Annotated in this window: 52 protein-coding genes and 1 riboswitch; of the genes, 23 read left to right on the forward strand and 29 right to left on the reverse strand. The window is 71.6% G+C overall.

Translation table 11 applies throughout. From position 1 onward, the window contains the following. Positions 1-190: 190 nt before the first annotated feature. From AB0J93_RS18740 to AB0J93_RS18750, 3 genes are read right to left on the reverse strand one after another with little or no spacing between them, the layout of a single operon-like run. Positions 191-1,399: an ABC transporter substrate-binding protein gene (locus AB0J93_RS18740; RefSeq protein ID WP_363923440.1), complete on the reverse strand. Its 1,209-nt coding sequence runs from the start codon at positions 1,397-1,399 to the stop codon at positions 191-193. Beyond that, a complete protein-coding gene (locus AB0J93_RS18745) occupies positions 1,396-1,800 on the reverse strand; it encodes a roadblock/LC7 domain-containing protein (RefSeq protein ID WP_093408465.1) in 405 nt (134 codons plus the stop codon). The genes AB0J93_RS18740 and AB0J93_RS18745 overlap by 4 nt, the downstream gene beginning before the upstream one ends. A gap of 38 nt (positions 1,801-1,838) precedes the next feature. Then, entirely contained in the window at positions 1,839-4,343 is a 2,505-nt protein-coding gene (locus AB0J93_RS18750) for a nitrate- and nitrite sensing domain-containing protein (RefSeq protein WP_363923443.1), read from the reverse strand. A 324-nt stretch (positions 4,344-4,667) separates the two neighbouring features. Here AB0J93_RS18750 and AB0J93_RS18755 point away from each other — a divergent pair, with 324 nt between their 5' ends. Further along, positions 4,668-6,719 carry a copper-translocating P-type ATPase gene (locus tag AB0J93_RS18755; protein WP_363923446.1) on the forward strand — a complete coding sequence of 684 codons (2,052 nt, stop codon included), beginning with the start codon at positions 4,668-4,670 and terminating at the stop codon, positions 6,717-6,719. A gap of 61 nt (positions 6,720-6,780) precedes the next feature. Next, entirely contained in the window at positions 6,781-7,212 is a 432-nt protein-coding gene (locus AB0J93_RS18760; protein WP_363923448.1) for a DUF2000 domain-containing protein, read from the forward strand. Here the strand turns inward: AB0J93_RS18760 and AB0J93_RS18765 are convergent. Next, on the reverse strand, positions 7,187-8,008 hold the full coding sequence (locus tag AB0J93_RS18765) for an AraC family transcriptional regulator (protein WP_363923450.1): 822 nt from the start codon (positions 8,006-8,008) through the stop codon (positions 7,187-7,189). The genes AB0J93_RS18760 and AB0J93_RS18765 overlap by 26 nt on opposite strands. Before the next feature lie 129 nt (positions 8,009-8,137). Here AB0J93_RS18765 and AB0J93_RS18770 point away from each other — a divergent pair, with 129 nt between their 5' ends. Genes AB0J93_RS18770 through AB0J93_RS18780 form a run of 3 tightly spaced genes read left to right on the forward strand, consistent with a single transcriptional unit; the run spans position 8,138 to position 10,583 of the window. After that, the gene (locus tag AB0J93_RS18770; protein WP_363923766.1) at positions 8,138-8,719 is read left to right on the forward strand and encodes a copper chaperone PCu(A)C; all 582 of its coding nucleotides are present in this window, start codon (positions 8,138-8,140) and stop codon (positions 8,717-8,719) included. A gap of 17 nt (positions 8,720-8,736) precedes the next feature. After that, a complete protein-coding gene (locus AB0J93_RS18775; RefSeq protein WP_363923452.1) occupies positions 8,737-9,936 on the forward strand; it encodes a Dyp-type peroxidase in 1,200 nt (399 codons plus the stop codon). A gap of 17 nt (positions 9,937-9,953) precedes the next feature. Beyond that, positions 9,954-10,583 carry a copper resistance CopC family protein gene (locus tag AB0J93_RS18780; RefSeq protein WP_363923454.1) on the forward strand — a complete coding sequence of 210 codons (630 nt, stop codon included), beginning with the start codon at positions 9,954-9,956 and terminating at the stop codon, positions 10,581-10,583. Positions 10,584-10,624: 41 nt separating this feature from the next. Here the strand turns inward: AB0J93_RS18780 and AB0J93_RS18785 are convergent, their stop codons facing one another. The 3 genes from AB0J93_RS18785 to AB0J93_RS18795 all read right to left on the reverse strand — a co-directional run bounded on the left by AB0J93_RS18785 (position 10,625) and on the right by AB0J93_RS18795 (position 14,384). Continuing rightward, positions 10,625-11,725, reverse strand: coding sequence for an L-dopachrome tautomerase-related protein (locus AB0J93_RS18785; protein ID WP_363923456.1), 1,101 nt, complete (start codon positions 11,723-11,725; stop codon positions 10,625-10,627). A gap of 139 nt (positions 11,726-11,864) precedes the next feature. Then, entirely contained in the window at positions 11,865-13,832 is a 1,968-nt protein-coding gene (locus tag AB0J93_RS18790) for an ATP-binding cassette domain-containing protein (RefSeq protein WP_363923458.1), read from the reverse strand. 216 nt (positions 13,833-14,048) lie between these two features. After that, entirely contained in the window at positions 14,049-14,384 is a 336-nt protein-coding gene (locus tag AB0J93_RS18795) for a YnfA family protein (protein ID WP_363923460.1), read from the reverse strand. 194 nt (positions 14,385-14,578) lie between these two features. Here AB0J93_RS18795 and crcB point away from each other — a divergent pair, with 194 nt between their 5' ends. After that, positions 14,579-15,061: a fluoride efflux transporter CrcB gene (gene crcB / locus AB0J93_RS18800; RefSeq protein ID WP_363923462.1), complete on the forward strand. Its 483-nt coding sequence runs from the start codon at positions 14,579-14,581 to the stop codon at positions 15,059-15,061. Continuing rightward, the gene (locus tag AB0J93_RS18805) at positions 15,058-15,432 is read left to right on the forward strand and encodes a CrcB family protein (protein ID WP_363923464.1); all 375 of its coding nucleotides are present in this window, start codon (positions 15,058-15,060) and stop codon (positions 15,430-15,432) included. Before crcB ends, AB0J93_RS18805 begins: the two co-directional genes overlap by 4 nt. Before the next feature lie 75 nt (positions 15,433-15,507). Here the strand turns inward: AB0J93_RS18805 and AB0J93_RS18810 are convergent, their stop codons facing one another. Further along, the gene (locus AB0J93_RS18810) at positions 15,508-18,159 is read right to left on the reverse strand and encodes an HAD-IC family P-type ATPase (RefSeq protein ID WP_363923767.1); all 2,652 of its coding nucleotides are present in this window, start codon (positions 18,157-18,159) and stop codon (positions 15,508-15,510) included. Between the two features lie 217 nt (positions 18,160-18,376). After that, complete coding sequence (locus AB0J93_RS18815) at positions 18,377-19,132, reverse strand: ion channel (RefSeq protein WP_363923466.1); 756 nt, start codon at positions 19,130-19,132, stop codon at positions 18,377-18,379. A 311-nt stretch (positions 19,133-19,443) separates the two neighbouring features. Between AB0J93_RS18815 and AB0J93_RS18820 the strand changes: the two genes are divergently transcribed. The 3 genes from AB0J93_RS18820 to AB0J93_RS18830 all read left to right on the forward strand — a co-directional run bounded on the left by AB0J93_RS18820 (position 19,444) and on the right by AB0J93_RS18830 (position 23,705). Next, complete coding sequence (locus AB0J93_RS18820; RefSeq protein WP_363923468.1) at positions 19,444-21,054, forward strand: potassium/proton antiporter; 1,611 nt, start codon at positions 19,444-19,446, stop codon at positions 21,052-21,054. 153 nt (positions 21,055-21,207) lie between these two features. Further along, complete coding sequence (locus AB0J93_RS18825; RefSeq protein ID WP_363923470.1) at positions 21,208-22,095, forward strand: ABC transporter ATP-binding protein; 888 nt, start codon at positions 21,208-21,210, stop codon at positions 22,093-22,095. Continuing rightward, positions 22,092-23,705 carry a hypothetical protein gene (locus AB0J93_RS18830; protein ID WP_363923472.1) on the forward strand — a complete coding sequence of 538 codons (1,614 nt, stop codon included), beginning with the start codon at positions 22,092-22,094 and terminating at the stop codon, positions 23,703-23,705. The genes AB0J93_RS18825 and AB0J93_RS18830 overlap by 4 nt, the downstream gene beginning before the upstream one ends. Positions 23,706-23,768: 63 nt before the next feature. On the opposite strand, the gene AB0J93_RS18835 is transcribed toward AB0J93_RS18830, so the two are convergent. Both AB0J93_RS18835 and AB0J93_RS18840 read right to left on the reverse strand, forming a co-directional pair. After that, the gene (locus AB0J93_RS18835) at positions 23,769-24,134 is read right to left on the reverse strand and encodes a sensory rhodopsin transducer (RefSeq protein WP_363923474.1); all 366 of its coding nucleotides are present in this window, start codon (positions 24,132-24,134) and stop codon (positions 23,769-23,771) included. Next, a complete protein-coding gene (locus tag AB0J93_RS18840) occupies positions 24,134-25,348 on the reverse strand; it encodes a D-arabinono-1,4-lactone oxidase (RefSeq protein WP_363923477.1) in 1,215 nt (404 codons plus the stop codon). The genes AB0J93_RS18835 and AB0J93_RS18840 overlap by 1 nt, the downstream gene beginning before the upstream one ends. A 122-nt stretch (positions 25,349-25,470) precedes the next feature. Here AB0J93_RS18840 and AB0J93_RS18845 point away from each other — a divergent pair, with 122 nt between their 5' ends. Then, positions 25,471-26,097 carry a universal stress protein gene (locus AB0J93_RS18845; RefSeq protein WP_363923479.1) on the forward strand — a complete coding sequence of 209 codons (627 nt, stop codon included), beginning with the start codon at positions 25,471-25,473 and terminating at the stop codon, positions 26,095-26,097. Positions 26,098-26,206: 109 nt separating this feature from the next. Continuing rightward, positions 26,207-27,070 carry a zf-HC2 domain-containing protein gene (locus AB0J93_RS18850; protein WP_363923481.1) on the forward strand — a complete coding sequence of 288 codons (864 nt, stop codon included), beginning with the start codon at positions 26,207-26,209 and terminating at the stop codon, positions 27,068-27,070. Between the two features lie 11 nt (positions 27,071-27,081). On the opposite strand, the gene AB0J93_RS18855 is transcribed toward AB0J93_RS18850, so the two are convergent. Continuing rightward, positions 27,082-27,657 (reverse strand): sigma-70 family RNA polymerase sigma factor, encoded by a 576-nt coding sequence (locus AB0J93_RS18855; RefSeq protein WP_363923483.1) that lies wholly within the window; start codon positions 27,655-27,657, stop codon positions 27,082-27,084. Positions 27,658-27,775: 118 nt separating this feature from the next. Here AB0J93_RS18855 and AB0J93_RS18860 point away from each other — a divergent pair, with 118 nt between their 5' ends. Further along, the gene (locus AB0J93_RS18860) at positions 27,776-28,621 is read left to right on the forward strand and encodes an MEDS domain-containing protein (protein ID WP_363923485.1); all 846 of its coding nucleotides are present in this window, start codon (positions 27,776-27,778) and stop codon (positions 28,619-28,621) included. Continuing rightward, on the forward strand, positions 28,618-29,577 hold the full coding sequence (locus AB0J93_RS18865; RefSeq protein ID WP_363923487.1) for an anti-sigma factor RsbA family regulatory protein: 960 nt from the start codon (positions 28,618-28,620) through the stop codon (positions 29,575-29,577). The genes AB0J93_RS18860 and AB0J93_RS18865 overlap by 4 nt, the downstream gene beginning before the upstream one ends. Before the next feature lie 128 nt (positions 29,578-29,705). Here AB0J93_RS18865 and AB0J93_RS18870 read toward each other — a convergent pair whose 3' ends face one another. From AB0J93_RS18870 to AB0J93_RS18885, 4 genes are all read right to left on the reverse strand, one after another. Further along, a complete protein-coding gene (locus tag AB0J93_RS18870) occupies positions 29,706-29,879 on the reverse strand; it encodes a CsbD family protein (protein ID WP_363923489.1) in 174 nt (57 codons plus the stop codon). A gap of 72 nt (positions 29,880-29,951) precedes the next feature. Beyond that, a complete protein-coding gene (locus AB0J93_RS18875; protein WP_363923491.1) occupies positions 29,952-32,201 on the reverse strand; it encodes a heavy metal translocating P-type ATPase in 2,250 nt (749 codons plus the stop codon). An 11-nt stretch (positions 32,202-32,212) separates the two neighbouring features. After that, on the reverse strand, positions 32,213-33,205 hold the full coding sequence (locus AB0J93_RS18880) for a hypothetical protein (protein WP_363923493.1): 993 nt from the start codon (positions 33,203-33,205) through the stop codon (positions 32,213-32,215). A gap of 34 nt (positions 33,206-33,239) precedes the next feature. After that, positions 33,240-33,449 carry a copper ion binding protein gene (locus AB0J93_RS18885; protein WP_093408540.1) on the reverse strand — a complete coding sequence of 70 codons (210 nt, stop codon included), beginning with the start codon at positions 33,447-33,449 and terminating at the stop codon, positions 33,240-33,242. A gap of 114 nt (positions 33,450-33,563) precedes the next feature. On the opposite strand from AB0J93_RS18885, the gene AB0J93_RS18890 reads away from it, so the two are divergent. The 3 genes from AB0J93_RS18890 to AB0J93_RS18900 all read left to right on the forward strand — a co-directional run bounded on the left by AB0J93_RS18890 (position 33,564) and on the right by AB0J93_RS18900 (position 36,800). Beyond that, on the forward strand, positions 33,564-33,860 hold the full coding sequence (locus AB0J93_RS18890) for a metal-sensitive transcriptional regulator (protein WP_093408543.1): 297 nt from the start codon (positions 33,564-33,566) through the stop codon (positions 33,858-33,860). A 275-nt stretch (positions 33,861-34,135) separates the two neighbouring features. Beyond that, the gene (locus AB0J93_RS18895) at positions 34,136-35,482 is read left to right on the forward strand and encodes a YibE/F family protein (RefSeq protein ID WP_363923496.1); all 1,347 of its coding nucleotides are present in this window, start codon (positions 34,136-34,138) and stop codon (positions 35,480-35,482) included. Between the two features lie 166 nt (positions 35,483-35,648). Continuing rightward, positions 35,649-35,780, forward strand: a riboswitch (cyclic di-AMP (ydaO/yuaA leader). A 3-nt stretch (positions 35,781-35,783) separates the two neighbouring features. Further along, complete coding sequence (locus AB0J93_RS18900) at positions 35,784-36,800, forward strand: hypothetical protein (protein ID WP_363923498.1); 1,017 nt, start codon at positions 35,784-35,786, stop codon at positions 36,798-36,800. An 85-nt stretch (positions 36,801-36,885) separates the two neighbouring features. Here the strand turns inward: AB0J93_RS18900 and AB0J93_RS18905 are convergent, their stop codons facing one another. Further along, positions 36,886-37,584 carry a carbonic anhydrase gene (locus tag AB0J93_RS18905; protein ID WP_363923500.1) on the reverse strand — a complete coding sequence of 233 codons (699 nt, stop codon included), beginning with the start codon at positions 37,582-37,584 and terminating at the stop codon, positions 36,886-36,888. A gap of 199 nt (positions 37,585-37,783) precedes the next feature. Here AB0J93_RS18905 and AB0J93_RS18910 point away from each other — a divergent pair, with 199 nt between their 5' ends. The 4 genes from AB0J93_RS18910 to AB0J93_RS18925 all read left to right on the forward strand — a co-directional run bounded on the left by AB0J93_RS18910 (position 37,784) and on the right by AB0J93_RS18925 (position 41,072). Beyond that, a complete protein-coding gene (locus AB0J93_RS18910) occupies positions 37,784-38,119 on the forward strand; it encodes a MarR family winged helix-turn-helix transcriptional regulator (RefSeq protein ID WP_363923502.1) in 336 nt (111 codons plus the stop codon). 97 nt (positions 38,120-38,216) lie between these two features. Beyond that, positions 38,217-38,684 carry a hypothetical protein gene (locus AB0J93_RS18915; RefSeq protein ID WP_363923504.1) on the forward strand — a complete coding sequence of 156 codons (468 nt, stop codon included), beginning with the start codon at positions 38,217-38,219 and terminating at the stop codon, positions 38,682-38,684. Between the two features lie 241 nt (positions 38,685-38,925). Beyond that, a complete protein-coding gene (locus AB0J93_RS18920; protein WP_363923506.1) occupies positions 38,926-39,711 on the forward strand; it encodes a hypothetical protein in 786 nt (261 codons plus the stop codon). Between the two features lie 104 nt (positions 39,712-39,815). Beyond that, complete coding sequence (locus AB0J93_RS18925) at positions 39,816-41,072, forward strand: AI-2E family transporter (protein ID WP_363923508.1); 1,257 nt, start codon at positions 39,816-39,818, stop codon at positions 41,070-41,072. A 305-nt stretch (positions 41,073-41,377) separates the two neighbouring features. On the opposite strand, the gene AB0J93_RS18930 is transcribed toward AB0J93_RS18925, so the two are convergent. Beyond that, on the reverse strand, positions 41,378-42,046 hold the full coding sequence (locus tag AB0J93_RS18930) for an alpha/beta fold hydrolase (protein WP_363923768.1): 669 nt from the start codon (positions 42,044-42,046) through the stop codon (positions 41,378-41,380). A 166-nt stretch (positions 42,047-42,212) separates the two neighbouring features. Between AB0J93_RS18930 and AB0J93_RS18935 the strand changes: the two genes are divergently transcribed. Next, a complete protein-coding gene (locus AB0J93_RS18935) occupies positions 42,213-42,392 on the forward strand; it encodes a hypothetical protein (RefSeq protein WP_210937438.1) in 180 nt (59 codons plus the stop codon). A gap of 16 nt (positions 42,393-42,408) precedes the next feature. On the opposite strand, the gene AB0J93_RS18940 is transcribed toward AB0J93_RS18935, so the two are convergent. From AB0J93_RS18940 to AB0J93_RS18965, 6 genes are all read right to left on the reverse strand, one after another. Next, a complete protein-coding gene (locus tag AB0J93_RS18940; RefSeq protein WP_363923510.1) occupies positions 42,409-44,784 on the reverse strand; it encodes a glycosyl hydrolase family 65 protein in 2,376 nt (791 codons plus the stop codon). Beyond that, the gene (locus AB0J93_RS18945; protein ID WP_363923512.1) at positions 44,781-45,533 is read right to left on the reverse strand and encodes a beta-phosphoglucomutase family hydrolase; all 753 of its coding nucleotides are present in this window, start codon (positions 45,531-45,533) and stop codon (positions 44,781-44,783) included. Before AB0J93_RS18945 ends, AB0J93_RS18940 begins: the two co-directional genes overlap by 4 nt. 127 nt (positions 45,534-45,660) lie before the next feature. Further along, positions 45,661-46,245, reverse strand: coding sequence for a hypothetical protein (locus AB0J93_RS18950; protein WP_363923514.1), 585 nt, complete (start codon positions 46,243-46,245; stop codon positions 45,661-45,663). A gap of 608 nt (positions 46,246-46,853) precedes the next feature. Beyond that, positions 46,854-47,318, reverse strand: coding sequence for a DUF4442 domain-containing protein (locus AB0J93_RS18955; protein WP_363923516.1), 465 nt, complete (start codon positions 47,316-47,318; stop codon positions 46,854-46,856). A gap of 105 nt (positions 47,319-47,423) precedes the next feature. Next, positions 47,424-47,612: a DUF397 domain-containing protein gene (locus AB0J93_RS18960; protein ID WP_363923518.1), complete on the reverse strand. Its 189-nt coding sequence runs from the start codon at positions 47,610-47,612 to the stop codon at positions 47,424-47,426. After that, positions 47,603-48,403 carry a helix-turn-helix transcriptional regulator gene (locus AB0J93_RS18965; protein WP_357581254.1) on the reverse strand — a complete coding sequence of 267 codons (801 nt, stop codon included), beginning with the start codon at positions 48,401-48,403 and terminating at the stop codon, positions 47,603-47,605. Before AB0J93_RS18965 ends, AB0J93_RS18960 begins: the two co-directional genes overlap by 10 nt. Before the next feature lie 254 nt (positions 48,404-48,657). On the opposite strand from AB0J93_RS18965, the gene AB0J93_RS18970 reads away from it, so the two are divergent. Further along, positions 48,658-48,996: a hypothetical protein gene (locus tag AB0J93_RS18970; protein WP_363923769.1), complete on the forward strand. Its 339-nt coding sequence runs from the start codon at positions 48,658-48,660 to the stop codon at positions 48,994-48,996. A gap of 15 nt (positions 48,997-49,011) precedes the next feature. Here AB0J93_RS18970 and AB0J93_RS18975 read toward each other — a convergent pair whose 3' ends face one another. The 5 genes from AB0J93_RS18975 to AB0J93_RS18995 all read right to left on the reverse strand — a co-directional run bounded on the left by AB0J93_RS18975 (position 49,012) and on the right by AB0J93_RS18995 (position 56,345). Beyond that, positions 49,012-50,313: an ABC transporter ATP-binding protein gene (locus AB0J93_RS18975; RefSeq protein WP_363923520.1), complete on the reverse strand. Its 1,302-nt coding sequence runs from the start codon at positions 50,311-50,313 to the stop codon at positions 49,012-49,014. Between the two features lie 145 nt (positions 50,314-50,458). Then, on the reverse strand, positions 50,459-52,648 hold the full coding sequence (locus tag AB0J93_RS18980) for a bifunctional glycosyltransferase family 2 protein/CDP-glycerol:glycerophosphate glycerophosphotransferase (RefSeq protein ID WP_363923522.1): 2,190 nt from the start codon (positions 52,646-52,648) through the stop codon (positions 50,459-50,461). 15 nt (positions 52,649-52,663) lie between these two features. Continuing rightward, the gene (locus tag AB0J93_RS18985) at positions 52,664-54,706 is read right to left on the reverse strand and encodes a DUF5941 domain-containing protein (RefSeq protein ID WP_363923770.1); all 2,043 of its coding nucleotides are present in this window, start codon (positions 54,704-54,706) and stop codon (positions 52,664-52,666) included. Positions 54,707-54,771: 65 nt separating this feature from the next. Beyond that, positions 54,772-55,518: an ABC transporter ATP-binding protein gene (locus AB0J93_RS18990; RefSeq protein ID WP_363923524.1), complete on the reverse strand. Its 747-nt coding sequence runs from the start codon at positions 55,516-55,518 to the stop codon at positions 54,772-54,774. Next, positions 55,518-56,345 carry an ABC transporter permease gene (locus AB0J93_RS18995; RefSeq protein ID WP_363923526.1) on the reverse strand — a complete coding sequence of 276 codons (828 nt, stop codon included), beginning with the start codon at positions 56,343-56,345 and terminating at the stop codon, positions 55,518-55,520. The genes AB0J93_RS18990 and AB0J93_RS18995 overlap by 1 nt, the downstream gene beginning before the upstream one ends. Between the last annotated feature and the right edge of the window lie 33 nt (positions 56,346-56,378).

Consider the following 56,378-nt stretch of genomic DNA (forward strand, 5'->3'; position numbering starts at 1 on the left):
GTCCGGGCCCCCTCGATCGAGGTGACGTCAAACCAATAAACCCCCGCCCTGATCTCCCACCCCACCGCCCCCCCCCCGCGCCCGGGGGGGGGGGGGGGGGGGCCGGGCGCCCCCCCCCCCCCCCCCCACGGCTCGGCATTGTCGTCCGACGGGATCGGTCCTCCCCGGCTGACCCGCGGGTACCGCCTGGTCAGCCACCGAGGGTGGCCAGTTCCGAGACGACGACGTTGGTCAGTGCCCGACCGTCGCGGCGAACCTGGCGGAGGTACCACTTCTGGATCGGCGCGTGGGTGGACTTCGCGAACTGCCAGGGTCCACGAGGGCTGTTGAGCTGCCCGAGACCGGCGATCGCGGCGTTGATCTGCTGCGGGCTGGGGTTCGTGCCCGCTGCGGCGATCGCCCGGTCCAGCACGGCCGCCGCGTCGTACGACGCCATCACGATCGAGGTGGGTACCCGGCCCGGGTAGGCCGCGTTCCAGGCGGCGACGAATTCCCGGTTGGCCGCGTTGTCGAGGTCGGGCGAGTAGTTCAGGCCGTTGTAGATGCCCTCGGCCGCGTCGCCCTGCTCGACCAGGCTTGCCGGCTCGGTCACGAAGCCCGCCGCGTAGAGCGGCAGGTCGGCGACGGGGGATTCGGCGTACTGCTTGACGAAGGTGATGGCGTTCTGCGCGTCGAAGAAACAGTAGACCGCTTCGGCGCCGGACTCGGCGATCTCGTCCAGGTAGGGCCCGAAGTCCTCGGTGACCGGGAACGGACTGAAGACGGCTTTGCCGCCTGGGTTGGCCAGTCGGCCACCGAGGTCGGTGAACGTGTCGACGAATCCGCGCAACTCGTCGCGACCGCTCTGGAAGTCCGGCCCGATGGCGTAGACGCTGCCCTGACCGACCTCCTGCTTGACGAACGGTGCCATGGCCACACCGGGCTCGACGGAGATCAGGTTGGTGTGCCAGACGTACGTCACGTCGGTCACCGCCGGCCGCCCCAGTGCACCGACCAGCGGAACCTTGTGCTGGTCGATGAGCGGAAGGATCGCGGCGACGCTACCGCCGTTGATGATGCCGGTGATCGCCGAGACGCGATCCTGCTCCAGCAGCTTCGTCGCGGATTCGACCGTCACATCGCGTTCGTATCCCTCGTCGGCGACGATCAGCTCAGCCGGGTGGCCGCCCAGTTGTCTGCCGCGCATGTCCAGGTAGAGCTGGAAGCCGTCGCGCAGCTCGGAGCCCGGCGCCTCAAGCGACCCGGCCAGTGCGGTGATCATCCCGATCCGGATGGTCTGTCGCTCCGGCTCCGACCCACCGTCACAGGCGGCGGTGCCGGCGACCAGCACGCCGGTCAGCAGAGCTGCGACGAGTCGCCGGGCAGCCGCGGCGCGTCGGGCGGGGCGGCTGGCGTTCACAGCATCCCCAGCAACTGGGAACGCACCGCCGGGGTCAGCACCTCACCCATCCGGTTCGCCAGGTCGGTCATCTCGTACGAGACCTGGCCCACGTCGCAGACCGGGGACGCCAGCACGAGCAGCGAGGCCCCGTCGCTGAACGACATGCAGAACATGAAACCGCCGTCCATCTGGGTCACGTTCGAGATCACCGTCCCCGCCTGGAAGAACCGGGCGGCCCCGACCAGCAGGGCGATCAGACCGCTGCCGGTGGCGGCGAGCTGATCCGCCCGGTCGCGGGGCAGGCCGTGATTGTGTGCCAGGACCAGCCCGTCGGTGGAGATGGCCAGGGCATGACTGACCTCAGGAGTACGGCTCACGAAGTTCTGCAACAGCCAGCTCAGGTCGTTCGGGCTTGTCACGACGTCACTCCAGATCGGGGAGGGGTGGACAGTCAGCGTCAGAAGGAGTTGGGGGATCGGCGTCCGGCGACGCCCTTGGCGTAGGCCGACATGGCCGCTGCCACGGTTGCCGGATCCAGCTTCCGCTGCGGGTCCGCGCTCGGTTGCGGTGTATCGGGCACCAGATGGGGCTGCGGCACCCGGCGTGGCAACCCGACCTGGGTGGACGGCGCTGGAGTGGCGGTCGCCCACTTCTCACCGGCATCGACCGGCCAGATGACGGCCACCGAGTCGCCGTCGAGGGCGGTTTTGAACCAGCCGTTCACCGTCGGCCCGGCCGGCAGCCCCACCGCGGTGGGCTGGGGCTGGGCTGCTGGCTGGAACAGCGGTGCGGGTACGGGAGGCGCGGCGACCGAGTTGGGTGGCGCCGGGGTGCTCGCGCGTACCGCGCCGACCGCTCCGACACCGACCGGGACTCGCCCGACGTTCGGCATCGGGTTGCCGGAGCCGGCCACCGGGAGGCTGGCGCGGGTCCCGGAGGTCATGGCCGGACGCCCCCCGGTTGCGGAGGGTCGACCCCGGCCCAGCTCGGGCTCCACCGGTTGCGGCTGCTGCACCGGCCGGCGTACGACGATCGATGCCGGCAGCGTGATCTCGGCCACCGTGCCGCCCGTCGGCCCGGGGCGCAGCTCGACCCGGACGGCGTGCCGGGCGGCGAGCCGGGCGACCACGGTCAGACCCATGGCCCGCACGCCCGACACGTCGATCGACGACGGGTTGGCGAGCGCCATGTTCAGTTGCTCGCACCGCTGGGTGGAGAGCCCGACGCCCTGGTCCACCACCTGCACGATCGCCCGGTCGGAGAGAGCGTGCCCGGTGACCAGCACCTCGGCCTCCGGCGGGGAGTACCCGGTCGCGTTGTCCAGCAGTTCGGCGACCAGGTGCACGATCTCGTCGACCGCCGTACCGGCGATCGCCAGTTCCTTGTCCACGGTGCCGATCCGGACCCGGGTGTAGTGCTCGATCTGGGACAGCGCGGCCTGGATCACGTGGTCGAGCGGAACCGGCTCCTGGCGTACCCGGGAGATGCCGGAACCACCGAGCACCAGCAGGCTCTGGTTGATCCGGGCCATCCGGGTCGCGAGATGGTCCAGTTGGTACAGCTGCTGGAGACGTTCGGGGTCGGCCTCGTCGCGCTCCACCTCGTCGACCTGGGCGAGCATCGCGTCCACCAGCCGCTGCTCACGTCGAGAGAGATGGACGAAGATCTCCGCGATGTTGGCCCGCATCACCGCCTGTTCGCCCGCGATCCGGACCGCTTCCCGGTGCAGTGCCCGGGTCGCGGTGGCCACTTCGGCGATCTCGTCGGAACCGGTGATCCGGAATTCCGAAACGGAACGGTCTGCCACCTCGTTGGGTTGCACGCTGCCGGGTGGAGCCGCGGTGAGCTCCCGGACGACGGCCGGTAGCCGGTCGTACGCCACCTTGGTCACCGTGTTGCGCAGCGACCGCAGCCGGCGGGTGATCCGCCGCGCCACCACACCGGTCAGTACGGCGGTGAGCGCCAGGACCAGGAAGATGCCGACACCCTGTAGCAGCGCGTTACGCAGCAGTTGCCCGCGCTCGGTCGACACCCGGTCGGCGACGGCGGCATCCAGGTCGCTCTGGATCCGGAACATCTGGCTGACCCAACCGTCGGTGGCCTCGACCCAGGCGTCCGGGTCGACGACGAGCCGTCCGCCGGGCAGCGTCCGGCCCACCTGATCCTGCAGCCGTTGGGCGGCGACGACCTGGGGATCGGTACCGATCTGCTCCCAGCTGGCCGCCCACCCCGGTTCGGCGAGGGCCAGGAAGGCGTTGGTGGCCTCGGCGTACCGGGCCTGGGCACCGACGATCTCCTGCTGTCCGGCCGGGGTCAGCTCGCCCCCGGCGAGGCTGCGCAGCACGATGACCTGAAGCTGACCGATCGCCTCGCCCGCCTCGGAGACCGCCACCGCGGCCCGGACGTCGTCGGCGATGTTCGTCGAGGTGTCGGTGGCCACGGAAGCGCGGAAGGTGAGCAGGTCCGCGACGAGAATGCGGTAGCTGAAGGCGATCGCGGACAGAGTGGCGCGAGGGCTGGAGCGGACCTGCTCGCGCACCGCGCCGAGCGCCGTCAGACCGGCATCGATCCGTTGCAGGGCGGAGTTCCCCGTCGCCACCTCGTCCCTGCGTTGCTGGAACTCGATGATCTCGGCATCGGTCCGGGCGACCTGATCGTCGAAGGCGGCGCTGGCGGCCTGGCTCTGGGTGGTCACCTCGACCGCCGCGATCACCCGTTCGGCCTGTAGGGCGCGGGCGAGCGCGCCAGCCTGGGTGGAGAGTGTGACGACGTCGTGCACGGTGCCCGCGTTGAGTACCTGCCGGACCGTGCCCTCAAGGGCCAGGCCGGCGAACCCCACGACGGCGATCAATGGTACGGCGACCAGCAGCCGTAGCAAGCGGACGATGCTGCCCCGGGCCAGCCATCCCCGGCGCACTTCGGCGTGGGTACGCACCGCGGCTGCCGCTGTAGCACGTGTCACCGGCGTACTCCGCCCCCTTGCCTCATCTACGTTGATCTCAGCAGGAACCGACGCAGGCGCCGGTTACATGGTGGAGGGTGGGCGTGCCTGCCCACGTCAGAGCGCCATTCCTACCACGATGTATCGGTTCACCTCTAGATCCCTACTCGGTCGCTCGCAGGTTGACTGACGTCTCGGACATGAACCGGAAGCACGATAGCGAAACTTGTTCAACCAATCGTTGTGAACGAATGGAGGAAAGGGCGAGGTCCGATCCGACTCGATCTTGTTATGCGCGGCGACCATACCCCTATGGGGTATATGGTGGTGCCGGGAGGCGATGACATGTCCCACGGCGACACCCAGCACCACCCGAAACAGCAGGGGCACGGCGGGCACGACAAGCATGCCGGGCATGATCCGGCGGCGTTCCGCCGCAAGTTCTGGCTGAGCCTGGCACTGACCGTGCCGATCGTGGCCACCAGTCACATGGTGATGGACTGGCTCGGCTACGAACTGGACTTTCCCGGGATCGGCCTGGTGGGGCCGGTGCTCGGCACGGTGGTCTTCGGCTACGGCGGCTGGCCCTTCCTACAGGGTGCGGTGCGCGAGATCCGAGACCGGGCGCCGGGCATGATGCTGCTGATCGCGATGGCCATCACGGTTGCCTACGCGGCATCGCTGGCCACCTCGTTCGGCGCCTTCGACCTGGACTTCTGGTGGGAGCTCGCGGCACTGGTGACGATCATGCTGCTCGGGCACTGGCAGGAGATGAAGGCGATCGGTCAGGCCCGGGGCGCCCTGTCGGCGCTCGCCGCCCTGCTGCCCGACGACGCCGAGCGGCTCGACCCGGACGGAGCGCCGCAACGGGTGGCGGTGGCCGAACTCGGCGTCGGCGACGTGGTGCTGGTCCGTCCGGGTGCCCGGGTCCCGGCGGACGGCACCGTGGTGGACGGTCGCGCCGAGATGGACGAGTCGATGATCACGGGCGAGTCGCGGCCGGTGTCACGCTCCACCGGTGACCGGGTGGTGGCCGGCACGGTGGCCACCGATGCGGCGCTGCGGGTCCGGATCGAGGCGGTCGGGGACGACACCGCGCTGGCCGGCATCCAGCGGCTGGTGAGCGAGGCCCAGCAGTCCAGCGGCCGGGCGCAGGTGCTGGCCGACCGGTTCGCCGCCTGGCTGTTCTACATCGCCACCGCGACGGCAGTGCTGACCCTCGTGGTCTGGTCACTGCTGGGCAATGTGGACGAGGCGGTCGTGCGCACGGTGACGGTGCTGGTAATCGCCTGCCCGCACGCGCTCGGACTGGCCATCCCGCTGGTCATCGCGCTGTCCACGGCGGTGGCCGCCAAGGGCGGGATCCTGGTCAAGGACCGGCTGGCCCTGGAGCGGATGCGCACGATCGACACGGTGCTGTTCGACAAGACCGGCACGCTGACCCGGGGCGAGCACGTCCTCACCGACGTCGCCGCCACCAGCGGCACGACCGAACGGGAGGTACTCGCCATCGCGGCGGCGGTGGAGGCCGACAGCGAGCACCCCCTCGCCCGGGCGATCGTGACCGCCGCCGCCGACCAGAGCGACCAGCGGGCCGCGTCCGGATTCCACTCGATGACCGGCCGCGGCGTACGCGCCGAGGTGGACGGGGTGACCTACGCCGTCGGCGGTCCGGCGTTGTTGCGGGAACTCGACGTCGCCGTCCCGGACGACCTCGACGAGCACCGCCAGGACTGGTCGCGCCGTGGTGCGGCGGTGCTGTACCTGCTGCGAATCCACGACGGCGGGGCCGTCGTCCTCGGCGCCCTCGCGTTGGCCGATGAGGTAAGGCCGGAGGCCCGGCAGGCCGTCGCCGACCTGCGGGAGCAGGGCATCCGCAAGATCGTGATGATCACTGGGGACGCCCGTCCGGTCGCCGATGCGGTCGCCGCCGACCTCGGATTCCGCTCCGGTGAGGACGAGGTCTTCGCCGAGGTGCTCCCGGCGGAGAAGGACGACACCGTGTCGGGCTTGCAGCAGCGCGGACTGCGGGTGGCCATGGTGGGCGACGGGGTCAACGACGCGCCTGCCCTGGCCCGCGCAAACGTCGGCATCGCGATCGGCGCCGGCACCGACGTGGCCATCGAGTCCGCCGGGGTGGTGCTCGCCTCCTCCGACCCGCGCGGCGTGAGCGGTGTGATCCGGTTGTCCCGGGCCGCGTACCGGAAAATGCTCCAAAACCTGGCCTGGGCCGCCGGCTACAACGTGGTCGCGCTGCCGCTCGCCGCCGGGGTCCTGGCCTGGGCCGGCGTGGCGTTGAGCCCGGCGGTCGCCGCCGCGCTGATGTCGGCCTCCACAATCGTGGTCGCGCTCAACGCCCAACTGCTGCGCCGCGTCGAACTGCGCCCACCGGATTGAACACCCGTCAGGTCAGTTTCGTACAAGACCCCGACGCGGCTGCGGGCCCAGACTCGGCGGCATGGAAACCGTCACCGAGCCCGTACGCTTCGACACCAAGATCGCAGTCCTGCTCCGCGACGACCTGCCGACCTGGCAGCGACTCAACATGACCGCGTTCCTGGTCAGCGGCATCGGTCAGGCCGCGCCCGAGGTGATCGGCCAGCCGTACGCCGACGCGGACGGCACGCCCTACCTGCCCATGTTCCGGCAGCCCGTGCTGGTGTTCGCCGGTACGAAGGAGACGGTGACCGCCGCCCACCAGCGCGCCGTGACCCGCGGGCTGCCGCTGGCCGTCTTCACCTCGGACCTGTTCCGGACCGGCAACGACCGGGACAACCGGGCGGCGGTCCGCGTCGTCGGCCGCGACCACCTCGATCTCACCGGCCTGGCCGTGTACGGGCCGAAGAACGCGGTGGACAAGATCCTCAAAGGGGTCCGGATGCACCCGTGAACCGGCGGTGACGGGTGTACTGGCCGGGGTTGAAGCCGAGGATCCGCTTGAAGTGCCGACTCAGGTGTGACTGGTCGTGGAAGCCGGCCGTGGCAGCCGCCTCCCGGGCCGGTACGCCCTCGCGCAGCAGTCGTCGGGCGAGATCCACCCGGCGGGAGATCAGATACTGGTGCGGACCGATACCGAAGGCCGCGGAGAAGGCCCGCACGAGGTGGGTCGGGTGGGCATGCAGCAGACCGGCGGCCTCCGCCAGGGTCAGTCCCACCACGAAGCGCTCGTCGAGCAGGTCACGTAGCCGCCGCGCGATCCGTGAATCCCGCAGCGATGTGACCACGGGCGTACGGCGGGCCAGTCGCGCCCGCAGCCGCTCGGCAACGAGGGCGAGATGCACCTCGGCGGCGAACTCGTCACCCGGCTCGGTCAGCCGTGCGTGCAGCAGATCGATCCGCCGCCGCAGGGCTTCGTCGTCGAAGGTCGGTCGGTCCACCGCCCGACCAGCCAGGCGTTCGTCGAGCTGCCCGGGGTCGAGATAGAGCACCCGTTTGCGGAACCCCTGCGAGGTGACGGGCGAGCCGTTGTGCGGCACGTTCGGCGGCAACAGCGTGACGACCTGCCGGAACGCGCCGTGCTCGTGGCGGTCCAGGTCGTACCGGACAACTCCCTCGTCGACCACGAGCAGCGCCCAGCTTTCGTGGGTGTGCATCGGGTAGGCGTGGTCGGTGAACCTGGCGTGCAGCACCTCGGTGATCCCGCTGACCGTGGGGGACCAGACCCGTACCTGCTGTCGCCCGGACACGGCCGAACTGTAGCTGCTCTGCCAGCGGCCACCACCGAAGCGCAAGTGACCAGGGCAACTGCGGCGGGCGGAACTTCCGGGCGGCACCGACCGACAAACCTCATGACATCGATCTTCGAGGGGAAGTTCATGGCCAGCGCCCTGCCTCGCCGGTTCCTGCGCCCGGCGGTCCTGTTCACCGGGGCCGCGCTCATCGTGTCCCTGGCCGCCTGCGGCGGATCATCCGGGGAGTCGTCGACCACTCCCACGCCCTCCGCCGCAGCCACCGTCGAGGCCGGCGTGCTGGGCGTACGCGATCCGTGGGTGAAGGCCGCCGACGAGGGGATGACGGCGGCCTTCGCCACGCTGGTCAACGACAGCGACACCGACGTCACGATCACCGGTGCCGCCACCGCGGTGTCGCCGATGGAACTGCACGAGATGGCCATGGCAGACGGCAAGATGGTCATGCGGGCCAAGCAGGGTGGCGTGGTGATCAAGGCCCGGAGCGAGTACAAGCTGGAACCGGGCGGCGACCACCTGATGTTGATGGACCTCGCCAAGCCGCTGCGGGCCGGAGACGAGCTGACCTTCACCCTCAGCTTCGCCGACGGGCGGACTCAGACGTTCCGCGCGGTGGCCAAGCCGTTCACCGGGGCGCAGGAGAGCTACGCCCCCGGACACGGCGAGCCGATGCCGGACATGCCGACGAGCCACAGCCCGGCACCGTGAGGCCCACCAGCCGGCCGGTGAGCCGGCGCGGCCTGCTCACCGGCGGCGCCCTGGCCGCCGGTGGCACGCTGGCCGGCGCCGCCGCGCTGGCCACCACCCGCAGCGAGCCAGCGGGACGCCCGCCGGAGCAGACGCCGGTGGCGGGGGTCGGCGAGGCGGTCGAACCGTTCCACGGGGTACGGCAGGCGGGAATCGTCACCGAACCGCAGGCGCATGCCGCGTTCGTCGCCTTCACTCTGCGCCCCGGCACCGACCGGGCCGCCCTCGGGCGGCTGCTGCGGCTGCTCTCCGACGACGCCGCCCGGCTCACCCAGGGCCGACCTGCGCTCGCCGACACCGAACCCGAGCTGGGGCTGCTGCCGGCCCGGCTCACCGTCACCTTCGGCTTCGGCCCGGGACTGTTCGCCGCCGCCGGTCTCGACGACCGCCGCCCGCCCTCGGTGGTCGACCTGCCGGCGTTCCCGATCGATCGGCTGCAACCCCACTGGTCCGGCGGGGATCTGCTGGTGCAGATCTGCGCCGACGACCCGATCACCGTCGTGCACGCGCAGCGGGTCCTGGTCAAGGACAGTCGGCCCTTCGCCACGGTGCGCTGGGTGCAGCAGGGTTTCCGGCGGGCGGCCGGCGCCGAGCCGGGCCGGACCCAACGCAACCTCTTCGGCCAGCTCGACGGCACCGCCAACCCGAAGCCGGGTACGCCGGTGGACACGGCGGTGTGGATCGCCGACGGGCCGGACTGGTTACGCGACGGCACCACGCTGGTGGTGCGGCGGATCAGCATGAACCTGGAAACCTGGGACCTGCTCGGCCGCGTCGACCGGGAACTGGCCGTCGGTCGGCGGCTGGACAGCGGTGCCCCGCTGACCGGCACCCGCGAACACGACGAACCCGACTTCGCCGCCCTCGGCCCCGACGGCCTGACGGTCATCCCGGATTTCTCGCACCTCACCCGGGCGCATGTCACCGACGACCGGTTCCGGATCCTGCGCCGGCCCTACAACTACGACGGCGTACCCGCCGCCGACGGCACCGCGGACAGCGGGCTGATCTTCGCGGCGTACCAGGCCGACATCGCCACCCAGTTCCTGCCCATCCAGCGGCGGCTCGCCGAACGGGACCTGCTCAACGAGTGGACCACCCCGATCGGCTCCGCCGTCTTCGCCGTCCCGCCCGGCTGCCCGGAGGGTGGTTGGATCGGCCAGCAACTGCTCGACTGACGAGGAGAATGACCGCCATGTCCCGCCGCATACGCCGGCCGCTCGCCGCCGCCCTCGCCACCACGCTGGCCGCCACCGCGCTGCTGATCGGGCCGGTTGCCCCCGCGTACGCGCACAACGTCCTGCGCAAGGCCACTCCCGCGCAGGACGCCGAGCTGACGAAGGCACCGACCAGGATCACCTTGGAGTTCCTGCAGAAGCTGAACCCGTCGTTCACCACCATCACCCTCAGCGACGCCGACAAGCAGCAGGTGGCCACCGGCGAGCCGGAGGTCAGCGGCACCAAGGGCACCGTCACCGTCGAGCCGCCGCTGGCCAACGGCGTCTACACCGTCGCGTACCGGGTGGTCTCCACCGACGGGCACCCCGTGCAGGGGTCGTACAAGTTCACCGTCGCCGACCCGACGGCCACCGCCGAACCGAGCCCCAGCCCTGCGGCGAGCGAGCCGACGGAGACGACGGCGGCCCCGAGCGCCGAGCCGACCCCGTCCGCCGCAGCCGCCAGCCCGGCCGCGAGCGGCTCCTCCGACGGCCCGGGCACGGTGGCGTTGCTGGCCGGCGGCGGGATCGTGTTGGCTCTGGTGGCCGCCGCGGCGGTGCTTCTGCTGCGCCGACGCAACGCCGTCGGGGGCGGCCCGGCGCGCTGAGCATCGTCGGGGCGGCACCCAGCGGTCAGCACCGGCGGGTCTCAGCGCAGCAGCACCGGTCCGGCGTCGATCCGGGTCCGGAACAGCGCGTACGGCTTGCGGCGCAGATCCCTGCCCTGCTGGAAGCTGGGCTGTCGATGCAGCTGGTTCGCGGTGACGTAGAGGTGCCCGTCCACCGCCACCGACAGGGTGTCCGGCCAGAGCAGCCGAGGATCGTGGACGACGGTCTCGTACCCGCCGTCCGGGCATCGCCGCAGCACCGCGTTGTGCTCGTACGCGGTGAGGTAGATCCGCCCGGCGTCGTCGGTCTCCAGCCCGTCGGAGCCGGTGCCCTTGTCGCCCTCGTGGACCACTGTCGCGGCGACCTCGTCCGCCCCGGCGGAGACGTCGGCGAGCGCGTCGGTGGCGACGCTGTACCACTGGCGCGATGCCAACGGACAGTAGTAGAGCCGGGAACCGTCGGCGGAGATGGCGATCCCGTCCGCGCCGATCGTCACCGGCGTCGGCGGCCCGTCGGCCGGCCGTTGCAGGAGGGGCCTCCCCTCCACGACCGGCCGGAAACGGGACACCGGCTCCGCCTTGGTCGAGGGATGGTCGTGCAGCCGTCGCCAGGAGGCACCGGTGGCCAGGTCGACCACGATGATCCCGTTCGACCCGGCGACCGCGGAGTCGGTGATGTACGCGAGGCCCGCCTCGCCGCGCCGCAGGTCGAAGCGCACGTCGTTGAGGTACGTGGTGGGCAGCGCCACGTCCGGCGGGAAGGTGATCACCTGGGAAACGGTGTCGCTGCCCAGGTCGATGCGGACCAGTTTGGGGCCGCCCGGCCGAGTCGGTTGGAACATCGGGCTGCCGGTGTCGAGCACCCAGAGCCGGTCGACGGGGTCGACCACGACGCTCTGCACCGAGACGAAGGCCCCCAAGTCGTCGTCGCCACGCGGCTGGTTCCACCGCTCGTCCGGGTACGGCACCTCGGCGCCGTCGCGCAGCTCGACCACGGTGGCGGGCACCTCGTCGCCCCAGCGGGGAAAATTGACGAAGATCCGGCCGGTGTGCGAGACGCTGACCCCGGTGGGCATGGGCCCGGTGAAGGCGTGGATCAGTTCCAGCTCGCCGACGGGCTCGTCGGGCACCGGCTCGCTCATGCGCTGCTCCTGCCGTTGGGCCGCGTTCTGTCCGACCGTGCCCGAGCCCTACGAGACCCGGCCTGGGCCACCCCCGTTCCCGCCGTCGGATGACGCAAACGTGGCCGCGCGGCTTCCCCGCCCGACGCGCAAGCCGGTGTCAGCCGGCTGCCGGGTGCGGATGTTGCCGGGGAACGGGCGGACGGTCGGTGTCCGCGTAGCCGGCAGCCTGGAGGGCGAACAGGTCGGCGTACCGGCCACCGGCGGCGACGAGTTCGTCGTGGGTGCCCTCCTCGATCAGACGACCGTGATGCAGCACGAAGATCCGGTCGGCGTGCCGGACGTTGGCCAGCCGGTGCGTGATCAGGATGGTGGTGGCCCGGCCGCGTCGGTCACGGATGGCCTGGAAGAGCGCGTCCTCGGCGCGCGGATCGAGCGCGGAGGACGGCTCGTCCATCACCAGCAGTTCGGCGTCGCGGAGGAAGCCGCGAGCCGCGGTGATCCGCTGCCACTGCCCGCCGGAGAGATCCTGTCCCTTGGCGAAGGTGCGGTCGAGCAGCGTCTCGTATCCGTGCGGCAGCTCGCGGATCATCTCGTCGGCGACCGCCCGGGCGGCGGCGGCCTCGATCCGGTCCTGCCGGGCCTCGGTGTCGATGTCCCCGATGGCGATGTTCGTGGCGGCGGTGAACGGCCACTTGTGGTACTCCTGGGTGACCACGGCGATGCGACCGCGCAACTCGTCGCGGTCCAACTCGGACAGGGGCCGTCCGTTCCAGCGGATCACACCGTCGCTGGGCGTACGCAGGGCTGCGATCATCGCGGCCAGGCTGCTCTTGCCGGAACCGTTCTCCCCGACGAAGGCCACGGTCTGCCCCGCCTCGATGGTCAACGTCACCCGGTCGACGGCCGCGCTTTCCCGGTCCGGATACCGCAAACTCACCTCGTCCACGGTCAGCACGCGCAGCCGGTCGGGTGTCGCCGCCTGCGCCGGTTCCGGCAGGTAGGTGGCGGCGCGGGTCATGAACCCCGTGTAGTCGCGGAAGTGCTGGCCCTCGGTGTAGACGCGGTCCATCTGGAAGGTCACCACGGCCAGTGAACGCTGCGCCGCCTGCACCGCGATCACACAGGTCGCCGCCGCGGCGAGCGGGATCTGCCCGTCGATGAGCAACAGCCCGAGCAGCACGTAGACCACGGCGGTGGCGACGCCCCCGATCATCGAGCCCACCGTGACCGTCGTGGTCACCCGACGGGCCAGGGCCAGCTCGATGTCGGTCTCCACCGCCATCACCCGGTCGTACTGGTCCAGCAGGAACCGACGCAGGCCGTACGAGCGCAGTTCCGGTGCCGACGCCCGTTCGGCCATCAGCCGGTGCAGCAACCACATCCGGCGTCGCCGGACCGAACCGGCGATGTAGGTCTGGTACCGCAGGTGCCCCGCCCGCAGCGACGCCCACGCGTTCGGCAGGGTCGCGACCAGTAGCGCCGGCAGCAGCAGCGGATGGATCACCACGACGGCCACGGTCACCGCGATCACCCCCACCAGCCCGGCGAGCAGATTCATCGAGGCGGGCACCAGGGCGACGGCGGAATCGGTGCCCCGGGAGGCACGCTCCATGTCGTCGGCGAAGGCGTCCGCGTCGAATGCCTCCAGTCGCACGGCCGTGGTCACCTCGAACAGCCCTCGCTCCACCTCCCGGCTGACCCTGGGCGTCAGCCCGTTGAGGGCGTAACCGGTGGCGATCGCCATGCCGGACCGCGTCGCGGTCGCGGCGGCGAGCACCGCGAGCGCCGGCAGCGCGGCCGCCACCTTCTCCCCGGTCGGCCCACCAGCGAACAGCTCCACCAGCACCCGCTGGGTCGCGAGCAGCCCGAACGCCGACATCACGCCGCCACCGACCGTCGCGACGGCGACCACCGAGGTACGCAGCCGGTCGGCCCGCCAGCTGATCCGCAGGGCCGCCCAGATCAGCCGGGGCAGTTCGGCGAAGACGGCGAGCAGGCCGGCCTGGGTCCGCGCCCGCATGCCCGTCTCCCACCACATGGCCCGCATCTCGGGGAGCACCGACTCTCCGGCCGGTGCCCCGGCCTGCTCCGCTCGGTCACGACGCCGGGTCGACGTGGCGGCCATGGCGACACCTCCAGGGGTCGGCGACACGTGGCGGTCGCCTCCGCCGGGCCTCGGCACCGCCGATGAGCGGACACCGCCGACATAGCCAAAGGCGACCAACCAGCTACTTATAGTCACCGTCGATGCGGCGGTGGTCCAGCCCTGTCGGCGTGCCGAACCGCCCGACCCGCCCGCCGGGCTCCGGTCATCGCCGCTCGGCGCATCCCGGCTACGGCGTCAGGCACCGCGCGGGGCGTACATGATGATGGCGACGCCGAGCAGGCAGATCGCCGCCCCGGTGAGGTCCCACCGGTCCGGGCGGAAGCCGTCGAAGATCATCCCCCAGGCGAGCGATCCGGCGACGAAAACCCCGCCGTACGCGGCCAGGATGCGGCCGAAGTTCGGGTCGGGTTGGAAGGTGGCGACAAAGCCGTACGCGCCGAGGGCAAGCACCCCGGCGGCGACGAACCACAGCCCCCGGTGCTCCCGCCAGCCCTGCCACACCAGCCAGGCCCCGCCGATCTCGGCGATCGCGGCCAGGGCGAACAGCAGTACGGAACGCAGCACGGTCACCCGCGGCACCCTACCCGCACCGATGCGGGGGCAGCGGTCGTGCGATCACCGATCCGGTCGTGGCGCTATCCTCGCGACAGGCGCCCCCGAGTGCGCCCGTGGCGGTGGGGCCCGCCACCTCGCCGGTGCGGGACAACCGCGGCGTCCGCCGCCAACGGTCCCTGCCAGGGCACATCTGCTGGTAGGGGGCAGCCGTGGGTTCACCACAACCGCCGGTCGATCCGGATGTTGATCTCAGCGTCCCGCGTCAACGCGCGGAACTACGGAGCGGGTCCGCCAGCCTGCTCGCCGCGATCGCCGTCGGCGGGATGGTCGGCGCGGTGGTGCGACACGGGCTGGCCGTGGCCTTTCCACACCCACCTCGCGGTTTTCCCTGGGCCACCTTCGCCGTGAACGTCTCGGGCTGCCTGCTCATCGGCGTGCTGATGGTGCTGATCACCGAGGCGTGGACCGCGCACCGCCTGGTCCGGCCCTTTCTCGGCGTCGGTGTCCTGGGCGGCTACACCACCTTCTCGACGTACGCCGTCGAGGCGCAGCAGGCCGTGGCGGCCGGCGCGGCACGGACCGGCCTGTTGTACCTCGCCGGCACCCTCGTCGCCGCCCTCGTCGCCGTCCGGGTGGGCCTGACCCTGACCCGGCTGGCGACCGGAGTCGACCGCAACCGGAGCACCGGATGACCGTCATCCTGGTGGCGCTCGGTGCCGCCCTCGGTGCGCCGCTGCGCTACCTCGTCGACCGGGCGGTGCAGGCACGTCACTACTCCGTCTTCCCGTGGGGCACCTTCGTGGTCAACGTGGTGGGCTCACTTCTCCTCGGCGTGCTGATCGGTGGCGCCGCCGTGGGCGCGGTGCCCGGATCCCTGGTCGCCCTGCTCGGCGTCGGCCTGTGCGGTGCACTGACCACCTACTCGACGTTCGGCTACGAGACGGTTCGGCTCTTCGAGACCGGCGCTCGCTTCTACGCGCTGTTCAACGCCGGTGTCAGCGTCGTCGCCGCGCTGGGTGCCGCGTTCGTCGGGGTCGCCCTCGCCGAGACGCTGTGGGCCTGACCGTCGCGCGTTCTCGCGGTGACCGGGCTTCTCGGCGTGCCGGGTGGGACCGCTCGGCGTGCCGGGTGGGACTACTCAGCCGAGATTGGGGCGTAGCCGCTTGTCGACGGCGACCACGACGGCGGAAACCACCCCGACGGCCAGGATGCGCAACCACACGTCGGGCCCGATCGGTGCCGTGCCGAAGATCGCGTTCATCGGTGGCAGGTACGTGATGGCGAGTTGGCACAGGGCCTGCGCGGCGACGCCGAGCAGCAGCAGACGGTTGGTGAAGAAGCCGATCCGCCATGCCGACCGGGTCAGCGACCGGCAGCTGAAGAGGTAGAACGTCTCGACCACGACGAAGACGTTCATCGCGGCGGTACGCGCCTGCGCGACATCGGCACCGTTGGAGTACTCCCACTGGAACACCCACCACGCCCCGGCCACCAGCAACGTGGCCACCAGCAAGATCCGGATCACCACCGCACCGGTCAGCAGCGGCCGGTCCGGGTCGCGGGGCGGCCGTCGCATGATGCCGCGTTCCTTCGGCTCAAAGGCCAGCATCAGGCCGAGCAGGACCGCGGTGGTCATGTTGATCCAGAGGATCTGGGTGGGCAGCAGCGGCAGGGTGGCACCCAGCAAGATGGCGACCAGCACCACCAGCCCTTCACCGAGGTTCGTCGGCAGCGTCCACACGATGAACTTGGTGATGTTGTCGAAGACCCCGCGGCCCTCCTCCACCGCGGCCTCGATGGTCGCGAAGTCGTCATCGGTGAGGACCATGTCGGCCGCTTCCTTGGCCACCTCGGTCCCGGAGCGGGCCATCGCGATGCCGATGTTCGCCTGCCGCAACGCAGGGGCGTCGTTGACCCCGTCACCGGTCACCGCGACCACGTGACCCCGTTGCTGAAGCGTCTCGACCAGCCGGAGTTTCTGTTCCGGGGAGACCCGGGCGAAGACGGCGGCCCGGTCCACCGCCTCGGCGAACCCCTCGGCGGGCAGTTCTTCGAGATCCGTGCCGGTGACCACCCGGTCCGGCCGTTCGGAGTCGAGCAGCCCGAGCTGGCGGGCGACGGCGCCGGCCGTCGCCGCATGATCCCCCGTGATCATCTTGACGTCAATGCCCGCCGAGTGGCATGCCCGTACCGCCGGGGCCGCGGCGCTGCGGGGTGGATCGAGCATCGCCTGCAACCCGGTGAGGACCAGGGTGCCGGGCAGCGCGACCTCGTCGAAGCCGTCGTCCGGACCGTCCGGTGGTCGTACGGCGGTGGCCAGCACCCGCAGCCCGCGACCGGCCAGTTCCTCGGCCGCCCGGAGCGCGGTGTCGGCGCGGAGCGGGCGGATCTCCCCGTCGGCACCCATCTCGCCCCGACACATCGACACGATCCGCTCGACGCCACCCTTGGCCAGGACCACCGCGCGGCCCGTGGACCGCTCGTCGTGCAACGTCGCCATGTACTGCCGCTTCGAGTCGAAGGGGATGGTGTCCCGGCGCGGATAGTCGGCGGACAGCCGGCCGTGGTCGATCCCCACCTTCGCCGCGACCACCTGCATCGCGCCCTCGGTCGGATCACCGGCCAGCAGCCACTCGTCGTCCTGCTCGCGTACCCGTGCGTCGTTGCATCCGGCACCGGCCAGCAGGGACCAGCGCAACGCCGCACCGCCCCGGCCGGCGTCGCGGACCTCCCCTTCCGGCCGGTAGCCGGAGCCGGTCACCTCGAACTCGGCGTCCGGGGTCCACAGCGCCCGGACCGTCATCTGGTTCTCGGTGAGGGTGCCGGTCTTGTCCGAGCAGACGACCGTCGTGCTGCCCAGCGTCTCGATCGCCGGCAGACGACGGATCACCGCCCGTCGGCGGGCCATCCTGGTCACCCCGATCGCCAGGGTGATGGTGACAGCCGCCGGCAGCCCTTCGGGGATCGCACCGACGGCGAGCGCCACGGCCGCCGTGAACGTCTCGACCACGTCCTGGCCGCGGAGCAGGCCGACCGCGAAGGTCACCGCCGCCAGCACCAGGATGATCACGGTCAGCACCTTGCTGAACCGGGCCAGCTTGCGGGTCAGCGGGGTGGCCAGCACCTCCGCCGCACCGACCAGACGATGGATCTGGCCGAGTTCCGTCTCGGCTCCGGTGGCCACCGCGATACCGGCCCCGCCGCCCGCCGCGACGAGCGTGCCCGACCAGACCATGTTGCGCCGGTCGGCGACCGGTGTACCCACCGGCAGCTCGGCCTCCAGCTTGTCCACCGGCACGGATTCACCCGTCAGCGCCGACTCGTCGACCCGTAGTTCGGCCAGCCGGACCAACCGCAGATCCACCGGCACCTTGTCGCCGGCTTCCAGCACCACCAGGTCACCGGGGACCAGGTCGTCGGAGGAGATCGCCCGCAACTCGCCGTCGCGGATCACGCGCGCCTCGGTCCGCACCATCGAGCGCAGGCTGTCCAGGGCCGCCTCGGCCCGCGACTCCTGGGCGTACCCGATCCCGGCGTTGATCAGCACCACCGCGAAGATCACCGCGGAGTCGACGTACTCCCCGAGGACCGCGGTGACCACGCCGGCCGCGATCAGCACGTAGATGAGCGGGTTGTGGAACTGCCGCAGGATCCGACGCAGCAGGCCGCCACCACCGGCGGCGGGCAGCACGTTGGGCCCGTACCGTTCCCGCCGCCGGGTGGCCTCGGCGCTACTCAGGCCACGCTGCGGATCCGTCTCCAGCAGCAGCACCACCTCGTGGGCGGACATGCCGTGGTGTTCGTTGGACCGCGACGTCCCCGCCGACTGTTCGAGCGTCACCGTCACCCCGCCGACGATCAGAGAACCGGACCTGCGCCGCCGGCCCGGGTCGCCGCCTCCCACCCCGGCGACCGGCCGGACGCCGCGTCCACCATCTTCCGGGACGAACTCGGCCGAGCAGGCCGGAACGCCTGATCACGACCCACGCTCAGCCGGCCGTTGCCGCTCAGCCGCTGGTCTGATCGGCCGGCTCGGGGTCGAGACGCCGCCGCAGGGCGGCGATCTCGGCGCGCAGGGCCGCCACGTCGTCGCCGGTGGCGGCCGCCGGCTTGTCGCCGGCAGCGGCGACGCGTTCGACGATCCAGGTCGCCAGCGAGCCCGTGACGAAACCGATCAGGCCGATCCCACCGATCATCAGACCGAGGGCGACGAATCGCCCCGCGGTGGTCACCGGATAGAAGTCGCCGTAGCCGACGGTGGTGATGGTGACCGTCGACCACCACAGCGCGTCGTCGAAGGCGGTGATGTTGGCCTCCGGCGCGAGTCGTTCGGCGTCCAGCACGGCCAGCGCGGAAACCAGCACCAGCAGCGCCGTGGTGGCCGCGACGTAGACGGCCAGCCGGCCGCGCGCCCACACCTCCGTGCGGCGGTTGATGGTCAGCACCACCATGACCAGGCGTACCGCGCGCAGTGGTCGCAGCATCGGTAGCGTCAGCACCACGAGGTCGAACAGGTGCTCCCGGAGGAACCTCCGCCGGTCCGTGGCCAGCCGCAGCCGCACGATGATGTCGGCCCAGAACAGCAACCAGACGACGATCGTCGTGGCGGTGCACGCGGTCCGCCAGTGTGGGCTGAGGTCCGGGTCGAGGATCGGTACCGCGTACACCACCAGGAACACCACGGACAGCACGGTGAGCGGTGCGGCGCTGACCCGCTCCCACGCCTCCAGTCGATCGGTCCGCTGCGCTGTCCCGCCGCCCATCAGCCGGCTCCCGTCTGCTCCGTCGTCGTACGCGTGACCGGGCCATGGTCGCGCAGCGGGACATCGGTCCCTACAGGCGGTCCGCGGATCGTCCGGGCAGCGATTCACCGTCACGCTCGGCATTCGGTGGCTGTCCGCCCGGTAACGTGAGCGCGGGGACACACCGTGGCACGGGTCGCCGCTCGGCTGGCAGAGCCGGGCGGTGACGGCTGTGCGGCCCGTGGGGGCGGGTGTCGGCGTCGTACCCCGCACTGGGCGCGAGCGTGAGGGAGCGGAAGCATGGGTCGACTGCGGCTGGGACGGGTTCCGGGATGACCCTGCAACAGGTGTACCTGCTGATGATCGCCGCGGCGGCGACCGTGCTGGTCAGCGTCACCGCCGCACGGGTGGCCACCCGGGTCGGCGTACCGATGCTGCTGGCGTACCTCGGCATCGGGCTGCTGCTCGGTGAGAACGGGCTCGGCCTACGCTTCGACGACGCCGCCCTGGCGCAGGCCCTGGGTACGGCGGCGCTCGCGGTGATCCTGGTGGAGGGTGGGCTGACCACCCGGTTCTCCGACATTCGGCCGGTACTGGCACCGGCGACCGCACTCGCCACCGCCGGTGTGCTGATCAGCGTCGGGGTCACCGCCCTCGGCGCGCACCTGCTGCTCGACGTCTCGTGGCAGTTGGCCCTGCTGCTGGGCGCGGTGGTGTCGTCCACGGACGCGGCGGCGGTCTTCTCGGTGCTGCGCACCCTGCCGTTGCCCCGGCGGCTGGCCGGGCTGGTGGAGGCCGAGTCGGGGTTGAACGACGCGCCCACCGTCATCCTGGTGCTCGCCTTCAGCGCCACCGGGCTGACCGCGACCAGTCCGCTGGAACTGCTGGTCCAGATGGTCTACCAGCTCGGCGTCGGTGGCGCGGTCGGCATCGCGATCGGCATCGCCGGAGTGTGGTTCCTGCGCCGGCTCACCCTGCCCGCCTCGGGCCTCTATCCGATCGCCACCTTCTCCTGCGGCATCTTCGCCTTCGCCGCCGCCGGGCTCGCCCAGGCCAGTGGTTTCCTCGCCGCGTACCTCGCCGCGTTGATCCTGGGTAACGCGCGGCTGGCGCACCGCCGGGCCACGGTGTCGGTGGCCGAAGGGCTCGGCTGGATCGCACAGATCGGCCTGTTCGTCATGCTCGGCCTGTTGGCCAATCCCAGCGAACTGCCCGCCGCTGTCCTGCCCGCCCTCGCCGTCGGGCTGGTGCTGCTGCTGCTCGCCCGGCCGTTGTCGGTCCTGATCACCCTGCTGCCGTTCCGGATTCCGCTCCGCGAACAGGTGCTGCTGTCCTGGGCCGGGCTGCGTGGTGCCGTGCCCATCGTGCTGGCCACCATTCCCGTCGTGGCCGGGGTCGGCGGCAGTGGGCAACTGTTCAACATCGTGTTCGTGCTGGTCGTGGTCTTCACGCTGGTGCAGGCTCCGACGCTGCCGTGGCTGGCCAAACGCCTGCGGCTCGGCTCGGCCGGCATCGGTCCGGACCTGCAGGTCGAGTCCGCGCCACTGGACGCCATCGACGCGGACCTGCTGCACCTCACCGTCGAGCCCGACTCCCGGATGCACGGCGTACACATCCGCGAACTGCGGTTGCCTCCGCCGGCCGCGGTCACCCTCGTGGTCCGCGACGGCACCGCCTTCGTACCCGAGCCGGACGCCCGGCTGCGCCACGGCGATCAGATGCTCGTGGTCACCACGCCACATGTTCGGGACCGGGCGGAACGCCGCCTGCGGGCGGTCGCCCGGGCCGGACGGCTCGCCCACTGGCGCGGCGAGACCGGTGACCCGGAGCAGCCGGCCAGGATCCGCCGCCCCCCGGACACCCCCACGATCCCCCCGCGCGCGGCACCGCCGCCGGACACCGGTGACGAGTCGCCGTCGGCCCTCGTGCGGTCGGCTGGTTGAGCAGCACCGGAAGCGGACCGCACGGTGCACCGCCTCGCGATCGTGCGGGCACGTCGGTCAACCGGTCAGGCGCATTGACACAGGCTCTACGGTGAGGCTGGTGTGCCGGGAAGCCTGGTCGGCGGTCATGTCCTCAACCCTACGGAGGCCGCCGTGCACCCGCCCGCCATCCGCACCGAGCACCTGACCAAGCGGTACGGTTCCCTGCTCGCCCTCGACGATCTCGACCTGACCGTCGACGCCGGTGAGGTGTTCGGCTTCCTGGGCCCCAACGGCGCCGGCAAGTCCACCACCATCCGGCTGCTGCTCGGCCTGGCCCGCCCGACCGCCGGCCAGGCGTGGATTTTCGGTACCGCCGCCGCCGAGGTGGCCACGGCACACCAGCGGATCGCGTACGTGCCGGCCGATGTGACGCTCTGGCCGCAGCTCACCGGTGCGGAGATCCTGGAGTTGCTCGGCTCCACCGGCCCGGGCGTCGATGTCGCCTACCGTGACGAACTGGTGGCCCGGTTCGCCCTCGACCTGTCGAAGCCGGGACGGGCCTACTCCACCGGCAACCGGCAGAAGGTGGCACTGGTCGCCGCGTTCGCCACCCGCGCGCCGCTGCTCGTCCTGGACGAGCCGACCGCCGGCCTGGACCCGCTGATGGAGCGCGAGTTCCGCCGCGCCGTGGTCGAGGCCCGCGACGCCGGACGTACGGTGTTCCTCTCCTCCCACCAGCTGGCGGAGGTGGAAGCCGTCTGCGACCGGGTGGGCATCCTGCGCTCCGGGCGCCTCGTCGACGTCGCCACCATGCCCGAGTTGCGGCGGCTGCACCGCACCGAGGTGCTGGTGCGCTTCGCCGGCCCCGTGCCCGAGTTGACCGGTGTGGAAGGGATCGACGGCATTCAGGTCGACGGGGCCGCCCTGCGGTTCACCCTCACCGGGCCGCCCGGCCCGGCCCTGCGGGCACTGGCTGCGGCCGACGTCACCACCCTCACCATGCGCGAGCCCACGCTGGAGGAGATCTTCCTCGACTACTACGGCGAGGGAAGCCGATGACCCCCGTCGGAGCCGGTGACCGAGGCACCGCCACGGCCGCCGTCACCCGGCTCGCCCTGCGCCAGGTCCGCCGGCCTGCGCTCGTCGTGTCCGCGGTGGCGGCCGGCACCACCGCCGTCGTCGTCGCTGGGTACGAGAGCACGGCCGGCACCGCGCTCGACGCCGCCGCGTTGGCCGCCCTCGCCGAGAACCCGGCGGTCCGCACCCTCTTCGGCGAACCGTTCGCGCTGGACACCCCGGGTGGGTTCACGGTCTGGCGGACCGGCACCGTACTGGCCGTCCTGCTCTCGGTGTGGGGGGTGCTCGCCACCACCCGGGTCACCCGGGGTGAGGAGGAGAGCGGCCGGTGGGACCTCCTGCTGGCTGGCCGGTTGGCGGTGCCGGCCGTGCTCGGTCGGCACCTCGCCGTCCTGGCTGCCGCCGTGGTGATCGCCGGGGCCGCAACCGGGGTCGTGCTCGTCGCGGCCGGCACGCCACCGGGCGGCGCACTTCGGTACGCGGCCGGTCTGGTGCTGGTCGCGCTCTTCGCCGTGTCGACGGCGCTGTTGACTGCGCAGGTGATGCCGACCCGGGCCGGGGCGAGCGGGTCGGCCCTGGCCGTGCTCGGCGTCGGGCTGCTGGCCCGGATGGTCGGGGACGGCGTCGCCGCGCTCGGATGGTTGCGTTGGCTGTCGCCGTACGGGCTGCTCGCCCTCATCCGCCCCTACCACGACGACCGGCTGCTGCCGCTGCTCGTGCTGGCCGGCGCGGCGCTCCTGGTCGGTGCGGCGGCGATGGCGCTGGCCGGGCGTCGGGACGTGCGGGCCGGGCTGGTCGCCGCACCGGCCGGCCGACCGCCCCGGAAGTGGCTGCTCGGCACGGTCGAAGGGTTCGCGGTACGCCGGATGCTGCGCCCGCTGGCCGGCTGGTCCACCGGGATCGGCGCGTACTTCCTGCTGATCGGTCTGCTGGCGACCTCGATGACCCGCTTCCTGTCGGACAATCCGCGCTTCGCCGAACTGGCCGCGCAGGCCGGCTTCACCGAGCTGGGCAGCGTACGCGGCTACAGCGCATCCCTGTTCGTCCTGCTCGCCGTGCCCGTCGGGGTCTTCGCCGCATCCCGGCTCGCCGAGTTCGTGGCCGCCGAAACGGACGGCCGGCTGACGTCGCTGTACGCCCAGCCGGTCAGCCGCAACCGGCTGCTGACCGCCGAGACGCTGGCCACCCTCGCCGGGGTGGCGGTACTCCTCACCGTGGCGGCGACGGCGACCTGGCTCGGTGCCTATCTGGTGGACGCCCCACTGCCGCTGGCCGCAGCCCTGGCCGGCACCTGGAACGTGCTGCCGGTTGTGCTGCTCTGCCTCGGCGCGGCGATACTCGCCCTTGGTTGGCTGCCCCGGGCCACCGCGGCTGTCGGTGTCCTACCCGCGATCGGCGGCTTCCTGCTCCAGGTGCTCGCCGACAGCGCCGACCTTCCCGGATGGGTGGCCGCGATCTCGCCGTTCACCCATCTGGCGGCCGTTCCGGCCGAGTCCCCAGGCCGGGCGGCGTTGAAGATCATGATCGGGATCGCGGTCGTCGCCGCCGTCCTCGGCAGGCTCGGCCACCGGCGCCGTGACCTGCTGGGGTGATCACTGGCCGGCGACGCACCGCAGCCGTAGCTGCGCCTGCCGGCGGCCGAGACGTGTCCTCGGCTAGCCGACGGGGTGGGCCATGGTCCCGGTGAGTGCCACCGTGCCCGGCAACCGGGTGTCCTGGCGGAGGAACTGCACCACCACGGGCACCGGCGCACTGAGCACGCAGCCGTACGGGCGGTCGAGGCGGACAGCTTCGGGATCGATCAGGTCGTTGACCCGTACGTGCCGGATCCGTCGGGCACCGACGGTGAACCGGTACGGCCCGACCGGTTCGGCGTCCTCGTAGTAGAAGCGGAGCGTCACCTCCGCCTCGGAGTCGGTGGTGTTAAGCACACACAACTGGTCGAAACTGGTGAACTGCGGCTCGCCGCCGGTGCCCCCGAACGGCACGTGCCCGCCCGGCACCGCCCACACCTGCGCCATCACGCCACCTCCAGCAGTCGGGCCAGGTCCGGGGTGAGGAACACCCCGTCCGGGTCGAGGCGGCGGCGGGCCGCCTGAAATTCGTCCCATCGGGGAAAGAGCGGGCGCAGGTCGTCGGCGGTCAACCAGTGCTTCTTGCCCCAGTGCGGCCGTCCGCCGTACTGCCGGAAGACGGCCTCCATGTCCCGGAAGTACTCCTCGTACGGCAACGAGGCGTTCTGTAGGCAGGCGATGGCGGTGGTGGGGCGACCGTACGCGTTGCTGAGCCAGATGTCGTCGGCGGCGATGCTGCGTACCAGCACCCGCCAACCCACGGTGCGCCGGTGTCGGTGGAGGATCCGTCGCCGGACCTCCGCGAAGCAGGCCGGGAACGCCTCCGACGGAAGCATGTACTCGATCTCCTCGAAACGCAGCTCCCGGTTCTGCGGGATGGTGCGATGGGTCGGCCCGACCGCCAGCTCCCGGGGCTCGTACCACCCGTCGGACTTCGGCGTGCGGCTGGCCGCCACCGACGGTCCGGATGCGCCGTCTGTCCGGTTCATGGTGCGGATCTGGGTCAGGTCGCTGCGCGGATACCAGTAGAAGTCCATGTTGCGGTTGGTGTGCTGCAGGTCGGCCAGATGGTCGAGGGTCCACTCGACCGGCGCGAACCAGGCCCGTCGTCGCAGGTCGTAGCGGGGTTGCAGGTCAAGCGTGAGCTGGGTGACCACACCGAGCACGCCGAGGGAGAGTTGGGCCGCGGGCAGCAGGTCGCTGTTGCTGGTCGCGGAGACGTCCAGCACCTCGCCGGTGCCCGTGACGAGGCGCATCTCCGACACCTGGGTGGACAGGTTGCCGAAGCCGAGGCCGGTGCCGTGGGTACCGGTGGCGGTGGCGCCCGCGATGGACTGGTAGTCCACGTCGCCGAGGTTGTCCATCGCCAGCCCGGCGTCGTAGAGGCCCGCACCCAGCTCCTTGAGCCGGCTACCGCCCCGGACCGTGGCCCGGTCGCCGGCCTTGTCGACCACACCGGCCATCCGGTGCAGGCTGACCAGGGTGCCGTCGGTGCGTACCAGCAGGCTCGACGAGTGGCCCGAGCCGACCGGGCGCAGGTTGTTTCCCGACTCTCGGGCTCGCAACACCAGCTCCCGCACCTCGTCCTCGTCGGCCGGCTCGGCGTAGCCGGATGGGGTGAAGGCGAGACTGCCGGACCAGTTCACGAACGGGCGGGACACCCCCGGCAACCTCCTCGCGACGGACGAACCGTGCGCTTACCCCCGGCCTGGCGGGGTAGTCGTGGGTATGGCCGAATCCGTCCTGTCCGCATCCGAGGCCCGCACCGTCGGCGGGGTACGTCGTGTCTGAGTGGTGGCACGCGGCGCTGGTGGCGGTGCTGTGGCTGGTCGTCGGCCTGGGCACGGCGGCGGTTTTCGTCACCCGTGGTGGGCACCGCAGCCCACTCTGGTATCTGGTGGGTGCGCTGCTCGGGCCGCTGTTCGTGCCGATCGCCGTCGAGCGGGGCCGGGCCCGCCCACAGCTGGTCGACGTACGCCACCGACCGTCCGAGGCGGTCGGCACCGGGCTGCGGGTGCTGGTCGGGGTGGACGGCTCCGAGCACTCCGACCGGGCGCTGCGTGCCATCGCCCGCACCCTCACCGGGAGCACCAGTGAACTCGTCCTGGTCACCGTGACCAGCCCCGACCTGTCCGACGCCGAGTCCCGGCGGGAGCACGAGCGGGCCCGCCGCATGATCGACGAACGGGCCGCCGGACTGCCCGAAGGGCTGCCCCGGCCCACCACCGCGATCGTCACCGGTCACCCCGTCGACGCCTTGCTGACGGTCGCCGACGACCGGGATGTCGACCTGCTGGTGGTCGGCCGGCACGGACACGGGATCGGCGACCGGTTGCTGGGCAGCGTCGCCGAGGGCCTCACCCACCGGTCGACGCGGGCCGTCCTGCTCGGCAGCCTGCCCGGTCGCTGACCGCCCACGACCCTCGCCGCAGCGCATCGGCCGGCCCTGACCTCGGCGTCGACCGGTTCCGCAGGTCCCGGCCGGGAACCATGCCGGCCCGGGGAGCGACTATGGGTACATGCGGTGTGAGCAGTGGCGGGAGATTCTGTCGGCGCAGTTGGACGGTGAGGTCACGGCGGACGAGCAGCGCAGGGTCGGTGGGCACCTGGAGACCTGCGCCGGTTGCCGGGCCTGGCTGGACTCGGCGGCGAAGGTGACCCGCCGGGCGCGTACCCAGGTGGTGACCTCGCTGCCGGACCTGACCGAGGCGATCCTCGCCGCCGCGCCGCCGCCACGCCGACGCTGGCGCACGCTCGTCGCCGCCGGGGTGCCGAGTCGCTGGTGGTCGGCGACCGACGGGCGACCCACCCTGGTCAACGGGCTACGCGCCGCGTTGGGTCTGCTCGGCGCCGTGCAACTGGTGCTCGGGCTGGCGCAGATCGGCCGGGCCGAGGTCGCCGAGCACCTTCACTCCACCGGCCAGCACCTGTGGCACGAGTCCGCCGCGTGGAACGTCGCGGTGGGTGCGGGCTTCCTCTTCGTCGCGTTGCGTCGGACCTCGCCGTCGGGGCTGCTGCCGATGCTCGGTGCCTTCGTGGTAACCCTGGTGTTGCTGTCGGTCAACGACCTCGTCGCGTCGCAGGTCGCGGTGGAACGGCTGGTGAGTCACGGCTTCCTGGTGGTCGGCTACCTGATCACCGTGCTGCTGGCGCGAAGCTCCCGCCAGCCCGGCGCTCCGAGCGACCGGCACCAGCCGGAGCGGTCCCGCTGGCGGTTGCGCCTCGACGAGGTCGACGAGCCCGCCCCGCTGCGGCTGCTGCCGCCCTACTCGGCCCAGGCCCGGCACGGCACCGCGCACGCCCACCACGGCACCGACCCGGCCCGCCGCCGGGCCACCCACGGTGGCGGCGACCGAAACCGGGACCAGCGGCGGGTCGCCTGACGGGGTACGCCTCAGCCGGCGGCGCCGGGCCGATCGGCCGGATGGTCGGCCGACCCCATCGCCGCGACCAGGTCCTCGCGGGCCCGGGCCACCCGGGACCGGATGGTGCCGACCGGCACGTCACACACCTGCGCGGCCTCGACGTACGACAGGCCGAGCAGTTGGGTGGCCACGAATGCCTCCCGTCGCTCGGGTGCGAGACCGTCGAGCAACCCGTGGAGCACCACCTGCTCGTCCACGCCGGCACGCACTCCGGCCGGCACGCTCTCCGCGGCGGCCTGCCAGTCGCTGAGGTTCGCGGTTCGTGGCCGGCAGGTGGCGGCGCGTACCTGGTCCACGGCTACCCGGCGGGCGATGGCGAGCAGCCAGGTCCGTGCCGTGGAGCGGCCGGCGAACGACGGCAGTGCCCGCCACGCCCGCAGGTAGGTCTCCTGCACCAGGTCGTCGACCTCCCGCACCCCGGGCAGGTGGGTCAGGAACCGCCGTACGTCGTGCTGGGTGGCCCGCACGAACGCTGCCGCGGCGGCGTGGTCGCCCCGGCCCGCGGCGAGCGCGTACCCGCTGATGTCGTCGGTCACGGCTGTCATCGCCGTATTGGTCGGTGGAACCCACCGGTTGGTTCCCCCGGCGGGCCGACAACCGGAGGACCTGCGTGGCGGGCCCGTCCCGGACGACGCCGTAGACTGCACTGATGGGGCACCTCACGTGAGCAAGCGGAGTGCCGTGCTGACTGACCAGCCGCCGCCGTACTGGCACCTCTGCTGGGCGTACGACGACCCGGCCGGGTTCATGACCCACGCCGTGGAGTTCCTGCGCGGCGGCTTGGCGGCCGGCGAGCGGGTCTGGTTCGTCGTCTCCGGTCCCGCGGAGCCGATCCGGGACCAGTTGCTCGGTGTTCGGGATTTCGCCAACGCACTGCTGACGGGTGCCGCCCAGGTCCGCTCCCTCGACGGCGCGTACACCAGCATGGCGGTGATCGATCCGGCGAGTCAGGTGGCGGCCTACCGCAGGGCCGCCCGGGAGGCGGTCGCCGACGGATACACCGGCCTGCGGGTGGCTGCCGACGCCACCGAGCTGGTCCGTACCGCCGCTCAACGCGACGCGTTCGCCCGTTACGAGCAGCGCGTGAACGAGATGATGCGCACCGAGGCGTTCCGGGCCATGTGCGCGTACGACCGCTCACAGCTGGGCGAATCGGCGGTCGCCGAGCTGGCCTGCCTGCACCCGGAACACAACCTCGGCCAACTGCTGTTCCGGTTGTACGCCGTACCGCTGCGTCGGGGGCAGGCCGCCCTCGCCGGTGAGTTGGACCCCTCCAACCATGATCTGTTCCGCACCGCGCTGGACCGTGCGGATCTGCAACCCGTCGACGACACACTGGTGCTGGACGCCAACGGACTCCGCTTCCTCGACCACCGGGCGCTCATCCACCTGAACGAGTACGCCCGAGACCGGCAGGTGACGATCGTGCTGCGGGCCGCCCGCTCCGGGGTGGCCCGGCTCGCCGCCCTGCTGGACCTGCCCGACCTGCGGGTGGAGGTGGCTCGGTGAGGACTGGTGCGGCCGCCGGACGCACCGGCTACCTCCACGAGGCTCTCTGTTACGGCTCCGACGAGGAACTGCTCGCCGTCGTGGTGCCGTTCCTGGTCGGTGGTGTGGAGGCGAACGAGCCCACCTTCGTCGCGCTCGGCGAGCGCACCAGCAATCTGGTCCGCGCCGCGTTGCCCGCCGACACGAAGGTCGAGTTCCTGTCGGGCGGTGACGTCTACGGCCGGCCCACCGCCGCCATCCGGATGTACCGCCAGCTCCTCGCCGATCTGGTCGCCGACGGTGCCACCCAGATCCGGATCATCGGCGAGGTGCCGCCGGCCGGTCTCGGTCCCACCTGGGACTGGTGGGCCCGGTACGAGTCGGCGATCAACCACGCGTACGACGACTGGCCGTTGTGGAGCATGTGCGCGTACGACACCCGGACCAGCGCATCCGGGGTGCTGGCGGACGTCGCCGCCACCCATCCGTGCTTCGCCACCGTCGACGGGCGGCATGTGCCGAGTGTCGACTACGTCGCGCCGGAGACCTTCCTGCGCCAGACGCGCCCGATGCCACCCGACCCGATGCAGACGGTCCCGCCCCTGGTGGACCTGCTCGGCCCGACGGCGGCGCAGGCCCGCGCCGCCGTGCACCAGGTTGGCCAGGGTGGGCTACGGGATGACGAGTTCGACGACTTCGTCGTCGCCGTCAGCGAGACCGTCACGAACGGGCTGCGGCACGGCCGTCCCCCGGTCCGGTTTCGGCTGTGGGCGGGCGCGGACCGCATCGTCGCCACCGTCAGTGACGCCGGCCCCGGTCCGCTGAATCCGTACGCCGGGCTGCTGCCGTCGGCCAACGGAGCGCCGGGCGGGCTGGGCCTGTGGATCACCCACCAGTCGTGCAACCACGTCACCTACCACCGCGACGACCAGGGATTCACCCTGCGACTCACCGCCGGTCGACCGCCGGGCGTTTGAGCGACCGTCGGGAAAACCCCGGGCGACCGAGGCGGAGTCCAGGCGCCGCGAGGGTTCCCGACGGTCGCTGAGCACACCCGAACCGCCGGGCCGGCCTGCGCCGACCCGGCGGTTCGTCGCGTACGGGACTACTTGCGGAACGCGTCCTTGATCTTCTCGCCGGCCTGCTTGAGGCTGGCGCTTGACTGGTCGGCGCGGCCCTCGGCCTCCAGACGCTCGTCGTCGGTGGCCCGACCCACGCCTTCCTTGACCTTGCCGCCGGTGTTCTCGGCAGTGTTGTTGAACTTGTCCTCGACGCCCATGTCAGCCTCCCGGGGGATCCTGTCGCTACATCCAGTCAGGTACCCAGCCCGGCGTCGGCCGACCGGAATTGTTCAAGAAACGGGGCGGAACCGGCGCAGCCGGAGGCTGTTGGCCACCACGAATACCGACGAGAACGCCATCGCCGCCCCTGCGATCATCGGGTTGAGCAGCCCGGCGGCTGCCAGCGGCAGGGCCGCCACGTTGTAGGCGAACGCCCAGAACAGGTTGCCCTTGATGGTGCCGAGGGTGGCGCGGGCCAGCCGGATGGCGTCCACCGCGGCCAGCAGGTCGTCCCGGACGAGGGTCAGGTCGGACGCCTCGATCGCCACATCGGCGCCGGTGCCCATCGCCAGGCCGAGGTCCGCCTGGGCCAGCGCGGCGGCGTCGTTGACTCCGTCGCCCACCATCGCCACCACCCGGCCCTCCCCCTGCAACCGGGCGACCACCTCGACCTTCTCCGTGGGCAGCACCTCCGCGATCACCTCGTCGACACCCACCTCGGCGGCCACCGCCCGGGCGACCGTGGCGTTGTCACCGGTGAGCAGCACCGGCTTCAGACCGAGCGCACGCAGCCGCCGTACCGCCTCCCGGCTGGTCGGCTTCACCTGGTCGGCCACGGCGAGCAGGCCACGGGCCTGACCGTCCCAGCCGACCAGCACGGCCGTGCGCCCCGCCGCCTCCGCGTCGGTCGCCGCCCGGGTGAGATCATCCGGTACGACCAGACCCCGCTCGCCCAGCAGCCGGGCCCGGCCGAGCAGCACCCGGCGGCCGTCCACGGTGCCGCTGACGCCCAACCCGGCCACGTTGGCGAAGTCGGTGACCGGCGGCAGCGCGCCGACCTCGGCGGCACCGGCCACCACCGCCCGGGCGACCGGATGCTCCGAGCCGCTCTCCAGGGCGGCGGCCAGCCGCAGCACCTCGTCGCGTCGCTCACCTTCGGCGGGGGTCACCGCGAGCAGGCTCATCCGGCCGGTGGTCACGGTGCCGGTCTTGTCGAGCACCACGGTGTCCACCCGCCGGGTGGACTCCAGTGCCTCCGGCCCCTTGATCAGGACGCCGAGCTGTGCGCCCCGCCCGGTGCCGACCAGCAGCGCGGTCGGCGTGGCCAGGCCGAGGGCGCACGGGCAGGCGATGATCAACACCGCCACGGCGGCGGTGAAGGCGGCGGCCGGTCCGGCGCCGTTACCCAGCCACCAGCCCAGCGTGCCGACGGCCAGGGCGATCACGATCGGCACGAACACCCCGGAGATGCGGTCGGCGAGCCGCTGGGCGGCGGCCTTGCCGCTCTGCGCCTGCTCGACCAGCCGGGCCATCTGGGCGAGCTGGGTGTCGGCACCGACCCGGGTCGCGGTGACCACCAGTCGGCCGCCGGCGTTGACGCAGCCGCCGATCACGGTGTCACCCGTTCCCACCTCGACCGGTACCGACTCGCCGGTGACCAGGCTGGCGTCCACCGCCGAGGAGCCCTCCTCCACCGTTCCGTCGGTGGCGATCTTCTCGCCGGGCCGCACCACGAAACGGTCGCCCACCGCGAGCTGGTCGACCGGGATCCGGGTCTCCACCCCGTCGCGCAGCACGGACACGTCCCGGGCACCCAGTTCCAGCAGGGCCCGCAGGGCCGCCCCGGCGGTCCGCTTCGCCCGCGCCTCGAAGTAGCGACCGGCGAGGATGAAGGTGGTCACCCCGGCGGCCGCCTCCAGATAGATGTTGCCGGCGCCGTCGGTACGGCCGATGTCGAAGCTGAACGGGTGGGTCATCCCCGGGGTGCCGGCGGTGCCGAGGAACAACGCCCACACCGACCAGCCGAGAGCGGCCAGCGTGCCCAGCGACACCAGGGTGTCCATGGTCGCGGCGCCGTGACGCAGGTTGACCAGCGCGGCCCGGTGGAAGGGCAGCCCACCGTAGACCACCACCGGGGCGGCCAGGGTCAGCGACAGCCACTGCCAGTAGGTGAACTGCCAGGCCGGCACCATCGCCAGCGCGATCACCGGCACGCTCAGCGCCACCGACACCCACAACCGGGTACGCAGGGCGGAAAGCGGATCCGCCGGTTCGGCGGCGGCCGGTGCGGCCGAGGTGGGCGGTGGCGGCAGGGTGGCCCGGTAACCGGTCTTCTCGACCGTGACCACGAGGTCGTCCGGGGTGACCGGGTCGGCGTAGGAGACGGTCGCCTTCTCGGTGGCGTAGTTGACCGTGGCCTGCACGCCGTCCATCCGGTTGAGCTTCTTCTCGATCCGGGCGGCGCAGGACGCGCAGGTCATCCCGCCGATGGCCAACTCGATCAGGTGCGGTGCGGCGGTCAGGGGTCGGCTCGTACTCATGGTTGATCCCGTCAGTCGTGCCCGTGCCCGGGGGTTCCGTGCCCGTCCTCGGGCCCGGGGGTGGCGTGCTCGTCGGCCGGTGCGGTGGTGCCGCCCGGGTCACCGACCTGCACGGTGAACTCGGCGGTACGCACCACACCCCGGTGGCGGAAGTCGAGGTAGAGCCGGTACGCGCCGGCCGAGGGGAACTCGGTGGCGAAGCTCACCTGCGGGCCGGGGGCGGTCCGCCCGTCTCCCGGATTGCCCTCGGGGTGTACGTGCAGGTAGGCCAGGTCACCGCGGCGCAGCGCCACCAGGTGACCGTACGCGCCGAGGTACGGCTCCAGATCGGTGACCGGTGCGCCGTCGCGGCTGACGGTCAGCGTCAGTGTCGTGGTGCGCCCCGGCTGTGGGGCTCCGGAGAGGGCGACGGTGTAGCCGTCGACCGTGGCGCTGCTCGCCGGGGCGGGCAGCGGTCGCTCGGTCAGCGCGCCGGGGACGGTCACGTCGACGCCGAGCGTCAGAGGGTCGCCGCCGGTCGGGGTGAAGTCGGCGAAGGCCCGCCACACCCCCGGAGAGTCCAGCGGCGAGGCGACCCGCCAGGTGCCGTCCCCGGCCAGTTCCGGATGTACGTGCCGGAAGCCGGACAGGTCGCGGCGGGCCACGATGAGGTGCATCCGTTCGTCGTGGGTGACGTCGTACCCGGTCGCGGGACGGCCATCGGGACCGGTGATCCGGAACGCGAACTCACCCGGCGACGCGTCGACCGGCACCAGGGTGTAGCCACGGTCGGAGACGAGCAGGCCGCCGGGCAGGTGCCCGGCCGCCCCTTCGTCGCGCCCGGCCGTCCCCTCGTGGCCGGCGTCACCCTCGTCGCGGGCGTCGCCGCCGTGGCCGGTGCCCTCGCTGTCGTGATCGGTGGCGACCGCGTTCACCGGGCCGGTCAGCTCTCCCACCCCGTATGCCGCGCCGAACACCGCCGCCAGGCCGAGCACGAAGCCGCTCAGCTTCGTCGCCGTGTTCATGGTTTGACCCCTCGGTCTCTGCCCGCCGGCCGGCTCAGGCGCCGGCCAACTCGTATCCGGCCTCGTCCACGGCGGCACGCACCGCGTCGTCGGACAGCGGCTGGTCGCTGGTGACGGTGACCCGACCGGCGGCCAGGTCCACCTGGACGTCCTTGACGCCCTCGATCGCGCCGATCTCGGTGCTGACCGCGTTGACGCAGTGCCCGCAGGTCATGCCCTGCACCTGGTACGTCGTGCTGACCATGGAACTCTCCTCACCAGTTCGGAAGGGCGGGCCAAGCACCCACCCCATACCCATAGGGGGTATCCGTCGCATCGACCGTACCATACCCCCCAGGGGTAGGTTATCCTTGCCGGCATGAGCACACCCGCGCCGATCCGTGGCTACACCGCCAGCAAGGACCAGCTCCTCGCCCGACTGCGCCGGGTGGAGGGCCAGGTGCGCGGCATCGAGAAGATGGTCGACGAGGACCGCTACTGCATCGACGTGCTCACCCAGATCTCCGCCATCCAGGCCGCCCTGGACAAGGTCGCTCTCGGCCTGCTCGACGGGCACGCCCGGCACTGCATGCACGAAGGTGCCGCCGAGGGGCGTGCCGACGAAATGGCGACCGAGATGATGGCCGCCGTGGGCCGGCTCATGAAGCGCGGCTGACCCGACCCGCCGACGCACCCGCGCGACCTGCGTCGGCAGGTCGGGCTGGTTACCATTCGCACACGATGGCCAGCCGAAATCCGTGCCTCGCGGCCCGAGGTCGCTGTCAGGCGCACGCCCGCACGGCCGTCGCGAGCAGGTCCACAGCTCACGGTACGCAGCCACCCCGCCACGTTCAGGCCATTCAGGCTGCCCTTCGACACGGTCGTCCGGCGGCACTGAACCGTCTCGCCCATCGACACGTACTCAGCCCTGAAATCGTTGGGAGACACTGAATGGGCGCCGACCACACCCGTTCCGCTCCGCCCACCCCACCGGGGGTGCGGCGGATCCTTGTCGTGACGGTGGTCCCCCTCTTCCTCGCCACCCTGGTCGCCGCCATCGTGCTCTGGCCCCGGGACGCCCCGAGGCCCGAGGCCGTCGACGACACCCCCCGCTACCACGGCACGGTCACCCGGGTGGTCAGCGAGCCCTGCCCGCCCAATCCGGTGGTGCCAGAGGGCACCCCGACGGCCGCGGACGGCCCGTGCGGCACCGTCACCGTCCGGGTGCAGACCGGACCGGACGCCGGGCAGGAGGTGCAGACGCCCATCCCGACCGGGCCCGGGGCACCCCGGGTCGACGTCGACGACGACATCATCCTGGTCTCGTTGACCGATCCGGAGGACCCCTCGGTCAGCACCTACAACATCGCCGAGCACCAACGCGGCAAGCCGCTGGTGTGGCTGGCCGTACTCTTCGCCGCCGCCATCGTCGCCTTCGGGCGACTGCGGGGCCTGGCCGCTCTGGGTGGCCTGGCCGCCAGCTTCGCCATCCTGCTGACCTTCGTGCTGCCCGGCATCAGCGCGGGCCAGCCGCCGCTCGCGGTCGCCATCGTCGGCGCTTCGTTGATCATGTTCGTGGTGCTGTACCTGACCCACGGCGTATCCGCCCAGACCTCGGTGGCCGTGCTCGGCACGCTCGCCAGCCTGGTACTGACCGGGCTGCTCGGGCTGGCCGCGACCGGGGCCACCCACCTGACCGGATTCGGCAGCGAGGACGCCACCACCCTGTCCATGTTCCGCGGCGACGTCGACCTGCACGGCCTGCTGCTCGCCGGCATCATCATCGGCTCGCTGGGCGTACTGGACGACGTCACGGTCACCCAGGCCGCCGCGGTCAACGAGCTGCGCCACGCCAACCCGAACCTCTCCCGCCGGGAGCTGTACCGCTCGGCCACCCGGGTCGGGCGGGCACACATCGCCTCGGTGGTCAACACCATCGTGCTGGCGTACGCCGGCGCCTCGCTGCCACTACTGCTCCTGCTGACCGCGGACTCCCGTGCGCTGGGGCAGATCCTGACCAGCGAGTTCCTCACCACGGAGATCGTTCGAAGCGTGGTCGCCACGCTCGGGCTGATCGCCGCGGTACCGCTGACCACCGCGCTGGCCGCGGTGGTCACCACCGCCGGGCGCGGCGACACCGGCGTCCGCAGTGGTGGATCCACCCCCGTGGTTCCCCGGCCGGCGACGGACCGGGCCGAGGCGCTCCGCGCCCTCAGCACCCCACCCACCCGAAACACATCCCCCGCCACCCCCTCGGGGTGGCCCGACCCGGACAGGAGCACGGACACCACATGGTGACACTCCTCAACGTGACCGCCCCTGCCGATGCGGCTCGTAACCGTGTCGCTGGTCACTCAAAGCGATTACGAAATGACGCATCTCGTCGGGTTCGGGGCGTAGAGGCACAGATGGACTGTCGGGTAACCTCACTGCCGGTCACCGCCGAAGGCGCGCAGCGGCGCCTGCGGTGCCACCGCCCAATCGCCGTCAGGCGAGCCGGGAACCCAGGTACGTGGGGTGAATCCGCGAAAGCGGTAGGGGCCACTTCCGTCCCGAACCCGTCAGCTAACCCGGTCGGCGGTCGATGGAAGGGAAAACAGTGACGGCACCCCTACGCCGCTGGTTGACACCCGTGGTGGCCGTGTTCGCCGCGTTCGCCGTGTTCGCCGGTCCGATGCCGGCGACGGCCGCACCGAACGACCCGAAACCAGCGGAGCACGACGACGACCCGCCGATGCTCAACGACTTGATCGAGGCGACCACCCGGGACTACTCCAAGGCCAAGGCCAAGCTGGAGAAGTCCAAGAAGCGCCAGCTCCGACTGGCGGTCGAGGTCCGCTCCGCTCAGGCCGACCTGGACGCCCTCTCCCCACAGGTCGCCCAGATCGCCACCCAGTCGTACCGGACGGGCCGGGTCGGCGCGATCGCCATGCTGTTGCAGAGCAGCGCACCGGACTCGTTCATCGACCGGGCCTCGGCACTGGACGAGCTGAACCTGGTCAACGACAAGAAGCTGGGCGAGGTCAACGCGATCAAGCTCCGCGCAGAGCAGGCCAAGCTCGCGCTCGACGCCGAGGTGCGCGAGCAGAAGAAGCTGACCAACGACATGGCGCGCAAGAAGAGCGAGGCGGAGAAGTCCCTCCGACTGGTCGGCGGTGTCGGCCTGACCGGCGGGCTGGTGGACGCCACCTCGCCGGTGGCCCGGATCGCGCCGAACCGGGCCTCGGACGGCGGCTGGAAGCCCGAGTCGTGCAGCCAGAACGACCCCACCACGTCGGGCTGCATCACGCCCCGGACGCTGCACATGTACAAGGAGGTCAAGCGGGCCGGATTCAACCGGTTCGTCGGCTGCTTCCGCCCGGGTGACAAGTTCGAGCACCCCAAGGGCCGGGCCTGCGACTGGTCGTTGCAGAACAGCGGCTTCAGGCCGTGGCACAACAACGACACCCGGATCTACGGCAACAACCTGGCCGCCTTCCTGGTCCGCAACGCCGACCGGCTGGGCGTCTACTACGTGATCTGGAACCGGCAGATCTGGTTCGCGGCGACCGAGCGCTGGAGCTCCTACAGCGGCCCGTCCAACCACACGGACCACGTTCACGTGTCACTGCTCTGATCGCCCGACGCGACGCACCGAGGGCCGTCCCGTCAACCGTGGCGGGACGGCCCTCGTCGTTCAGGACGTCGTCGTCGGTCGCGGATCAGGGCGCGGTCGCCATCGCACCGCCGAGTTCGGCGGGTTCCGCGGCCACCGCCCGCACCTCACCGGCGGCCAGGCGGTACGACATGCCGACCACCGCGCACCGCCCGGCAGCCACCTCCGCCGCGAGGGTCGTGGAGGAGGCCAGCATCGTCTCGACGGTCCGCGCGATGTGGATGTCCACGATCCCGTCCAGTTCGTGCACTCCGGCGTCCTGTGCCCGGTGCAGGCTCGGCACCACGGCGTCGACCACCGCACCCAGATGCCCGGGAGGCGTGGTCGCGGTGGCCAGTGCCTCGCGGGCCGCCTGGACGGCGCCGCACGAGTCGTGGCCGAGCACCACCACGAGCGGCGTACGCAGCACGGCCACCGCGTACTCCACGCTGCCCAGTACCTCCGACCCGACGGTGTGCCCGGCGGTGCGGACCACGAAGAGGTCGCCCAACCCGCGATCGAAGATGATCTCGGCAGCGAGCCGGGAGTCGGAGCAGCCGACGATCACCGCGAAGGGATGCTGTTCGGCCGCGACGGCGGCCCGCCGCCCGGCGTTCTGGTTGGGATGCCGCAGCGTGTCGGTGACGAACCGCCGGTTGCCGGCGAGCAGCTCGGCCAGGGCCCGCTGCGGGGCACCCGGAAGATCCGCAGTGAGCAGCTCGCGTTCCGGTCCGGGCTGCGGGCCGGGCGTTCCGGGTCGACTCATCCGGCTGCACCTCATCTCTGGGAGGAATGCCTGGTCATCCCGGCCGGCGCTGGTCACGGGCTGCCATCACGGTCACACGCGGCATAACGCACGTCAAGCTATACGTGATATGCATTTCATGCATCAGTCGACGCTTGCGCTCGGCCGAACCGGGGCCGGCAACGGCGCGAGCCGGGGTATCCGAACGGCAGGTCATACGATGGCGGGCATGGCGAGCACTGACGGACGGGAAAACGCGCGGAACTGGACCTTCCTCACGAACCACGCGCACGTCCTGCTCGCCATCGCCCGCAACCCCACCGCCCGGCTGCGCGACGTCGCGACCGAGGTCGGCGTCACCGAACGTGCCGCTCAGGCGATCGTCGCGGACCTTGAGGCGGGCGGCTACCTGCACCGCACCCGGGTGGGCCGGCGCAACGAGTACACCCTCAACCCGGCCGGGCGGTTCCGCCACCCGGCGGAGGCCGACCACCAGGTCGGTGACCTGCTGGCCCTCTTCACCAAGGAGCAGGTGACCGGCACCGCCGACCGCTGAGCCGACGGTCGTCCTGAGGGGACGACGTGGCGCGCTTCACCCGCCCCGAACGGTCGCGGCGCTGCGATCACGCCGACGGCGGGATAGGTTGGATCCCGTGCCGTCGCCAGCGTTCACCCGTCCACTGTGGCCGGCGATGCTGTGCGCACTGCGTGAGCTGACCCGGTTGGCGTTGGCGACCCTGGTGCTCGCCGTCGGCCTCGGCGGGGCCGTCGCGGCCGATCCGTCGGCCCGGTCCACCGCCGTACCCCTCAGCGCCGCGGTCGCCGTCGGCTCGCCGTCCACCGCGATGCCCGCCGTCCGGCCCACCGTCGAGCCCGCCCAGGCGGTCGACACCGGCCAGGCGGTCGACACCGGCCAGGGAGTCGACACCGGCCAGGGAGTCGACGCCGGCCAGGGAGTCGACGCCGGCCAGGGTTGGCGGCAGCCGTCGACCGACGCGACGCTGCGGCCCGACCGTGCCGACGCCACGCCAGCCGAAACCGCCCGGATCGATCACCGCGTCGCCCCGGTATCCGCCGTCCGCGCGGGCGAGCCGACCCGGCGCGGCCCACCCACCGGCTGACCGACGGCGGTCCGGCCGACCGATCGAGCCAGGTGACGCCGCCGCCCCACCGGCCAGACGCCAGGGCGGTCCAGCGGCCAACCGACCTCACCGCGCCAGTGCCACGGTGATCCCGGGACCACCCGGCAAGCCCGATCCGGCTGACCTGAAACGGCATCAGCCGTGCCCCGGGTACCCGGCCCGCCGTCACAACCCGCGTCCATCACAGTCGACGACTCATCCCGACCGCGAGGTGTTGATGATGCGTACCGCTCTCTCCTCCGTCCTGCTCGACGCGCCCCGCGCCGCCGCCATCTGGCTGGGCCTGCTCGGCGTGGTGACCCTCGCCGTCACCGGCCTGCTGCTGCGACCTCGACTCTTCCGCTTCGACGCCGGCACCCGCATCCGCGAGGCTGCACTGCCGAGCCGGTCCGACCACGTCGAGCACCGACGTGATCAGGAGCGCTGGGCCGAGGAGGTCACGGTCGCCGCAGACCGGGCCGACACCACGGCCCGGCACCGCCGTGACGAATGGCTCACCGCACAGGACGAGGCCGAGCAGACGTGGCGGGCGTACGAGGCGGCGGAGGCGGACGTACGCCGACTCTCCGGTGCGGCCGGCATGCCGCTGCCGCAGACCGCCCGCACCCCCGCCGAGTACGCCGACCGGGAGCGCTGGCTGCACCGGGCCGCCCTGGACGCGTACTGGCGACGGGAGCTGTCGGTGGAACAGCTCAGCGACGTCTTCGCGCACCGTGGCTGGGATCCCCGGTTGCACCCGGTCGAGCAGGAGTTGATGCTGCGCCGAGCGGTACGCGACCACCTCCTGGCCCGGCAGCGGGCGGCCCGGGAACGGGAGCAGGCCACCTGGCGGGCCGCGGAGCTCGCCGCCGCCGCGGCCCGCAGTTTGCGCGAGGAAGCGGCCGCCGCACTGTTGCCGGTGGTGGAGGAGCGCGAGTCGATCCTTCCGCTGAGCACGCCCGGCGCTGCCGAGCAGACCCGGGAGATCCCGGCGGTCGTCGGCCGGGCACCGGTCGCCGCGTACTGAGTCGGGTCTCGCAGGCCGAACGCCCTCCGGCCCGGTTTCCGGCAATTAGTGTCGGAGGGACGTCGACCGGGTACCGACCTCGCCGGACATTGAGGAGGGCCGACGTGGTCGCAAGCGATGGCGGGAACCCGCCCGACGAAACGGCGGTCCGGGGCGCCGGACCGCGCCAGACCTGGGCCGCTCTGCCCTGGCTGGTCCGTTCCGCGGTGGTGTGGAGCGCCTGCCTGGTGGTGATCTCCGCCGGGCTCTACCTGCTGGCCCGGATCACGCTGCTGGTCACCCCGCTGGCCATCGCCATGGCCGCGACCCTCTTCCTCGCCGCGCTGCTCGATCCGGTGCAACTGGCGTTGCGCCGGCTACGCCTGCCGGGCGCGCTCGCCGCTCTGCTCAGCGTCCTACTCCTGCTCGGCATCCTGGGCGGCGTCGGCGCGCTGGTGTGGAGTCTGACCGCCGACCAGTTCAGCGAGTTGGGCGAGGAACTGCGTCAAGGGCTGGAGCGCACCCGTGAGTTCGTCACCTCCACCCTGCCGGTCAGCGACGCACAGCTCGACAGCCTGCTCGACCAGATGCGCCAGGCGATCAGCCAGCAGGAGGTGGACCCGGTCGCCAGCGCCCGCACCGTGGCAGAGGTCGTGGGCTCCGCCCTGCTCGCCCTGGTGCTGCTGTTCTTCCTGCTCAAGGACGGCCGGGAGATGTGGCACTGGACGCTGCGCCGGGCCGGCGGGCGCCACCGGGACATCGCCGCCGAGGCGGGCCGCATCGGCTGGCACACCCTCGGTTCGTACAGTCGGGGCACCATGTTGATCGCGGCCATCGACGCCATCGGTATCGGTCTGGCGCTGGTGCTGCTCAGGGTGCCGCTGGCGTTCCCGCTTGCATTGATCACCTTCATCGGCGGTTTCGTGCCGATCATCGGTGCCACCGTGGCCGGCGCGGTCGCGGTGCTGGTGGCGCTGGCCGCCAACGGGCCCACCACCGCCCTGCTCACCCTGGCCGCCGTGATCGCTGTTCAGCAGATCGAGGGCAACCTGCTGGAGCCGCTGGTGATGAAGCGCCAGGTACGGCTGCATCCGGTGGTGATCCTGCTCGCGGTCACCGCCGGTACCCTCATCGCCGGCATCGCGGGTGCCTTCGTGGCGGTCCCGATCACGGCCGTCGCCTGGCGGGTCATCGACAGCGTGCAGCGTCAACGGCAGGCCGCCGCAGCTACCGCCGACCCGGCATCCGGTCCCCCACCATCGGACTCGCCACCATCGACGAAGCCACCGTCCCGCCCCTCTACCACTCCCGCCGAACCGTCCCCCTCCGAACCGTCGCGCTCCGAACCGTCGTCGCCCGGACCCGCTCCCGAGCCCACCTGACGCGGCCGACGCCCCGCACTTGGCTCCCGCGCCCCGCACTCAGCGCCCGGAACTCGGCGCCCCGCCCCGCACTCGGCGCTCGGCGCTCGGCGCTCGGCATCGGCTTGCGGCAAGTCGGGCCATCAGCCCGGCGGAAGAGCCCGACATACCGCAAGTCGCGACCTCACGGTCAGCGGCGTCGACCCCCCGCCCGCCTCACAACTTGCGGCAAGTCGGGCCATCAGGCCAGCGGAAGAGCCCGACATACCGCAAGTCGCGACCTCACGCCGACCAGCGACCTGGGTGCGGGAGCGGCGAGCAGCGTCCTAGGCGGAGGCGGGTTGCGGGTGCAGGTGGTCGTGGAACCAGCCAGCCGCCGCCCCGGCAACCTGGTCCAGCGTGCCGGGCTCCTCGAAGAGGTGCGTCGCGCCGGGGATCACCCGCAGTTCGGCCCGGGATGTCAGCGCACCGAGCGCCTGCTCGTTGAGCGTGATCACCTGCTCGTCCAGTCCGCCGACGAGGAGCAGCGTGGCGGCGCGTACCTGGGCGAGCGCGGCACCGGCCAGGTCGGGACGACCACCGCGGGACACCACCGCTCGTACCAGATCCGGCCGTTGTGCCGCGGCGACCAGCGCGGCGGCTGCCCCCGTGCTCGCGCCGAAGAGGCCGACCGGGGTCGTCCCGAACGGCCGCTCGGTGGCCAGCCAGTCCACGATCCCGGCGAGACGGTCGGCCAGCAGCCCGATGTCGAAGCGCAGCTCGGCGGTGACCGCGTCCACCTCGTCCTCGGCCGGGGTGAGCAGATCCACCAGGACGGTGCCGAGCCCGGCACTGTTGAGCTGGTGAGCCACCGCCACGTTGCGCGGGCTGTGCCGGGAGCTGCCGCTGCCGTGCGCGAACAGCACCGCACCGACCGGCTCGGCCGGCACCAGCAGATCGGCCGGGAGCAGGACCTCACCCGCCGGGATCGTCACCGCTTCGCTGCGCACGTCCATCTCGCCCCCCAGTGGCTGACTCACCCGCCCGGATACCCGGCCCGGCCGACAACACGCCCTCCGGTCGCCCGGCGAGCGGGTTTGCGCCGGGGGGTGGCGGGTAGCCGACGGACGACCGCAGACGGACCGGCGTCACCGGCGCCGCCGACAGATCGCGAGGACCGTCATGGCGCATCACCAGCGCGAGCCCGTGCAGTCCGCCGCCGAACGTGAGCGGCGGGAACAGGACGACAAGCGCGGACGGGACTGGGCGGACGACGCGGCCCAGGCGCGTTCGGCCGACGATCCTCGGGCGAGGACACCACACGACGCCACCGGCCGCCCTTCCCAGGGCGAGCCCATCTGACGGCGGCCCAGCTGGGTCAGGCCGGGTTCTCCGGCAGCCGGAGCAGGGGTGCCCGACCGGGTGCCTGCTCCGGCGTCGGCAGGTCCGTACGCGGCGGCGGATTCGGTACGGTCACCGGCTCGTCGCAGGTGACCCGCACTGGCTTACCGTGGTGACGCAGCTCGATGACGGAGTCCGGGGCGGCGTGGTGCAGGGCGTACGTCGTGTCGTGGCCGCGTACCTCGACCCGCAGCCGCATCCCGCACCATTGGAGCGAGAACGACAGGCCGTTGAGCCGGCTCGACAGGCACGGCGCGAAGGACAGCGTTCCATCATGGTCCCGCAGGCCGCCGAACCCGGCGACCAGCGCGATCCAGGCGCCGGCGAGCGAGGCCATGTGCACCCCGTCGCGGGTGTTCTCGTTCAGGTCGTGCAGGTCCATCAGCGCGGCCTCGCGCAGGTAGCTGTGGGCCAGATCGTGGTAACCGATCTCCGCCGCCAGCACCGCCTGGGTGCAGGCCGACAATGAGGAGTCGCGGACCGTACGCCGCTCGTAGTAGAGGAAGTTTCGCAGCTTCTCCTCGGTGGTGAAGGCGTCGCCCCGCCAGTGCATGGCCAGCTCCAGGTCGGCCTGCTTGATCACCTGCTTGCGGTACAGGTCGAAGTACGGATAGTGCAGCAGCAACGGGTACTTGTCCGGTGGGGTCTGCTCGAAGTCCCACTCCTGCAACCGGGTGAATCCCTCCACCTGCTGATGCACCCGGAGGTCCTCGTCGTACGGGATGTGCATGGCTGCGGCGGCGTCCCGCCACGCGGCGGCCTCCTCGTCGGTGACCCGGAGGTGGAACGCCTCGTCGCGGTACCGCATCGCCACCTCGGCGGCGGTATGCAGATTCCGTTGGGCCATCAGGTTCGTGTAGATGTTGTCGTTCTTGACGGCGGTGTACTCGTCGGGACCGGTGACCCCGTCGATGTGGAAGTTGCCAGCGCGGTCGTGGTGCCCGAGCGAGCGCCACAACCGTGCGGTCTCCACCAGCAACTCCAGCCCGATCTCCCGCTCCAACTGCCGGTCGCCGGTCACCAGCACGTAGCGGCGCAGCGCGTCGGCGATGCCGGCCGCGATGTGGAACGCCGCGGTGCCGGCGGGCCAGTATCCCGAGGACTCCGGCCCCTCGATGGTGCGCCACGGGAAGGCGGCACCGGCCAGGTTGAGCGTCCGCGCCCGCTCCCGGGCCTGTTCCAGGGTGGAAAAACGCCAGTACAACGCGTCCCGTACGGCGGCCGGGTGGGTGTACGTCAGCACCGGCAGGACGAACATCTCGGTGTCCCAGAACGCGTGCCCGTCGTACCCGGGGCCGGTGAGCCCCTTGGCCGAGATGGGCCGGCGTTCCGCCCGCGCGCCCGCCTGGAGCACGTGGAACAGGCCGAACCGGACCGCCTGTTGCACCTCCGGATCCCCGTCGACCACGACGTCTGCGGCGTCCCAGAACTCGTCCAGGTACTCCCGCTGCTCACGGACCAGCCCGTCCCAGCCGTCCAACTTCGCCGCGGCCAACGCGGCACCGACCTGGTCGCGCAGCGCCGGCAGCGAACGCCGGCTGGACCAGCCGTAGGTCAGGTACTTGACCACCTGGAGCTTCTGGCCCGGCGCCAGCACGCAGGCCACTGTGGTGCGCACCCAGTCCTCGTACCCCTCGGAGCCGACGGACGTCCGGGCCGGCGACGTCACCTCGTGGTCCATGGCGGCGGCGACCCGCAGCCCGGAGACCTTTGTCTGATGGATCAGCAGCCCACCGGCGGGGGTGGTCAGCTCCTCCTCCGCCTGCAACGGTGACTCAAGCACCGCGGCGACGCGCGGGTCGCGGCTCTGTGGTGGCAAGGTCTCGTTGGCCACCAGCTCCGACTGGATGATCAACCGCAGCGGCTTGTCGTCGGCCACCTCCACCTCGTAGCGGATCGCGGCCACCGAACGCTGGCGGAAGGAGACCAACCGGGTGCTGTTCACCCGGACCTCGCGGCCGGCCGGCGAGCGCCAGTGCAGCGACCGGTGCAGGGTGCCGGCGCGCATGTCGAGGATCCGCTCGTGGGCGAGCACCTCGCCGTAGCGCACGTCGAGCGGCTCGTCGTCGACCATCAGTCGGATGAGCTTGCCGTTTGTGACGTTGACGATGGTCTGGCCGGATTCGGGGAAGCCGAACCCGGCCTCCGCGTACGGCAGGGGCCGCAGCTCGTAGAACGAGTTGAGGTAGGTGCCGGGCAGCCCGTGCGGTTCACCTTCGTCCAGGTTGCCGCGCAGGCCGACGTGGCCGTTGGAGAGTGCGAACACCGATTCGGACTGGGCGAGCACGTCCATGTCCAGCCGGGTCTCCCGGACGTGCCACGGTTCGACCGGGTACGCCCGTTCCCGGATCACTCGGGCCGCCCGGTGTCGAGCAGGTCCGCGAGGTCGGCGACCACGACGTCGGCACCGTGCGCGCGCAACTCGTCGGCGTGGCCGGCCCGGTCCACGCCGATCACGTACCCGAAACCGCCGGCCCGGCCGGCTTCGACGCCGGCCAACGCGTCCTCGACCACGGCCGCCTTCTCCGGCGTCACGTCGAGCAGTTTCGCTCCGGCGAGGAAGGTGTCCGGATGCGGCTTGCCGCGAAGCCCCTCGGCTCGGGCGGTGAGCCCGTCCACCCGAGCCTCCAGCAGCGGCTCCAGGCCGGCGGCGGCGATCACCTCACGGCCGTTGGCACTGGCCGTGACGACCGCCCGCCGCAGCCCCGCCGCGGCCACCGCCTTGAGGTACGTGACCGAGCCGGGGTAGACATCCACTCCGATGGTGCGGATCCGCTCCAACACCAGGGCGTTCTTCTGGTTGCCGAGACCGTGCACGGTCTGGGCCCCCGGCGGATCCTCCGGCGCGCCCTCCGGCAGGGTGATGTCACGCGAGGCGAGGAAGGTGCGCACCCCGTCGAGACGCGGGCGACCGTCGACGTAACGGTGATAGTCCGGCCCCGGATCGAACGGCCGGTACGGCTCACCGGTGGTGGCCGACCGGCGGCGCAGGTAGTCGTCGAACGTCTCGGTCCAGGCGGCATTGTGCACCCGGGCGGTCTGCGTGAGCACACCGTCGAGGTCGAACAGAACAGCGGTCACATGATCAGGCAGGCCGAGCATCGTATCAATCTATCCGCCGACGCGTACCGGCAAACGCACTTCCACGGATACCGGCGCGGCGGTTCGCGCGGCGACGCGACGTCGTACGGGTGCGGTCAGTCGGCCGGACCCAGCCCACCCGGCGTGATCAGAGTCCGGCTGCGGAGTCGTACCGGCGGCGCAGATCGGCCATTTCGGACGCTTCCAGCGCCTCCTTCTCTGCCAGTTCCGCGTACTTGGCCGGGAACATCTGCCGCAGCCGGTCGATGAACCTGGTGTCCTCGGTCGCCTCGACCACCTGGATTCCCACCGGCTCGGTGGACATGTCCATGATCACGGGGCCGGCCAGTTTGACCGCCCAGTCCCAGGTACGTCCCTGCTCGGCAACCCCGCAGAGGTGGAATCCGTAGACCGTCTTCACGTCGGCGAGCACGGTGACCTCGGCCGGCTCGTAACCGTAGACGTGGACTCCGCAGATCACCGCGGGCTTGGCCTCCTCGCCGTTGGCCACCTGCTGGAGGTCGTGCCCGGCGTGGTTGTGCTGTTCCGGGTCGGCCTGCTCCAGCGTGGTACGCATCCGGTTCATGATCTGCCCGTGCAGATCCGGCGGCCCGGTCTCCGAACTGGCCGACTTGACCAGTACGACAGCGCCCGCCGACACCACCAGCAGGATCGCCGCCGCCCACACGTAGCGGTGCCGGAGCCACCCTGCGAAACTCTCCCGGGAAATCATGATCGCTTCTCACCTCGTCGCCGGTTCTGTGCGTTGCGGACCGCTGGGACGCCTCCGGCGTGTCGACGGTCGACCGTCTCGGTCGGCGCGAAGACACGTGCCGGTGATACGAACGGCGGAACACCCGTGCCCGGGTAGGTGTGACCGCGCGGTGAAGTGGACCCAGCTGAGCGGCGCGCAGGCATCCCGCCCGAGCGATGCGCTACCGGCACTGCGTTGCTCCCGTGCTGGCCGTGCTCAGCGCGTTTGCCCCCGCGCTGCGGCGATATGAGCCATTCCAGCACGCTTGGGCCCACCCCGGCAACATCGACGATCCTCAACGGTCCCGACGACGCCCTGAAGTCGATCATCGCCCGGCGCGGGACAGGCGCAGCCGTGCCGCATCACACGCGATCCCCCGCGCAGGACGGCCGCAGGATGCCGCATCACACGCGATCCCCGCCCAGGACGGGCGCAGGATGCCGCATGTCGGGCGATCCTCGGGTCAGTAAGGCCCCACCTGCCGCATCCCGGGCGCTTCACCAGGACGGAAGAGGCCAAGATGCCGCATGTCGAGGCGGGCCGACGAGGCCGGGTGTCCGGCCCGAGCCGGCTGCGGTGGGCTGCGGTCAGTTCGGGCGCAGGGTCCAGATGACGGTCATCTCCGCGGTGGGCTTGCCCGCCTCGGTGGCGACTTCCACACGTACCGGAAATTCGGGTCGCTCGCCGGCCTCCAGTTCCGCGATCACCTCGGCCGGCGGCCGACCGAGCCGAGCCGTGGCCCGCACCGGGCCCATGGCGAGCTTGCGGTACGCGATCTCCGCCCGCACGGCCAGCGGCGTGGCCCGGTCGAGCAGATGGCCGAACGCGGCGAGCACCACCGCGCCCGAGGCCGTCTCCCCGAGGGTGAACATGGCCCCGGCGTGCGGACCACCGACGTGATTGTGGGTGGCCGGCGAGTCGGGCAGCCGGACCACCGCCCGGACCGAACCTTCCGCCTCCGGGGCCACCTCGACGAATTCGAAGCCGAGCGTACGAGCGAAGGGCACCGCCTCAAGCATGCCGGCCGCCACCTGCCGCGAGTCGATGGTCATACCCCAGACGCTACCCGCCGGTAACTTGTCAGGCAAGGCGCGATCCGTGGCAGTGCAGGTGTTCCGGGATCGGCGTGTCGGCCACCTGCACTGCCACGGATCGGGTCAGCGCCGGGTGGCATACGTGAGAAAGGCGCGCCAGGTGTCGGGGGTGAAGGTGAGCGCCGGGCCGTGCCGGTCCTTGCTGTCGCGCACGCCCACCACGCCGGGCAGGTTGTCGGCGACCTCGACGCAGTCGCCCTGGTTGCCACTGCTGCGGCTGCTCTTGCGCCAGATCGCGCCGGTCAGGTCCATGATTCCGCCGCCTCCGAGATCATCTTGAGGGTGGCCCCGTGCGGCAGCGCCTCGGCCCGGACGGACTCCCAGTGCTGCCGCAGGGAGTTTACGTCCACAGTGCGCTCTGCGATGGTGCCCTTCAACTGGTTGTCCAGGTAGGCGAGGTCGTCGCCCTCGGAGGGCGTGGCGATCACGAAGGCGCCGTTGAGCCCGGGATAGGCACCGACGCCCCTGGGCACCACGTGCAGGTGCACCCGCGTCCGGTTGCCCACGGTCACCAGGTGCCGCAACTGCTCCCGCATCACCTTCGGGCCGCCGACCGGGCGCTCCAGCACCGTGTAGTCGAGCACCGCCACCAGCAGCGGCGGGTTCGGCCGGTCGAGCACCTTCTGCCGGTCGAGGCGGGCGGCCAGCGGCTGCTCCACCTGGTCGCCGACGAGGTGACTCGCGCCCTCGTAGAGCGCGCGGGCGTACTCCTCGGTCTGGAGCAGGCCGGGCACCACCAGCGGCTGGAAGCTGCACAGCGCGGTGGCCTCCTGCTCGATCGTCACCCACTCCCGGAACCACGGCATCAGGCTCTCCTTGAGGATCGCCTCCCGGATCCGCAGCAGCAGCCCCTCGCCGCCCAACGCCTCGTCGCAGCGCTGGGTGAACTCCTCCCGGGGTGCACGGCGACACTGCTCGACCGAGGCCACAAGCGACGCCGAATAGTTGATCTGCTCGCCGAGCGCCTCCTGGGAGAGCCCGGCCCTCGTCCGGAGCCGGCGCAGCTCACCGGCGAACAGTTCCAGCATGGGCATCCGATCCATCTGCACACCTCTGCACATCGGTGCCGACCGTGTCGTACGGCCGGGCTGGTAGGGCGCGATCGCCTTCCGAAGCTAGTGCCGCCCTCACCAGACTGTCACGTAACGGATACCCCGGGTTGCGGCAGATCGCGGGGTCTTCGTACCCGGGGTCCGTCCGGCCTCCCCCGCCGAGACGGACCCCGGACCCCATGGCGGCGAGTGGAGACAGTGGATCGGAGCGAATGGACATGAGCAGCCCTGTGCCGAGCCGGCCGGTGATCGGCCATCAGCTACCGCAGCCAGGCGGCGGACCAAGCCCGGACCGCCCTCGGGCATACCCGGCGCACGAGACACCGCACACCCCGCTGCGCCCACGGTGGTGCTGCCGGGCCTGCGGGCATCCGTGGCCCTGCTCGATGGCCCGCCTGCTGCTCAAGGTCGAGTACGGCCGCAACGAGATCGGCCTGTCGATCTACCTCTCCGGCCTGTTTTACGAGGCCACCCGCGACCTCTACCGGCTCAACCCCGACGACGGTCCCACCCCACGCGACCTCTTCACCCGCTTCGTCGCCTGGTCCCCCTACCGCCGCCCTCTTTCGCCTCCGCCTCGATGATCGGGCGGGGGCAGGTCAGCGCCAGCCGACGTCGATGCGGTCGCCGCGCTCATCGAAGAAGTGCAGGGCGTCCATGCGTACCTGGACCGCGAGCGGGTGGCCGGCGGTGACGGCGGGGTACGGCGCGAGCCGGACCGCGAGTTCGGCCGGGCGGCGGTGGTGACGGCCCGGGTCGTGCAGCACGCTGGTCCGGTTGCCGTTGGCCGTCGGGGTCGTCGACTCGTTGGTCCGGCCAGTGATCCGCTGCATCACCTGACCGAACCGGCGCAGACCGCGCTGACCGGGCGGAGTGTCCGCGTCCGCCGGAGCGCCGATGTCGTCCACCATGATGGCGGTCGCACCGATGTCGAGGAAGGCGAGCGACTCGTGGCCGTGGTGTTCCAGGTAGCGAATGCGGCCCTGGAGCACGTCACCGGGGGTGTCCGGGGCGACCGGGGTGAGCGCCTCGGCCCGCATCCCGACCACGATCCGCTCGCCGTGGTAGTGCGCCACGGCCCGGCTGCGGATGTCGTCCCAGGGCAGGTAGAGCGCCTGCTCCCCGAGGGTGAGCGTGACGTAACGATCGAGATGGACGTAGACCGACGCTTCCAGCAGGTTCATCCGGGGGCTGCCCAGGAACGCGGCCACGTAGAGGGTCGCCGGCCGCCCGTACACCTGGGTCGGGGTGCCGACGTCCTGGAGGACGCCCTTGCGCATGATGGCGACCCGGTCGGCCATGGTCAGCGCCTCGGCCTGGTCGTGCGTCACGTAGATGGTGGTGACCCCCAGCTCGCGGGTCAGGCCGGAGATCTCCGCCCGCAGCTCCGCACGGAGACCGCTGTCCAGGTTGGACAGTGGCTCGTCCATCAGGAAGAGGCCCGGCCGGCGGACGATCGCCCGGCCCATCGCGACCCGCTGCCGCTGCCCACCGGAGAGCTGGCTGGGGCGCCGGGCCAGCACGTCACCGATGCCGAGGGCGCTTGCCACATCGGTGACCCGCTCGCCACGCGGGGTCGGCTCGACCCCGGCCAGCTTGAGCGGAAAGGCGATGTTGTCGTTGACGCTCATGTGCGGGTAGAGCGCGAAGTCCTGGAAGACCATCGCGATCTTCCGCTCCCGGGGCGGCAGGTCGTTGGCCAGTTCCCCGTTGAGCATCACCGCACCGGAGGTCGGGTCCTCCAGGCCCGCGACCATCCGCAGCACCGTCGACTTCCCACAGCCGGACGGCCCGAGCAGCACCATGAACTCACCGTCGTTCACGTCCAGATTGATGCTGTCGACCGCGACCGTGCCGTCGCGGAAGACTTTTGTGACGTCCTTGAGCGCGACGGTGGTCACCGTCTCCTCCCCACCTCGTCCACGGAACCCCGAATGACTGTGGCCAGGATCATGCGGATGGCACATCGGGTAAACGTGCCATGTTTGAATCGTGACAGACCTATTACGTTCCATCGATTAGCGGCGATTGTGCGGAACTTCCAACTCAGACCGGGTTCTCCCCGAGGAACACCTGGCGCACCACCCGCTCTGCGGCACGCCCGTCCTCAAGGGCGCAGAACCGCTCCCGGAAGCGTGCCCGGGCCCGCTCGGCGTCGGGCGACCGCAGTGCACCCGAGCGGAACACGTCGAGCAGTTCGGTGAAGGTCCGGGCCACCGGGCCGGGTGGCTCGGCGATGATGTCCAGGTAGACGCCCCGGGTCAGCCGGTAGGCGTCCCAGTCCGGCGCATAGATGACGATCGGCCGATCCAGGACGGCGTAGTCGAACATCGCCGACGAGTAGTCGGTGACCAGCACGTCGGCGGCGAGGTACAGGTCCTCGACCCGCGGATGGGCGCTGACGTCCAGGAGCCGACCACGGGCGGCCGGAGGTGGCAGCCGCCGATCCCGGTCGTGGAAATAGTGGCTGCGCATCAGCAGCAGGCCGGCGGGGCCCAGCGCGTCGAGGAAGCGCTCCGGGTCGAACGGCGGCCGGTACCGGGGCAGATGCTCCCGATGGGTCGGCGCGTACAGCACGACCTGCTCACCGAGGCCGGCGTCGAACTCCGCGCGTAGCCGCAGCACCTCCTCGGGGGTCGCGGTCACCAGCCGGTCGTTGCGCGGGTACCCCACCTCCAGGGTGGTGTACCCGGCCGGATAGGCGCGTTCCCACATCTGGGTGGAGAAGCTGTTCGAGGTGACGCTGTAGTCCCACCGGTCCACTCGGCGCAGCAGCCCGGCGAAGTCCATCCCGCCCGCGCCCAGCGGATAGCGCTGCTGGTCCAGCCCCATCACCTTGACCGGGGTGCCGTGGTGGGTCTGCACGTGCACCGTGCCGGGCCGCTTGCGTACCGAGTCCGGGAAGTTGACGTTGTTGATCAGCCATCGGGCTCGCGCCAACGCCCGGTGGTACGCGGCGGTGCCCGCGACCACGTACTCGACCCCCTCCGGCAGCGTGTGCACCCGGTCCCGCCGGACGATCCACACGCCCCGGACCTGCGGTGCCAGCCGGCGGGCCGCCTCGTAGATCGCGGCGGGATTACAGGTGTAGCCGCGGTACCAGTACGCGGCGTAGACGGCCAGGTTCTCCTCCACCGGTCGACGCCGTTCGGCCCGCTGGTACTGGCGCAGCACCACGTCACGGGCCCGCCGCACGCCGGCCCGGGCCGGTGGCAGCACCCGTCGGCGGGCCCCGCCGGCAACCCGGCGAACGGTCTCCCCCGCTCGGCTCGCGGTCCGCAACGCGCTGAACGTACGCCACTGGCCGGCCGCCACCAGCCGGTGCTTGAGCCCCGCCACCCCGCCCGGCACCCGGTGCCCGTCGGGCGGCCGGAACCGGGCGTGCTCGATGGCGACCCGGGCGAAGAAGGTCGGTCGCAGCTCGGGCCCGATCCGGTCGCCGTTGCCGAGCACCACCAGGTAGTGCCACATCATCCGCTCGAAGATCGCCGGCCGCAGTTCCTCGGCCCCGAGCCGGTCCAGCTCCCGGAAGACCCGGTGCCACTGCTCGAACACGTCGAAGTGGCGCTCGCCCCGGGTCCTCGTGATCGCCCCCGCCCGCCGCTGCCGGTAGTTCACGCAGATCAGATCCAGCACGCCGATCCGGTCGGCGGAGAGCAGCGCCGGATAGCTGAACGAGACGTCCTCGTACCAGCCGGGTGCGAAGCGCAGCCCCACGTCGGCCAGGAACTGCCGGCGGACCAGTCGATTCCAGGCGGTGTGCAGCAGCTTCACCGTCTCCGGCCGCTCGACCAGCCGGAACGTGACCGGCCCGGGCGGCACGGGGAAGACCTCGGCCATCGCGCTGCGGGTCACCGTGTCGTCCCAGTGCGCGCGTACGTGGTCGACGAGCAGCACGTCCGGCCGGGTCTCGCGCAGTCGGGCGGCCACCTCGACCAGGCAGTCCGCCGCCAGCCAGTCGTCGCCGTCGACGAACCAGACGTACTCGCCGACGGCCCGGTCCAGCCCGACGTTGCGCGCCGGGCCGAGCCCGACGTTGCGGTCCAGGCGTACGGCGGTCACCCGGTCGTCACGCTCGGCGTACTCGGTGAGGATGTCGCCGCTGCCATCGGGGGAGCAGTCGTCGACCCCGATCACCTCGATGTCGACAACCGGTTGGGCGAGGATCGAGTCGAGGCATTCCCGCAGGTAGCCCTGCACCCGGAAGGCCGGGACGACGAAGCTGATAAGCGTCATCGTCCCGGCTCCTCCTCAGCGCGTCGCGCGACCTCCCGCAGCCGCCGGCACCTGCGCGGCGCGTACCGGCCGGACCACCCAGGCCAGCACCACGCTCGCCACGAACAGCGCCAACAGGTAGATACCGAGTGTAGCCAGACCAATACTCACGATTCCGGCGATCGTCGCCAGGGCCAGCAGCGCCGAGCGTCCCTCCCAGCCGAGCGTGGCGGCGTGCAGCGGTGGTGCGGGCTGCCGCTTCTCCAGCCGGGCGACCAGGTCGTAGTGGTGCAGGGTGAGCACGAAGACGTACCCGAAGATGAGCCACGGCGGCGCGCCGCCGATCAGCCCGACCGCGATGGCGAACAGGAACTCGGCCGCCCGCAGCGCGGCCGGCACCAGCCAGTCCAGCGGCCCGTTGTGTGCCGCCCGCGCCCCGGCCGCACCGACCAGCAGCACCAGCAACGCCACCGGCACCGCGACCAACGACACCGCCGGCAGGCCCGTCCACCGCCACCAGTCCGCCGAATCGATCTCGCGGGCCGCGTCGCCGATCCCGAGCAGTTCCACGGACGGCGCCGGCAGGCGGAGCACCAGGCCGAGCAGGAGCAGGACCGCCGCGCCCAACGCCGCCACCACCGCGAGCGCCAGCGGCCCCGGCCGCCGCAGCACCGGTAGCCGGGCGGCCAGCGGGCCGTCGTCGCGGTGCAGGGTCGCGTCAAGCGTGTCCAGCACCGGCACCCACATCCAGCGGGCCCGCAAGGTCCGCAGCCCACCGGTGTACGCGAACGCCAGCACACCCCAGGTCAGCACCGCGAACAGGGCGATCCGCTGGTCGAAGAGCGCCACGGTAAGCGAGATCAGCGCCCACCGTTCCCCGATCGGGAAGACCACCGTGCGCTTGAGCCAGTACGAGATCGAGCCGGTGTCGGCCTGCACCCGGGTCGACGCGGCGTTCAGCCGGTCACCGATGCCGCCGCCACCGGCACCGACGCTCTTCGGCCGGCGCGCCGCCTCGTCGTGCAGCACGCCGTACCAGGCGTCGGTCATGTGCCGCACGGTCTGCATCGTCATCGCGGCGATGGCGAGGGCCCAGCCGTACCGGAACCCGGCCTGGGTCGCGCCGAGGCCGAGCCCGGCGTAGACGAGGTACTCCTTCGCCCGGTCGGCCATGGTGTCCAGCCAGCCGCCCCAGGCACTGAAGTTGCGGGTGTAGCGGGCCAACTGGCCGTCCACGCAGTCCAGCACGAACCCGAGGTAGAGCAGCACCGCCCCGACGACCAGCAGCGGCCGGCCACCGGCGGCGAACATCGCCGCCGCGGCGACCGCGAAGGCCACCGACACCATGGTCACCGCCGTCGGGCTCAACCCCAGCCGGGTGCAGGCCTTGGTGACGTACGGCGACCAGGTGCTGACGAAGTAGGTGGTGAAGAAGTCGTCCTTCTCCTTCACCGACAGCCGCAGCTCGGCCCGGTCCTCGTCGACCGCCGCCACCGCCGCCTCCGCCCGTTCCAGCCCCGCGACCTCGTCGACCCGGTGCGCGACGAGCAGGCGTACCCGATGCGCGAAGACCAACGCGCCCTGCCCGGTGAGGGCGGTGAAGAGCTGATCCACTGCGGGCCCGGCCGCCGCATCCGGGCGGGCGGCCGGCCCGGCCGACTCGAACAGCTCGACCGCGACGGCTCCGGCCGGTAGCCGACCGGCGGCGACCGCACGGGCGGCGGCCACCAGCGCCGGTACGTCCTCCCGGCCGACCCGGACCGCACCGCCGAAGATGCCGGTGGCCGCACCGCCCGCCAACTGTTCAGGGCGGCCCGCTTCGACCACCTGGCCGCGTTCCTCGCGCAGTACCGTCCGTCCGTCGCTGGGCGGATCGGTCAGCACCAGCGCCACGGTCGGCCCGACCGGGCTGGTCAACAGGTGCCGCAGCATGGCCGTGTGTGCGACCAGGTCGGCCCCGCTGATCACCACCGGGCCGTTCGCCGAGCCGGCCAGTTCGGCCAGCTCGTCCAGGTCGGTGGCCACCCGCACCTCGGCCGCACCGGCTTGGCGCCACTGCCTGGCCAGCCGTTCGCCCATGCTCTCACCGGTACCCGTCGGCAGGCTCGCGGCCGGTGACCCGGCGGCGAGCACGATCGCGAGGGTCACTGGGGAACCGCTTCGTGGTACGCGGCCAGCGCCTCGGCGATCGTGCCGTCGACGCTCAGCCGACCCGCGTCGAGGTAGAGCCCCCGACGGCAGAACCGGGTCAGATCCTTTTCGTTGTGTGACACCAGCACCAGAGTGCGCCCCTCCCCGAGCAGCCGATCGATGGTCGTGTAGCACTTCTCCCGGAACTCGGCGTCGCCCACCGCCGTCACCTCGTCCATCAGCAGGATCGGGTGCGGCAGGTGCGAGATGATCGCGAACCCGAGCCGCACCTTCATGCCGGACGAGTAGTGCCGAACCGAGGTGTCGATGGCCCGTTCCACCTGCTCACCGGCGAACGAGACGATGTCGTCGAAGTGCCGTTTCAGATAGCCCGACGAGAGCCCGTGCAGGCCGCCCACCAGGTACAGGTTCTCCCGCCCGGTCAGGTCGTTGGAGAAGCCGGCGGAGAGCTCAAGCAGGGGCGCGACGTCGCCGGAGACCCGGATCCGCCCCTCGTCGGGGATCAGCACCCCGGCGATCAGCCGAAGCAGGGTGCTCTTGCCGGTGCCGTTTCGGCCGATCACCCCGACGGTCTCCCCCGACGCGATCGAGAAGGAGACGTCACGCAGCGGCCAGAACCGACCGTCGGAGGCACCCCGCGTACCCCGGTGGATGAAGATCTCCCGCAGCCGCAACTGCCGACGGCGGTTGCGGACGAACCGGATGCCGAGGCCCTCCGCCTCGATGATCGACTCACCCATCAGAGTTCCTTGAGCACGGCGGGTTCGAGCCGGCGGAACACCCACCAGCCGGCCACGAACAGCAGCACGCTGATGCCGACGGTGGTGGCGAGCAGCCGGGCACCCGGGAACTCGTCCGGGTACCACACCGCGTGGTGGAGTTGGAAGATGCCGACCAGTGGGTTGAGTTCGTACGTCACCCGGAGCCAGCCCGGCAGGCCGGAGTCGCGGACCAGGCTCAGCGGGTAGATGATCGGCGTGGCGTAGAAGAGCACCCGGATGACCAGGCGCATGAACCGCTCCACGTCGCGCATCAGCACGTTGAACGCCGACAGCAGCAGCGCCAGCCCGATCAGCAGGATCGCCTGCACCAGCACCGCGAGCGGCAGGGCGAGCAGTGACCAACCCGGTTCGATCCGGCCCTGCGCCGCGTACCAGACCGCGATGGCGGCGAGGATCGGCAGGCCGGCGGCGTACTCGGCGAAGCGACCGGCGACCCGGCCGATCGGGAAGACCTGCCGGGCCACGTTCATCGTGGTGATCAACCGGGCCTGGCCGGTGAGCGCGTGGGTGGCCTCGCTCAGCGCCGAACTGGTCCACATCCAGGCGAAAATCCCGGTGATCAGGAACAGCGGGTACGACCCGGCGGCCTCGCCGAGATGCCGGTTGGTGTCGCGGGAGTAGAGCACGCCGAAGACGAACCAGTAGATCGCGCCCATGCCCAGCGGCTCGATCAACGACCAGAGGTAACCCAGCACCGACTGTTGGTACTTCACCGCCAGGTCGCGTCTGACCAGGATGCGCAGCGAGCTGCGGTGCGACCACAACGCCCCGACGCCAGAGGTCACCGCCGTCTCCCGCCTGGTAAGAGCCTCGGCCAG

Origin of the sequence: Micromonospora sp. NPDC049374 (assembly GCF_040677165.1) — a bacterium.
Lineage (GTDB): Bacteria > Actinomycetota > Actinomycetes > Mycobacteriales > Micromonosporaceae > Micromonospora.

Excerpts from the sequence above, each read along its gene's own strand:
- AB0J93_RS18920 (WP_363923506.1), top strand. The coding sequence starts at position 38,926 with ATGCGTACCGCTCTCTCCTCCGTCCTGCTCGACGCGCCCCGCGCCGCC.
- AB0J93_RS18780 (WP_363923454.1), top strand. The coding sequence starts at position 9,954 with ATGTCCCGCCGCATACGCCGGCCGCTCGCCGCCGCCCTCGCCACCACG.
- AB0J93_RS18855 (WP_363923483.1), bottom strand. The coding sequence starts at position 27,657 with ATGACAGCCGTGACCGACGACATCAGCGGGTACGCGCTCGCCGCGGGC.
- AB0J93_RS18930 (WP_363923768.1), bottom strand. The coding sequence starts at position 42,046 with ATGGACGTGCGCAGCGAAGCGGTGACGATCCCGGCGGGTGAGGTCCTG.
- AB0J93_RS18785 (WP_363923456.1), bottom strand. The coding sequence starts at position 11,725 with ATGAGCGAGCCGGTGCCCGACGAGCCCGTCGGCGAGCTGGAACTGATC.
- AB0J93_RS18830 (WP_363923472.1), top strand. The coding sequence starts at position 22,092 with ATGACCCCCGTCGGAGCCGGTGACCGAGGCACCGCCACGGCCGCCGTC.
- AB0J93_RS18760 (WP_363923448.1), top strand. The coding sequence starts at position 6,781 with ATGGAAACCGTCACCGAGCCCGTACGCTTCGACACCAAGATCGCAGTC.
- AB0J93_RS18895 (WP_363923496.1), top strand. The coding sequence starts at position 34,136 with ATGGGCGCCGACCACACCCGTTCCGCTCCGCCCACCCCACCGGGGGTG.
- AB0J93_RS18790 (WP_363923458.1), bottom strand. The coding sequence starts at position 13,832 with ATGGCCGCCACGTCGACCCGGCGTCGTGACCGAGCGGAGCAGGCCGGG.
- AB0J93_RS18810 (WP_363923767.1), bottom strand. The coding sequence starts at position 18,159 with ATGTCCGCCCACGAGGTGGTGCTGCTGCTGGAGACGGATCCGCAGCGT.
- AB0J93_RS18770 (WP_363923766.1), top strand. The coding sequence starts at position 8,138 with ATGGCCAGCGCCCTGCCTCGCCGGTTCCTGCGCCCGGCGGTCCTGTTC.
- AB0J93_RS18755 (WP_363923446.1), top strand. The coding sequence starts at position 4,668 with ATGTCCCACGGCGACACCCAGCACCACCCGAAACAGCAGGGGCACGGC.
- AB0J93_RS18875 (WP_363923491.1), bottom strand. The coding sequence starts at position 32,201 with ATGAGTACGAGCCGACCCCTGACCGCCGCACCGCACCTGATCGAGTTG.
- AB0J93_RS18905 (WP_363923500.1), bottom strand. The coding sequence starts at position 37,584 with ATGAGTCGACCCGGAACGCCCGGCCCGCAGCCCGGACCGGAACGCGAG.
- AB0J93_RS18955 (WP_363923516.1), bottom strand. The coding sequence starts at position 47,318 with ATGACCATCGACTCGCGGCAGGTGGCGGCCGGCATGCTTGAGGCGGTG.
- AB0J93_RS18965 (WP_357581254.1), bottom strand. The coding sequence starts at position 48,403 with ATGGATCGGATGCCCATGCTGGAACTGTTCGCCGGTGAGCTGCGCCGG.
- AB0J93_RS18950 (WP_363923514.1), bottom strand. The coding sequence starts at position 46,245 with ATGATTTCCCGGGAGAGTTTCGCAGGGTGGCTCCGGCACCGCTACGTG.
- AB0J93_RS18815 (WP_363923466.1), bottom strand. The coding sequence starts at position 19,132 with ATGGGCGGCGGGACAGCGCAGCGGACCGATCGACTGGAGGCGTGGGAG.
- AB0J93_RS18820 (WP_363923468.1), top strand. The coding sequence starts at position 19,444 with ATGACCCTGCAACAGGTGTACCTGCTGATGATCGCCGCGGCGGCGACC.
- AB0J93_RS18870 (WP_363923489.1), bottom strand. The coding sequence starts at position 29,879 with ATGGGCGTCGAGGACAAGTTCAACAACACTGCCGAGAACACCGGCGGC.
- AB0J93_RS18980 (WP_363923522.1), bottom strand. The coding sequence starts at position 52,648 with ATGACGCTTATCAGCTTCGTCGTCCCGGCCTTCCGGGTGCAGGGCTAC.
- AB0J93_RS18985 (WP_363923770.1), bottom strand. The coding sequence starts at position 54,706 with ATGGGCGAACGGCTGGCCAGGCAGTGGCGCCAAGCCGGTGCGGCCGAG.
- AB0J93_RS18850 (WP_363923481.1), top strand. The coding sequence starts at position 26,207 with ATGCGGTGTGAGCAGTGGCGGGAGATTCTGTCGGCGCAGTTGGACGGT.
- AB0J93_RS18945 (WP_363923512.1), bottom strand. The coding sequence starts at position 45,533 with ATGCTCGGCCTGCCTGATCATGTGACCGCTGTTCTGTTCGACCTCGAC.
- AB0J93_RS18835 (WP_363923474.1), bottom strand. The coding sequence starts at position 24,134 with ATGGCGCAGGTGTGGGCGGTGCCGGGCGGGCACGTGCCGTTCGGGGGC.
- AB0J93_RS18990 (WP_363923524.1), bottom strand. The coding sequence starts at position 55,518 with ATGGGTGAGTCGATCATCGAGGCGGAGGGCCTCGGCATCCGGTTCGTC.
- AB0J93_RS18880 (WP_363923493.1), bottom strand. The coding sequence starts at position 33,205 with ATGAACACGGCGACGAAGCTGAGCGGCTTCGTGCTCGGCCTGGCGGCG.
- AB0J93_RS18805 (WP_363923464.1), top strand. The coding sequence starts at position 15,058 with ATGACCGTCATCCTGGTGGCGCTCGGTGCCGCCCTCGGTGCGCCGCTG.
- AB0J93_RS18890 (WP_093408543.1), top strand. The coding sequence starts at position 33,564 with ATGAGCACACCCGCGCCGATCCGTGGCTACACCGCCAGCAAGGACCAG.
- AB0J93_RS18885 (WP_093408540.1), bottom strand. The coding sequence starts at position 33,449 with ATGGTCAGCACGACGTACCAGGTGCAGGGCATGACCTGCGGGCACTGC.
- AB0J93_RS18960 (WP_363923518.1), bottom strand. The coding sequence starts at position 47,612 with ATGGACCTGACCGGCGCGATCTGGCGCAAGAGCAGCCGCAGCAGTGGC.
- AB0J93_RS18910 (WP_363923502.1), top strand. The coding sequence starts at position 37,784 with ATGGCGGGCATGGCGAGCACTGACGGACGGGAAAACGCGCGGAACTGG.
- AB0J93_RS18935 (WP_210937438.1), top strand. The coding sequence starts at position 42,213 with ATGGCGCATCACCAGCGCGAGCCCGTGCAGTCCGCCGCCGAACGTGAG.